The organism is Corynebacterium provencense, assembly GCA_900049755.1.
Lineage (GTDB): Bacteria > Actinomycetota > Actinomycetes > Mycobacteriales > Mycobacteriaceae > Corynebacterium > Corynebacterium neomassiliense.
This window is the reverse complement of the sequence record LT160592.1, coordinates 13682-70786: the sequence shown is the minus strand read 5'-3', so window position 1 is coordinate 70786 and position 57105 is coordinate 13682. Positions and strand designations below refer to the sequence as shown.

Annotated in this window: 52 protein-coding genes and 3 pseudogenes (1 of these 55 running past the window's edge); 27 read left to right on the top strand and 28 right to left on the bottom strand. The window is 66.8% G+C overall.

Features of this window, described 5'->3' with window-relative positions:
• The 6 genes and pseudogenes from BN3906_RS00365 to BN3906_RS00340 all read left to right on the top strand — a co-directional run.
• Positions 1–440: pseudogene (locus BN3906_RS00365) on the top strand (DNA translocase FtsK); its annotated part reaches 1162 nt to the left of the window's first position; the annotation flags it as partial.
• A 302-nt stretch (positions 441–742) separates the two neighbouring features.
• Positions 743–1780, top strand: a complete 1038-nt coding sequence (locus BN3906_RS00360) for a TerC family protein (protein WP_066582883.1) — start codon at positions 743–745, stop codon at positions 1778–1780.
• A gap of 77 nt (positions 1781–1857) precedes the next feature.
• Positions 1858–2505, top strand: coding sequence for a CDP-diacylglycerol--glycerol-3-phosphate 3-phosphatidyltransferase (gene pgsA / locus BN3906_RS00355; protein WP_078057186.1), 648 nt, complete (start codon positions 1858–1860; stop codon positions 2503–2505).
• Position 2506: 1 nt separating this feature from the next.
• Entirely contained in the window at positions 2507–3055 is a 549-nt protein-coding gene (locus tag BN3906_RS00350) for a CinA family protein (protein WP_066582882.1), read from the top strand.
• Between the two features lie 185 nt (positions 3056–3240).
• Entirely contained in the window at positions 3241–3681 is a 441-nt protein-coding gene (locus BN3906_RS00345; RefSeq protein WP_066582881.1) for a helix-turn-helix domain-containing protein, read from the top strand.
• A 55-nt stretch (positions 3682–3736) separates the two neighbouring features.
• A complete protein-coding gene (locus tag BN3906_RS00340; protein ID WP_066582880.1) occupies positions 3737–4594 on the top strand; it encodes a PspA/IM30 family protein in 858 nt (285 codons plus the stop codon).
• Between the two features lie 77 nt (positions 4595–4671).
• Here the strand turns inward: BN3906_RS00340 and BN3906_RS00335 are convergent, their stop codons facing one another.
• The 3 genes from BN3906_RS00335 to BN3906_RS13910 are packed head-to-tail and all read right to left on the bottom strand — an operon-like array spanning position 4672 to position 6798.
• Positions 4672–5304 carry an energy-coupling factor transporter transmembrane component T family protein gene (locus BN3906_RS00335; RefSeq protein WP_066582879.1) on the bottom strand — a complete coding sequence of 211 codons (633 nt, stop codon included), beginning with the start codon at positions 5302–5304 and terminating at the stop codon, positions 4672–4674.
• Entirely contained in the window at positions 5301–6047 is a 747-nt protein-coding gene (locus BN3906_RS00330) for an energy-coupling factor ABC transporter ATP-binding protein (RefSeq protein WP_066582878.1), read from the bottom strand. Before BN3906_RS00330 ends, BN3906_RS00335 begins: the two co-directional genes overlap by 4 nt.
• 1 nt (position 6048) lies before the next feature.
• Positions 6049–6798 carry a biotin transporter BioY gene (locus tag BN3906_RS13910; protein ID WP_147592675.1) on the bottom strand — a complete coding sequence of 250 codons (750 nt, stop codon included), beginning with the start codon at positions 6796–6798 and terminating at the stop codon, positions 6049–6051.
• Between the two features lie 105 nt (positions 6799–6903).
• Between BN3906_RS13910 and BN3906_RS00320 the strand changes: the two genes are divergently transcribed.
• The 3 genes from BN3906_RS00320 to BN3906_RS00310 all read left to right on the top strand — a co-directional run bounded on the left by BN3906_RS00320 (position 6904) and on the right by BN3906_RS00310 (position 9123).
• On the top strand, positions 6904–7110 hold the full coding sequence (locus BN3906_RS00320) for a DUF3046 domain-containing protein (protein WP_066582877.1): 207 nt from the start codon (positions 6904–6906) through the stop codon (positions 7108–7110).
• A 177-nt stretch (positions 7111–7287) separates the two neighbouring features.
• Positions 7288–8421, top strand: a complete 1134-nt coding sequence (gene recA / locus BN3906_RS00315; RefSeq protein WP_066582875.1) for a recombinase RecA — start codon at positions 7288–7290, stop codon at positions 8419–8421.
• A 108-nt stretch (positions 8422–8529) separates the two neighbouring features.
• Entirely contained in the window at positions 8530–9123 is a 594-nt protein-coding gene (locus BN3906_RS00310) for a regulatory protein RecX (protein WP_261796786.1), read from the top strand.
• An 89-nt stretch (positions 9124–9212) separates the two neighbouring features.
• Here the strand turns inward: BN3906_RS00310 and BN3906_RS00305 are convergent, their stop codons facing one another.
• Genes BN3906_RS00305 through BN3906_RS00290 form a run of 4 tightly spaced genes read right to left on the bottom strand, consistent with a single transcriptional unit; the run spans position 9213 to position 12500 of the window.
• Complete coding sequence (locus tag BN3906_RS00305) at positions 9213–10157, bottom strand: amino acid ABC transporter permease (protein ID WP_066585633.1); 945 nt, start codon at positions 10155–10157, stop codon at positions 9213–9215.
• On the bottom strand, positions 10157–10846 hold the full coding sequence (locus BN3906_RS00300) for an amino acid ABC transporter permease (protein WP_066582873.1): 690 nt from the start codon (positions 10844–10846) through the stop codon (positions 10157–10159). Before BN3906_RS00300 ends, BN3906_RS00305 begins: the two co-directional genes overlap by 1 nt.
• A 20-nt stretch (positions 10847–10866) precedes the next feature.
• Positions 10867–11760: a glutamate ABC transporter substrate-binding protein gene (locus BN3906_RS00295; protein ID WP_066582871.1), complete on the bottom strand. Its 894-nt coding sequence runs from the start codon at positions 11758–11760 to the stop codon at positions 10867–10869.
• A gap of 11 nt (positions 11761–11771) precedes the next feature.
• Positions 11772–12500, bottom strand: coding sequence for an amino acid ABC transporter ATP-binding protein (locus tag BN3906_RS00290; protein WP_066585630.1), 729 nt, complete (start codon positions 12498–12500; stop codon positions 11772–11774).
• A gap of 253 nt (positions 12501–12753) precedes the next feature.
• Between BN3906_RS00290 and miaB the strand changes: the two are divergent.
• Positions 12754–14333, top strand: a pseudogene (gene miaB / locus BN3906_RS00285) (tRNA (N6-isopentenyl adenosine(37)-C2)-methylthiotransferase MiaB).
• Positions 14326–15183 carry an Rv2732c family membrane protein gene (locus BN3906_RS00280; protein WP_261796785.1) on the top strand — a complete coding sequence of 286 codons (858 nt, stop codon included), beginning with the start codon at positions 14326–14328 and terminating at the stop codon, positions 15181–15183. The pseudogene miaB and the gene BN3906_RS00280 overlap by 8 nt, the downstream one beginning before the upstream one ends.
• A gap of 19 nt (positions 15184–15202) precedes the next feature.
• Here BN3906_RS00280 and BN3906_RS00275 read toward each other — a convergent pair whose 3' ends face one another.
• A complete protein-coding gene (locus BN3906_RS00275; RefSeq protein ID WP_066585627.1) occupies positions 15203–16516 on the bottom strand; it encodes a DUF349 domain-containing protein in 1314 nt (437 codons plus the stop codon).
• A gap of 181 nt (positions 16517–16697) precedes the next feature.
• On the opposite strand from BN3906_RS00275, the gene miaA reads away from it, so the two are divergent.
• Positions 16698–17729, top strand: a complete 1032-nt coding sequence (miaA, locus tag BN3906_RS00270; protein WP_078056987.1) for a tRNA (adenosine(37)-N6)-dimethylallyltransferase MiaA — start codon at positions 16698–16700, stop codon at positions 17727–17729.
• Between the two features lie 33 nt (positions 17730–17762).
• Complete coding sequence (gene dapF / locus BN3906_RS00265; protein ID WP_066582867.1) at positions 17763–18638, top strand: diaminopimelate epimerase; 876 nt, start codon at positions 17763–17765, stop codon at positions 18636–18638.
• A 6-nt stretch (positions 18639–18644) separates the two neighbouring features.
• Here dapF and BN3906_RS00260 read toward each other — a convergent pair whose 3' ends face one another.
• Together BN3906_RS00260 and BN3906_RS00255 are read right to left on the bottom strand one after the other, a co-directional pair.
• Positions 18645–19151, bottom strand: coding sequence for a hypothetical protein (locus tag BN3906_RS00260; protein ID WP_227871229.1), 507 nt, complete (start codon positions 19149–19151; stop codon positions 18645–18647).
• Positions 19144–19932, bottom strand: coding sequence for a hypothetical protein (locus BN3906_RS00255; protein WP_066582864.1), 789 nt, complete (start codon positions 19930–19932; stop codon positions 19144–19146). The genes BN3906_RS00260 and BN3906_RS00255 overlap by 8 nt, the downstream gene beginning before the upstream one ends.
• 138 nt (positions 19933–20070) lie before the next feature.
• On the opposite strand from BN3906_RS00255, the gene hflX reads away from it, so the two are divergent.
• Positions 20071–21501, top strand: a complete 1431-nt coding sequence (gene hflX / locus BN3906_RS00250; RefSeq protein ID WP_227871230.1) for a GTPase HflX — start codon at positions 20071–20073, stop codon at positions 21499–21501.
• Between the two features lie 205 nt (positions 21502–21706).
• Positions 21707–22951: a uracil-xanthine permease family protein gene (locus BN3906_RS00245; RefSeq protein ID WP_390620324.1), complete on the top strand. Its 1245-nt coding sequence runs from the start codon at positions 21707–21709 to the stop codon at positions 22949–22951.
• A gap of 30 nt (positions 22952–22981) precedes the next feature.
• On the opposite strand, the gene BN3906_RS00240 is transcribed toward BN3906_RS00245, so the two are convergent.
• Positions 22982–23254 (bottom strand): HPr family phosphocarrier protein, encoded by a 273-nt coding sequence (locus BN3906_RS00240; RefSeq protein WP_066582861.1) that lies wholly within the window; start codon positions 23252–23254, stop codon positions 22982–22984.
• Between the two features lie 156 nt (positions 23255–23410).
• The gene (locus tag BN3906_RS00235) at positions 23411–24187 is read right to left on the bottom strand and encodes a DeoR/GlpR family DNA-binding transcription regulator (RefSeq protein WP_066582859.1); all 777 of its coding nucleotides are present in this window, start codon (positions 24185–24187) and stop codon (positions 23411–23413) included.
• Positions 24188–24673: 486 nt separating this feature from the next.
• Here BN3906_RS00235 and ptsP point away from each other — a divergent pair, with 486 nt between their 5' ends.
• A complete protein-coding gene (gene ptsP / locus BN3906_RS00230) occupies positions 24674–26428 on the top strand; it encodes a phosphoenolpyruvate--protein phosphotransferase (RefSeq protein WP_078056986.1) in 1755 nt (584 codons plus the stop codon).
• Between the two features lie 54 nt (positions 26429–26482).
• Here the strand turns inward: ptsP and lexA are convergent, their stop codons facing one another.
• On the bottom strand, positions 26483–27256 hold the full coding sequence (lexA, locus tag BN3906_RS00225) for a transcriptional repressor LexA (protein WP_066582858.1): 774 nt from the start codon (positions 27254–27256) through the stop codon (positions 26483–26485).
• A gap of 1051 nt (positions 27257–28307) precedes the next feature.
• Here lexA and nrdR point away from each other — a divergent pair.
• Positions 28308–28847 (top strand): transcriptional regulator NrdR, encoded by a 540-nt coding sequence (gene nrdR / locus BN3906_RS00215; RefSeq protein ID WP_078056985.1) that lies wholly within the window; start codon positions 28308–28310, stop codon positions 28845–28847.
• Between the two features lie 72 nt (positions 28848–28919).
• On the opposite strand, the gene hrpA is transcribed toward nrdR, so the two are convergent.
• From hrpA to BN3906_RS00195, 4 genes and pseudogenes are all read right to left on the bottom strand, one after another.
• Positions 28920–32960, bottom strand: a complete 4041-nt coding sequence (gene hrpA, locus BN3906_RS00210) for an ATP-dependent RNA helicase HrpA (RefSeq protein WP_078056984.1) — start codon at positions 32958–32960, stop codon at positions 28920–28922.
• Between the two features lie 21 nt (positions 32961–32981).
• Positions 32982–33503, bottom strand: a pseudogene (locus BN3906_RS00205) (PhoX family protein); the annotation flags it as partial.
• Positions 33504–33587: 84 nt separating this feature from the next.
• Positions 33588–34112 (bottom strand): alkylhydroperoxidase, AhpD family, encoded by a 525-nt coding sequence (gene ahpD / locus BN3906_RS00200; RefSeq protein WP_066582852.1) that lies wholly within the window; start codon positions 34110–34112, stop codon positions 33588–33590.
• Positions 34112–34708: a peroxiredoxin gene (locus BN3906_RS00195; RefSeq protein ID WP_066582850.1), complete on the bottom strand. Its 597-nt coding sequence runs from the start codon at positions 34706–34708 to the stop codon at positions 34112–34114. Before BN3906_RS00195 ends, ahpD begins: the two co-directional genes overlap by 1 nt.
• A 172-nt stretch (positions 34709–34880) precedes the next feature.
• On the opposite strand from BN3906_RS00195, the gene BN3906_RS00190 reads away from it, so the two are divergent.
• Positions 34881–35852: a hydrogen peroxide-inducible genes activator gene (locus tag BN3906_RS00190; protein WP_066582848.1), complete on the top strand. Its 972-nt coding sequence runs from the start codon at positions 34881–34883 to the stop codon at positions 35850–35852.
• Here the strand turns inward: BN3906_RS00190 and BN3906_RS00185 are convergent.
• Positions 35839–38427, bottom strand: a complete 2589-nt coding sequence (locus BN3906_RS00185) for a DEAD/DEAH box helicase (RefSeq protein WP_147592673.1) — start codon at positions 38425–38427, stop codon at positions 35839–35841. The two genes, BN3906_RS00190 and BN3906_RS00185, sit on opposite strands and share 14 nt — an antisense overlap.
• A 121-nt stretch (positions 38428–38548) precedes the next feature.
• Positions 38549–39598 carry a PAC2 family protein gene (locus BN3906_RS00180; RefSeq protein ID WP_066582846.1) on the bottom strand — a complete coding sequence of 350 codons (1050 nt, stop codon included), beginning with the start codon at positions 39596–39598 and terminating at the stop codon, positions 38549–38551.
• Between the two features lie 179 nt (positions 39599–39777).
• Here BN3906_RS00180 and BN3906_RS00175 point away from each other — a divergent pair, with 179 nt between their 5' ends.
• On the top strand, positions 39778–41256 hold the full coding sequence (locus tag BN3906_RS00175) for a DUF4192 family protein (protein WP_078056983.1): 1479 nt from the start codon (positions 39778–39780) through the stop codon (positions 41254–41256).
• Here BN3906_RS00175 and galE read toward each other — a convergent pair.
• The 6 genes from galE to BN3906_RS00145 all read right to left on the bottom strand — a co-directional run bounded on the left by galE (position 41213) and on the right by BN3906_RS00145 (position 47520).
• Complete coding sequence (gene galE, locus BN3906_RS00170; RefSeq protein ID WP_066582842.1) at positions 41213–42211, bottom strand: UDP-glucose 4-epimerase GalE; 999 nt, start codon at positions 42209–42211, stop codon at positions 41213–41215. The genes BN3906_RS00175 and galE overlap by 44 nt on opposite strands.
• Position 42212: 1 nt before the next feature.
• Positions 42213–42905, bottom strand: a complete 693-nt coding sequence (locus BN3906_RS00165; RefSeq protein ID WP_066582840.1) for an iron-dependent transcriptional repressor DtxR — start codon at positions 42903–42905, stop codon at positions 42213–42215.
• Between the two features lie 272 nt (positions 42906–43177).
• Positions 43178–44227, bottom strand: coding sequence for a sigma-70 family RNA polymerase sigma factor (locus tag BN3906_RS00160; RefSeq protein WP_390620323.1), 1050 nt, complete (start codon positions 44225–44227; stop codon positions 43178–43180).
• A gap of 469 nt (positions 44228–44696) precedes the next feature.
• Positions 44697–45194: a D-aminoacyl-tRNA deacylase gene (locus BN3906_RS00155; RefSeq protein WP_066582838.1), complete on the bottom strand. Its 498-nt coding sequence runs from the start codon at positions 45192–45194 to the stop codon at positions 44697–44699.
• A complete protein-coding gene (locus tag BN3906_RS00150; RefSeq protein ID WP_066582837.1) occupies positions 45191–46927 on the bottom strand; it encodes a DUF7782 domain-containing protein in 1737 nt (578 codons plus the stop codon). Before BN3906_RS00150 ends, BN3906_RS00155 begins: the two co-directional genes overlap by 4 nt.
• Positions 46924–47520: a DUF3099 domain-containing protein gene (locus BN3906_RS00145; RefSeq protein WP_078056982.1), complete on the bottom strand. Its 597-nt coding sequence runs from the start codon at positions 47518–47520 to the stop codon at positions 46924–46926. The genes BN3906_RS00150 and BN3906_RS00145 overlap by 4 nt, the downstream gene beginning before the upstream one ends.
• A gap of 70 nt (positions 47521–47590) precedes the next feature.
• Between BN3906_RS00145 and BN3906_RS00140 the strand changes: the two genes are divergently transcribed.
• Genes BN3906_RS00140 through BN3906_RS00130 form a run of 3 tightly spaced genes read left to right on the top strand, consistent with a single transcriptional unit; the run spans position 47591 to position 50007 of the window.
• On the top strand, positions 47591–47833 hold the full coding sequence (locus tag BN3906_RS00140) for a DUF3039 domain-containing protein (protein WP_066585605.1): 243 nt from the start codon (positions 47591–47593) through the stop codon (positions 47831–47833).
• Positions 47830–49587 (top strand): DEAD/DEAH box helicase, encoded by a 1758-nt coding sequence (locus BN3906_RS00135; RefSeq protein ID WP_130839274.1) that lies wholly within the window; start codon positions 47830–47832, stop codon positions 49585–49587. Before BN3906_RS00140 ends, BN3906_RS00135 begins: the two co-directional genes overlap by 4 nt.
• Positions 49588–49614: 27 nt before the next feature.
• Complete coding sequence (locus BN3906_RS00130; protein ID WP_066582835.1) at positions 49615–50007, top strand: hypothetical protein; 393 nt, start codon at positions 49615–49617, stop codon at positions 50005–50007.
• A 37-nt stretch (positions 50008–50044) separates the two neighbouring features.
• On the opposite strand, the gene BN3906_RS00125 is transcribed toward BN3906_RS00130, so the two are convergent.
• Positions 50045–51697, bottom strand: coding sequence for an RNA polymerase sigma factor (locus tag BN3906_RS00125; RefSeq protein ID WP_066582832.1), 1653 nt, complete (start codon positions 51695–51697; stop codon positions 50045–50047).
• 152 nt (positions 51698–51849) lie between these two features.
• Positions 51850–52635 (bottom strand): polyphosphate--glucose phosphotransferase, encoded by a 786-nt coding sequence (ppgK, locus tag BN3906_RS00120; RefSeq protein WP_066582830.1) that lies wholly within the window; start codon positions 52633–52635, stop codon positions 51850–51852.
• Between the two features lie 81 nt (positions 52636–52716).
• Here ppgK and BN3906_RS00115 point away from each other — a divergent pair, with 81 nt between their 5' ends.
• A complete protein-coding gene (locus BN3906_RS00115; protein ID WP_261796784.1) occupies positions 52717–53670 on the top strand; it encodes an inositol monophosphatase family protein in 954 nt (317 codons plus the stop codon).
• Positions 53671–53842: 172 nt separating this feature from the next.
• Positions 53843–54142 (top strand): DUF4193 domain-containing protein, encoded by a 300-nt coding sequence (locus BN3906_RS00110; protein ID WP_066582828.1) that lies wholly within the window; start codon positions 53843–53845, stop codon positions 54140–54142.
• A gap of 157 nt (positions 54143–54299) precedes the next feature.
• Here the strand turns inward: BN3906_RS00110 and BN3906_RS00105 are convergent, their stop codons facing one another.
• The gene (locus tag BN3906_RS00105) at positions 54300–54842 is read right to left on the bottom strand and encodes a DUF3093 domain-containing protein (protein WP_078056981.1); all 543 of its coding nucleotides are present in this window, start codon (positions 54840–54842) and stop codon (positions 54300–54302) included.
• Between the two features lie 83 nt (positions 54843–54925).
• Here BN3906_RS00105 and dut point away from each other — a divergent pair, with 83 nt between their 5' ends.
• From dut to BN3906_RS00090, 3 genes are all read left to right on the top strand, one after another.
• Positions 54926–55384, top strand: a complete 459-nt coding sequence (gene dut / locus BN3906_RS00100; RefSeq protein ID WP_066582827.1) for a dUTP diphosphatase — start codon at positions 54926–54928, stop codon at positions 55382–55384.
• A 161-nt stretch (positions 55385–55545) separates the two neighbouring features.
• Positions 55546–56448 carry a DUF3710 domain-containing protein gene (locus BN3906_RS00095; RefSeq protein ID WP_066582826.1) on the top strand — a complete coding sequence of 301 codons (903 nt, stop codon included), beginning with the start codon at positions 55546–55548 and terminating at the stop codon, positions 56446–56448.
• The gene (locus BN3906_RS00090) at positions 56445–57077 is read left to right on the top strand and encodes a DUF3159 domain-containing protein (RefSeq protein ID WP_078056980.1); all 633 of its coding nucleotides are present in this window, start codon (positions 56445–56447) and stop codon (positions 57075–57077) included. Before BN3906_RS00095 ends, BN3906_RS00090 begins: the two co-directional genes overlap by 4 nt.
• Positions 57078–57105 lie beyond the last annotated feature (28 nt).

The window sequence follows — 57105 nt, the reverse complement described above, 5'->3', positions numbered from 1 at the left end:
AGCCGGAGTACACCGACGGAGTCACCGAGGACCGGAGCGTGGAGGCGAAGAAGGAGATCGACGCCGACATCGGAGACGACCTCGACGACCTCCTGCAGGCTGTGGAACTCGTGGTGAGCAGTCAGTTCGGTTCAACGTCCATGCTGCAGCGCAAACTGCGCATCGGGTTCGCGCGCGCAGGCCGGCTCATGGACCTCATGGAGAGCCGTGGGGTGGTCGGCCCGTCCGAGGGTTCCAAGGCCCGCGAGGTGCTGGTGAAGCCGGAGGAACTGGAGACCATCCTGTGGATGATCAGGGGAGCCGACCCCGCCGACGCGCCCAAGGAGCTGCTCGACGACGCAGGTTCGGGAGATGAAGGGGCGGAGGACGCCGCGGCGTCCGGGGATCCCGCGACGAAGATCGTCAGCGCCGACCCCAGGACCAGCGGCGGAGCGTTCTGACGTCACCTCAGGCCCGCCAGGGTGCCGCTCCGCGTCCCATGAAGGCCGCCCGGTCCGGGTCCCGTGAGTGCACCGTTGTGCCGTCGTCGGGTTGATCCTCTGCTACACTCGGCCCCTGTCATGGAGGGGAGTACCCCACTCACGGCACCGATCGTCAACACGGTGGAAAGCGTCCCCCGCTCCGTAGCGGGGAGACACAGCCGCCCGGTCGTGCCGGCCACAGCATCCACCGTCAGGGTCGGGCTCTGTGGTGGGGGAGACCTCCGGTCACCGTCTCATCGCGACCGGAGGATAGTTCCGTCATGGAAGTAAATGCCCTCACCTGGGCCATCACCATTGCAGTGATCGCCGGGTTCTTTGTCTTCGACTTCTACTCCCACGTGCGTAAACCGCACGCCCCCTCGATGAAGGAGTCCGGGTTCTGGACCCTCTTCTACGTCGTCCTCTCCATTGCCTTCGGTATCTTCCTCTGGCTGACGTGGGGTGAGCCGGGTGATCCGCACGCCCACGGCATGGAGTTCTTCTCCGGCTATGTCACGGAGAAGGCGCTGAGCGTCGACAATCTCTTCGTCTTTGCCCTGCTCATGGGTGCGTTCAAGATTCCGCCGCAGTACCAGCAGAAGGTGCTGCTCATCGGTATCGCACTGTCGCTGGTCTTCCGTGGTGTCTTCATCGCCCTCGGTGCGGCGGTCATTGAAGCCTGGTCCGACGTGTTCTACCTCTTCGGTATCTTCCTGCTCTGGATCGCGCTGAAGACCGTCCTCGACGAGGTCCGGGACAAGCCCGAGACGGACCCGAACGACATGAGGATCATCCGGTTCATCCGCAAGGTGATTCCGGTCACCGAAGGGTACAACTCGGACAAGCTGGTGGTCCGTCACGCCGGCAAGATCGCACTGACCCCCCTGTTCGTGTGTCTCATCGCCATCGGTGCGACCGACCTGATGTTCGCCCTGGACTCGATCCCCGCCATCTACGGCATCACCCAGGAGCCTTATATCGTGTTCACCGCCAACGCCCTGTCCCTGCTGGGTCTGCGGCAGATGTACTTCCTCCTCGGCGGCCTCCTCGAACGCCTCGTCTACCTTCCCTACGGTCTGGGCGTCATCCTCGCGTTCATCGGCGTCAAGATGGTCCTCCACGCCCTCCACGAGAACAATCTGCCCTTCGTCAACGGCGGCGAGGGTGTGCACGGAGCCCCGGAGATCACCACCGTCACCTCACTGATCGTGATCGTGGGTGTGCTGGTGGTCACGGTGGTGGCCAGCCTCATCAAGTCCCGTGGTACGCAGCCGGCCCGGCCGGAGCGGCACGTCCTCGAAGGTGCAGACAACAACTGACCGACAACTGACCCGGCCCCGACCCGGCGTGACCCTCGGGGAACGCCCCCGGGGGGAGTGCGGGTAAAGTGGGTTTCGTGCAGGAGACAGAGCGACAGGCCCATCACGGCGGGAGACCCACCCGGACGAGGCACCGGTCCACCGTCGGGAAAGCCGTGTACCGCTACAACGTGCCCAATGTGCTCACCACGTTCCGGATTCTGCTCATCCCGGTGTTCGTCTGGCTCCTGGTCGCCGCCGGCCCCGTCAGCGGAGACGGGGACCGTCACCTCGACACGGCACTGAGGTGGTGGTCGCTGGTGGCTTTCTGTCTCCTGATGGGCACCGACCAGCTGGACGGGTTCCTCGCCCGCCGTTACGAGGTGATCACCGACTACGGCAAGCTCGCCGACCCGGTCGCGGACAAGGCCCTGATGATCTCCGCGATGGTCACCCTCAACATCCTCGGCGACCTGTGGTGGTGGGTCACCGTCGTCATCGTGGTCCGGGAACTCGGCATCACGGTCTGGCGGATGGTGCTGGCGCGTCGGGGGAAAGTGGTCCCGGCATCGAAGGGCGGCAAGCTCAAGACCGTCCTGCAGACCCTGGCTGTCGCTCTCGTCATCGCCCCGTTGCCGGTCTGGACCGACTGGATCACTGTCCCCCTGATTCTGCTGGCCGTCGTCGTCACCGTCGTGACCGGCGTGCAGTACCTCCTGGATTCGCGGAACCGTCCGGCGGCCTGAGATGGCGGTACAGGAGCAGTCGGCCGTCGTCGCAGAGGACCTGGTGCTGCGGTGCACCCGCCTCGGGCTCACCGTGGCCACTGCGGAGTCGCTCACCGCAGGTCTGTTGGCAGCCACGGTCGCCAGCGTCCCGGGTGCGTCCCTGGTGCTCCGTGGAGGCCTGATTGTCTACGCCACGGATCTCAAGCAGTCTCTGGCCGGGGTGGACCCCGGTCTCCTGGCTCAGCGGGGTCCGGTTGACCCGGATGTCGCCGGTCAGCTGGCTGAAGGCGCGGCGACGCAGTGCGGGGCCGATGTCGGGGTGGGGGTGACCGGTGTCGCCGGCCCGGATCCGCAGGACGGCCATCCGGTCGGCGAGGTCTGGATCGCGGTGTGGTCCCGGGTTCTCGACGACGGTGTCCCCCGGGTGACCGCGCTTGACGGACAGTGGCGGAAGTACGCCGGCCGGGCGTCCTCCCGTGAGCTCAGGTCCGCGGTCCGGTGGTACACGGTGCTGCGCGCCCTTGAGGCTCTTGTGCAGGCGGTCGGTGACATCGACGGTCGTTCCTGACAGTGACTGCCGGCGGACGGTCACCGGGGAGAGGGTCGACCGGCCGGACGGGCCGGACCGGGTGGAGAGCATGGACATTGCGGCAGGGGCGGACGCCACACACCTGTGTGCTCCGTGCTGCGGTCTCCCGGCGGACTGGTAGTATCGCGGGAACATAATCGCTCCATCGTCCGTTGGGGGTTGTGATGGCAAACCACACGACACTACTCGAGCCCAGGCGTCCGGAACTGAGGTCCGGAGCCACCACCCACCACGTCACCACCGTCGCGGCACCGCGCCGGCCTGTCACCGGCGCTGCTCCGGAAGTGAACCCCGCTGTGGCCCCTGCAGTGACCGAGCCGCTGCTGCGGGAGGCCCTGGGGACCACACTCCGGGCCTTCCGTGAAGACTCCCGCCGGACCCTCCGTGACCTTGCGGTCGCCGCCAGCGTCAGCCCCGGGTATCTCTCGGAACTGGAGCGCGGCAGAAAAGAGGTCTCCTCCGAGCTGCTGGCGAGCATCTGCCACGCTCTCGGTGTGCAGGTCTCCACGGTGATCCTCGAGGCCGCGGAGATGATGGCCTTCGATGTCGCGGCCGCCGAGCTGGCCGCGGGTATGGACAGCAACCGCACCGACCGGGTGCACTGATATACTCTGCCCGTTGTGACCTGTGAGTATTCCCCCGAAGGAGACGTAGTAACCGATGGCTAACCCGTTCACCAAGGCCTGGAAGTACCTCATGGCCCTGTTCGACTCGAAGATCGAGGAGAACGCCGATCCCAAGGTGCAGATCGAACAGGCCATCCAGGAGGCCCAGAACCAGCACCGGGCCCTGTCCCAGCAGGCCGCGGCGGTGATCGGGAATCAGCGTCAGATCGAGATGAAGCTGAACCGTCAGCTTGCGGACGTGGAGAAGCTTCAGGCCAACACGAAGCAGGCACTGACACTCGCGGACAAGGCGAGGGCCGCAGGTGACGCGCAGAAGGCGACCGAGTACGAGAACGCCGCTGAAGCTTTCGCCGCCCAGCTGGTCACCGCCGAGCAGTCCGTCGAGGATCTCAAGACCCTCCACGACCAGGCTCTGCAGCAGGCCGCCCAGGCCAAGAAGGCCGTCGAACGCAACGCCATGCAGCTCCAGCAGAAGGCGGCGGAGCGTACGAAGCTGCTCAGCCAGCTGGAGCAGGCCAAGATGCAGGAGAAGGTCGCTGAGTCGCTTCAGACGATGGACCGGGTCGCCGGGGGAGACACCCCCAACCTCGACCAGGTCCGGGAGAAGATCGAACGTCGTTACGCCAACGCCCTCGGTCAGGCGGAGCTCGCGCAGAACTCCGTGCAGGGACGTATGGCGGAGGTCGAGCAGGCCGGAGTCCAGATGGCCGGACATTCCAGGCTGGAACAGCTGCGCGCCGAGATGAACTCCTCGTCCGGAACCCCCGGTGCTGTAGGCGGCGCAGACCGTCAGGCGATCGGCCAGGCCCAGTCCGATCCCGCCCAGCCCACGGCGCAGAACGTCAGCGCGGACGCCGTGGCCGAGCGGATGCGCCAGCTGCGGGGCGAGTGAGACTACCCGGGCCGAACCGGCCCGGTCGTTGAACAGACCTGCCGGTGCAGTTCAGGAGGGATGGACGCCGGGGAAGATCAGTCGGCGGCACCTCGGGCCCTCAGGGCGTCCGCCACACCCCTGGCCCTCAGGATGGTCCGGACGATGACCGGCACACCGAAGGCGACGGGGGAGAACGCCGCCGACCGGGATCCCCGCGCCTTCCTGGCGTCCAGGACTTCACCGACCATCTGGACCTGCAGGGGTATCAGCCGGAGAGTCAGTGTGAGTGCCAGACTGATCTGGTCCACGGGCACGCCGACGCGGGCGAGCGGGGCGAGGACACGGTCGAAGGTCCCGAGCATGGCGGTGACCCGCGTGGTGAGGGTGACGAGGACGGCAGCGGACACCGATGCCGCGAGGACGAGTACGGTGGTCGCAGCCTCCGCGCCGGAACTGCGCCACCACAGCAGCAGACCTACCGCGGCCAGTACCGGCAGTACCCCGGACATCTGACGCACCAGGATGCGCGCCGGAATTCCCGCGACAACTGTCGCCGCCACCGCCACGGCGGCCAGACATCCTGCGGCGACAGGCCAGGAGTCCACCAGCACTGCCGTGGCGATGAGGTAGACCGTGAGCACCGCGATCTTCACCCCGGGTGGTGTCCTGTGGACCGGGCTGTCCCCGGGGACGTAGAGCCCGAGCGGCACGCGTGAGGGGCTGATCACCGGTTCCCGACCTCCCGCGCCCGGATGTCCATCCGGGCGGTGTAGGCGGCGATGACATCGGAGGGGGCGCCGTCGTCGATGACACGACCGTCGTCGATGCACAGGGTGCGGTCAGCGTCGGCGGCGAGTTCCAGATCGTGCGTGACCACGATGAGCTGCTGGGGAAGCGCCCGGAACTTCTCGCGGAGCCGGTTCCGGTTCACCAGGTCGAGCAGCCCGGTAGGTTCGTCGGCGACGATTACGGCGGGCCGCAACGCGGTGACGGACGCCAGTGCGAGCATCTGCTTCTCTCCTCCGGACAACAGGTGTGGTGACTGTTCCTCTTTTCCGGAGAGGCCGACGTCGGCCAGAGCATCGGAGACCGCCTGTCTGGTTGCGTTCCGGTCAAGTCCGGTACCCCGCAGTGAGAAGGCAATGTCTTCGGCGACTGTGGGCATGATGATCTGGTTGTCGGGGTCGGAGAAGAGGAATCCCACTTTCCGACGGACCTGCCTGCCCCTGCGTGCCACGTCGAGACCGTCGACGGTGACACGTCCTGTGGTTGCCGTCGTGAGACCGTTGATGAGCCTGATGAAGGTGGATTTCCCGGACCCGTTCGCCCCGATGATGCTGATGCGGCGTTCGGCCAGGGTGCAGGTCACCGGGTGGAGCAGGACGGTGTCGTCGACGGTGACTCCGGCGGCGGAGAACGTCACTGGCTCTCTGAGAGCGGGAGGGGACGGCACAGCGGGGGAGTTGTCCATCTCAGACGGCCGGGGCGGTGTCGGCGGTGGCGTCCTCCCGGCTCTCCGTCCGGGCGGACCGGGGTCGACGGCCACGGTCGAGGTCCGGGACGGCACGCAGAACAGCGGTGGACACCAGGGCGGCGACGACGGTCTTGGCGATGTCCCCTGGGAGGAAGGCACCGTTGGAGACGAAAGCTGACCAGAAGTCGACGTCTGTACGCAGGGTGAGGCCGACGGCACCGCAGAAGTAGGAGATCGCCACACCGACGGCGCCGGCGGCGGTGAACCACGCGAGATTTGTGGACGGGGGTCGAGGGGTGTGCTCTTCCGCTCTCCGGGTCATCGAGGAGGCTGTGGGGCCTGTCTCTAACACCCATCTAGAAGTGTAAAAGAGACAGAGCCGGACACCCGCGGGGCGCCGGGGCGCGAGGTCGCACAGGGCACCGACGACGAAGCCGATGACGGCGTAGCCGACGATGTAGCCCACAGTGGGTCCTGCCACGGCGGTGAGGGCGGGGGTCCACCCCGCCATGTTCGGGACGCCGAGGAATCCGACGGCGAGGAAGAGGAGAACGGCCAGCCCGCCGCGCCGCCGGCCGAGGATCATTCCGGCCATGGCCACGCCCATGTTCTGCAGGACGATGGGTACACCTGCACTGCCGACCGGGACGGTGACGCCGCCGAGCACGATGATCAGGGCCGCGAAGGCTGCGATGACCGCGATATCCGCGGCTCCGATACGCCGGGAGGGAGCTTGTGTTCTTGACATGCAGAGCAGTGTAACCCGGGTCTTGTACACCGTTCAAGTATCCGCGACCGCGCCGGTCCGGGACATGCGGTCCGCCTGCCGGTCCCTCTCTGTTAGCGTGGGGGTATGCGTCGTACGGAATTCGACCGGTTGGTCACCGGGGAGTTCGGGGACTCCTTCGGTTCCTGGATCGCCCGGTCACACGTCCTCCCCGGCCTCGGGGACACTCCGGCCCGGCTCATGGAACACGGGCATGACCTCCGCGAGGTGTGGTGGGCGCTGTGCGAGGACTTCGATGTCCCGGAGGAGAGGCGTCTCGGCGACGACGACTGACGAAGGTGTGACATTCGAACAGGAGTTCGTGTAATGTCGGTACCGGTCCGGGGACGTCGGTAGAACCGGAGTGAACCACGACGGGCTCCACGGAGTCTGGAGAAGGTGGGCCAGGCCCGACCGGGCAGACCCGGGGTCGTCCTCACGGTCCGTGCCCCCACACACTGAAGGAGAAACATGGCTGCAAAGAAGAAGAGTCCGGGTGGCACGGGCGCCGACAGGCAGAAGGCTCTCGATCTGGCGATGGCGCAGATAGAGAAGGACTTCGGCAAGGGTGCCGTGATGCGCCTCGGTGATGATGAGCGACCGCCGATCCAGGTCATCTCCTCCGGTAACATCGCGATCAACGTGGCCCTGGGGATCGGGGGATTCCCGCGGGGAAGGATCGTCGAGATCTACGGTCCGGAATCGTCCGGCAAGACCACGGTCGCGCTTCACGCCATCGCTGAAGCACAGCGTGCCGGTGGCATCGCTGCGTTCATCGACGCCGAACACGCGCTCGACCCGGAGTATGCCCGCAAGCTCGGAGTCGACACGGACAATCTGCTGGTCTCCCAGCCGGACACGGGTGAACAGGCCCTCGAGATCGCTGACATGCTGGTGCGTTCCGGGGCCATCGCGATCATCGTGGTGGACTCTGTCGCCGCACTGACACCGAAGGCTGAGATCGAGGGCGACATGGGAGACAGCCACGTCGGTCTCCAGGCGCGGTTGATGAGCCAGGCGCTGCGGAAGATGACGGGTGCCCTCAACCAGACCGGCACCACCGCCATCTTCATCAACCAGCTGCGTGAGAAGATCGGTGTGATGTTCGGTTCCCCGGAGACGACGACCGGTGGCAAGGCACTCAAGTTCTACGCCTCGGTCCGGTGTGATGTCCGGCGGATCCAGACCCTGAAGGACGGTCAGGACGCCGTGGGTAACCGTACGAAGATGAAGATCGTGAAGAACAAGGTCTCGCCGCCGTTCAAGATCGCCGAGTTCGACATCCTCTACGGCGAAGGGATCTCCCGCGAGGGCTCCATCATCGATCTCGGCGTGGAGAACGGCCTGGTGAAGAAATCAGGTTCCTGGTACACGTACAAAGGTGACCAGCTGGGGCAGGGCAAGGAGAAGGCGCGCGAGTTCCTCAAGGAGAATCCGGATCTTTCCGCTGAACTCGAGGACGGGATCATGAGGGCGCTGAAGGTCGGCCCCTATGCGGGAACCACGGATGATCCGGACGTGCCCCAGGATGTACCGGGTCTCGATCCTTCCGAGGACGAGCCGATCAACGTCGTTCCGACTTTCGACGACGAGGACGACGACTAGAAGGGGGACGACCTCACCGTGGAGAAGGGGAACGACGGGAGAGGAAGCGCAGTCGGGGGGAGTACCGGCCCCGCTGCAGGCTCCGGGACCGGTCCCGACCCGGAACTGGTGAGTCGCCTACGAGAAGCGGTGGCGGCCGTGGGCCGTGGTGCCCCGTTGGTGGACACCGGTCTGGAGAAGAGGCTGGCACCGTTGGTGTCCAAAGCCAACCGACTGATCAGTCACCGTGACAGGTCGGAGGCGGAACTGAGGGACCGGCTCACGGACGCACTGGAACCGGGGGAGGATCCGCGACTTGTCGACACCGTGATCCGCCGCTGTCTCGACAATGGGATGCTCGATGACCGTCGTTTCGCAACCGAGTGGGTTCGCCAACGCGCGCACACCCGCCAGCGGTCGATCGCGGTGTTACGTCGGGAGCTGAGGGACAAAGGGGTGTCCTCCACGGTCATCGAGGAGGCACTGGGGCAGATCACTGTCGACGACCAACGGGAAATCCTCCACGCGCTCGTAGGAAAGAAGGCGGCGACGATCAGGACAGTACCCGCAGACAGAGCGGACTACGACAGGATGCTGCGACGCATTGTAGGAGTCGCGGCACGGCGGGGTTTCCCGCAGGGGGAGAGCCTCACTGCGGCCCGGTCCGCGCTCGACTCGCGGATCCGTGAGCTGCGCGGCCAGGACAGGAACAACGGACAGTGAGCTCACGGGGTGCGGACCAGACAGAGGCGTGGAGCTGACGGGACACGGACCCCACGCGCGAACGCGGGGTCCTTACCGGTGACCTGCCCCTACTCGGAGGTGTTTCGCAGGTCCTTGTGGGCAGGGTCGTGCCAGTCGACGAAAGCTTCGTCCTTGGTCTCGATGCCCTGGTGCGCGTGCTGGTGGGGAACTTTCGCGATCGGGTTACGCCGCGCCCGTCCCGCACGAAGCTGCTGCTCGATACGTTCGGCGAGTTTCGTGAGACCGAAGTTGATCAGGATCATGATCGCCGCGATGACGAGCAGCGAGGGAAGCATCGCCCCGTAGTACTCTCCGAGTTGGCGGCCGGACCGGACGACCTCGACGAACCCGATCATGTAGCCGAGTGCGGAGTCCTTCAGTGCGATGACCATCTGGGAGATGATCGCGGGCATCATCGCAGCCACCGCCTGCGGCAGCAGGATCTTCGTCATCGTCTGACCCCAGGTCAGTCCGAGCGAGTAGGCGGCCTCCGACTGACCCTTCGGCAGCGAACCGATTCCGGAGCGCAGAGTCTCGGCGATGACGGACCCGTTGTACATGGTCAGCCCGAACACCACGGCGGCGAAACCGAGCTGTGAGGACGGGAACAGCCCCCACTCGCCGAAGACGGTGTAGGCGAAGAGCATGAGAACCAGGACCGGAATGGCCCTGAACACCTCGACGATCACCGAACAGACCGCACGGACAGACCGGTGAGTGGACAACCGTCCGATTCCGAGCACGGCACCGACGATGAGAGCGAAGATGATGGAGAGAACGGCGGCCTTCACAGTCGCCCACAGCCCCGGGATGATGTACGTCGTCCAGGAGCTGCCCTTGAGGAAGATGTCCCACTTGTCGCCGTCCAGCTGCCCCTTGTTGCCGAGGGCCCACAGTACGGCGGCGAGCAGTGCGACCAGGACCACCGACACGACCGCGGTGAGAATCCGGTTGACCCGGACTGCGCGGGGCCCCGGAGCGTCATAGAGAACTGTTGCGCGGGTGGTTGACATCAGCGCTTCACCGCCCATCGTTTGCCCGCCCAGCCGAAGATGAGTCCGGTGGGCAGGGTGAGAATCATGAACCCGGCAGCGATGATCGCGAAGATCCAGAGGATGTCGCTGGCGTAGTTCTCGGTCATGGTCTTCATCAGCAGTGACGCCTCCGACACGCCGATCACCGAAGCGATGGTGGTGTTCTTCGTCAGCGCGATAAGTGTGTTGCCCAGCGGGACAATAGATCCCCGCACCGCCTGGGGGAGGATCACGTAGCGGAAGTTCTGCATGAAAGTCAGCCCCAGCGAACGGGCCGCCTCGGCCTGCCCGAAAGGAATTGTGTTGATGCCGGAGCGCAGAGATTCCGCCACGAAGGTCGAGGTGTAGGCCACGAACGCCAGCACAGCCAGACGGAAGTTCTGCTGTTCGATGAACTTCGGGCTCGAATTGTTGGCGAGCAGGAGGTTCAGGTTGTAGTAGAGGCCCAGCGAGACGATCAGGATGATCAGCGTCAGCGGGGTGTTACGGACGACGTTGATGTACACGGTCGCGACCGTGCGCAGGATGCCGACGGGGCATACCCGCATCGCAGTGAGGACTGTGCCGAGAATCAGCGCCCCGACCGCGGAAACCACCGTGAGTTTGATGGTCATCCAGAACACCGGCCACAGCTGAGGGGCCATCTCCGCCCATAGTTCGGAATTCATTGTTTACGTCACCTCCCTTTCTATTTCGAGTCCACGAAGGAGAGATCGCCGATATCCGGCCGGGTACCCGGATCGAAGTCCCCGCCGAGGTTCCTGTCGACGATCCGGCGGAACTCACCGGAGTTCCACATCTCGGAGAGCGCCTCGTTCACGGCGTCCTTGTCCGCACCGTCCCCCTTGGGGATGCCGATGCCGTAGTTCTCGTCGGTCCAGTAGGATCCGTCGGGGTTCTTCAGTTCCACGACCTTGAAGTCGTCTCCGTACCGTTCCCGGTAGCGGTGGGCGAATCCGGCCAGGATCGTGGCGTCGGTGGTCAGGGCGTCAACCACTCCCTGCTTCACACCCTCGGCGCAGGCGGCGTAGGTGTCGAACTCCTGCAGCTGGACTTTCGGCAGTGCCTCCTTGACTTTCTGGGCGGGGGTCGAGCCCGAGACCGAGCACAGCCGGGTACCGTCGGCGAGGTCTTCCAGGCCGTTGATCCCGGTGTCCCCTCTGACCAGCAGTGCCTGGTGGGTGACCAGGTACGGGCCGCCGAAGTCGACCGCCTTGAGCCTGCCGGCGTTGATCGAGTAGGTGGCGGCGATCATGTTGACTTCGCCGTTGTTGATCAGGGTCTCACGCTGGGACGAGGGTGTCTCGCGCCAGGTGATCTCGGGTTCGTCCCAGCCGTTCTTCTCGGCGATGTAGTTCACGACGTACCTGGAGACGTCGGTGTCGACGCCCACGTACTGCTTGTCCGGGGTCCGTTCCCCCAGGCCGGGCTGGTCGAACTTCGTGCCGAGGGTGACATGTCCGTCACGGATGTCGTCGAGGAGGGAACGGGGTTCCGAGGATCCGCAGGACGCCAGTCCCACCGCCGAAGCGGCGACGATGACAGCGGCCGCGATCCTGCGCAGAGCCGGATGGGTAGCCATGTGCACTCCTCCTAGTGGCCGAGGATCTTCGCGAGGAAGTCCCGGGCACGGTCGCTCTCCGGATCGGAGAAGAACTTCGCGGGCGTGGTGTCCTCGACGATGGCACCGTCAGCGAGGAAGAGCACCCGGTCGGCGACCTTCCGCGCGAATCCCATCTCGTGGGTGACGCACACCATCGTCATGCCGTCCCGGGCCAGTGACGCCATGACGTCGAGGACCTCGTTGATCATTTCGGGGTCCAGGGCAGAGGTCGGCTCGTCGAAGAGCATGACCTTCGGCTTCATCGCCAGGGACCGGGCGATGGCCACGCGCTGCTGCTGGCCACCTGAGAGCTGGGCGGGGTACTTGTCCGCCTGGGCCTCGATGCCCACCCGGGTGAGCAGCTCCCTGGCGTGCTTCTCGGCGTCCCGGCGGGACTCACCCCGGACCTTCATCGGTGCGAGGGTGACATTGTCCAGGATCGTCATGTGGCTGAAGAGGTTGAACTGCTGGAAGCACATGCCGACCTCGGAGCGCAGCTGGGCGAGCTGCCGACCTTCCTCGGGCAGCAGTACTCCGTCGATGTAGATCTCGCCTTCGTCGATGGTCTCGAGGCGGTTGATGGTCCGGCAGAGTGTCGATTTCCCGGATCCCGAGGGTCCGAGGAGAACGACGACCTGTCCCGCAGGGATGTCGAGGTTGATGTCCTTGAGGGCATGGTAGTCACCGAAGTACTTGTTCACCCCGGCCAGCCGGATCATGCTGTGGGCATTCTCTGTTGCTGTCATAGGTGTAGTTTACCGACGGCCTTCTGACATGTGATGCAACCCATCAGTTTTAACGAGTGTGAAACACCATGCAGGGTCCGTCGTTGCCGTTCGGACCGCGGCTCGACCTGCACTAGGATGGCTGGTCGTGGTTGACTACCAGAACACTTCGACGCCGGTGACGCCGGCGGAACCGGCGGCAGGTTCGCGCCCGAGAACCTACGAGGTCCGGACCTTCGGCTGCCAGATGAACGTGCACGATTCCGAGCGGCTGTCCGGACTGCTGGAGGACAGCGGCTATGTCCCGCTGACCGCCGCCCGCAACGTGGACCGCCCGGACCGGACGGAGGCGGGGCAGCCGGGGAGGGCGCCGCGCACCCGGTCGGTGACGGTACCCCGGACGTCATCGTCTTCAACACCTGTGCGGTCAGGGAGAACGCCGACAACCGGCTCTACGGGACCCTCGGTCAGCTCAGGAAAGTCAAGGACGCCCATCCGGGAATGCAGATCGCCGTGGGCGGCTGCATGGCACAGAAGGACAAGGAGGCGGTGGTCTCCCGCGCTCCGTGGGTCGACGTCGTCTTCGGCACCCACAACATGGGCTCACTTCCGGCCCTGCTGGCCCGCAGCGCCCACAACCGGCGTGCCGAGGTCGAGATCGCCGACTCACTCGAGCAGTTCCCCTCCGTGCTGCCCGCCAAACGGGAGTCCGCCTACGCGGGATGGGTGAGTGTGTCGGTGGGGTGCAACAACACCTGCACCTTCTGCATTGTTCCCTCGTTGCGGGGCAGGGAACAGGACCGCCGCCCCGGCGACATCCTCGCCGAGGTCCGGGCCCTCGTCGACCAGGGCGTGACAGAGGTGACCCTGCTGGGGCAGAACGTCAACGCCTACGGTGTGCACTTCTCCGACCCGTCGATGGAGCGTGACCGAAGTGCCTTCTCCCGGCTGCTGCGCGCCTGCGGAGAAATCGACGGCCTGGAACGGCTGCGCTTCACCAGCCCCCACCCCGCGGAGTTCACCGACGACGTCATCGACGCGATGGCGGAGACTCCTGTGGTCTGCCCCCAGCTCCACATGCCACTGCAGTCAGGTTCGGACCGGGTGCTGAAGGCGATGAGGCGTTCCTACCGGACCCGCAGGTTCCTCGGGATCCTGGAAAAGGTCCGGCAGAGACTCCCGGACGCCTCGATCACCACCGACATCATTGTCGGGTTCCCCGGAGAAACCGAGGAGGACTTCCAGGACACTCTCCGGGTGGTCGAGGAAGCGCGTTTCACCAGTGCCTACACTTTCCAGTACTCCCCGCGGCCCGGGACACCTGCAGCAGAGCTTGACGCGCAGGTGCCCAAGGCGGTGGTGCAGGACCGGTACGAGAGGCTGATCTCCCTCCAGGAACGTATCAGTGCCGAGGAGAACGCCGCCCAGATCGGACGGACCGTCGAACTGCTGGTGCAGGAGGGCGGCGGACGCAAGAACGACCGCACGAAGCGGATGAGCGGAAGGGCCAGGGACGGACGCCTGGTGCACTTCACCCCGACGGGCGGTGACGGTCGGATACGCCCCGGAGATGTGGTGGAGGTGACGGTCACCGGCTCGGCACCCCACTTCCTCACCGCTGACGGTGGCGTCCTGACCCACCGCCGCACCCGGGCCGGTGACATGTCCGAGGCCGGCCGTACACCGACCACCGCCCCGGTGGGGGTGGGACTGGGGTTGCCGCGCATCGGCGCGCCGGCCGCCGTGCCGGTCGGGCAGTCGGCCGGACAGGGTAGCGTCGGGGACATGTGCTGTTCAGGGTCTGAAGGAGGGTGCGGTTGTGAGTGACGTGGAGAAACTGTCCGTCGAGGAGCGGCAGCGACGCCGTGATGAGGCGGTCGCTGCCAGGGTCGACAGTCTCACCGAGGCCGCCGGCGGAGACCTCGCCAAGGCGGAACGGCAGGCTGCGGGCACCATCGTGCTGGGGTCGGCTACCGCTCCACTGTTCTTCGGCGTGGTGCTCGTTCTCGTCGCCCTGTTTCTTCCCCACTCGGGGCAGGTACGCGGATTCGACGTGCTGCTGTTCTCCGACCGTTCCGACGAGTTCCTCACGACAATGCCGGAGCGGGTCTTCGTGTGGCTCTACTTCGTCGGAGGGCTTCTGCTGGCACCGGCGACCGCGATATCGAGATCCTCTCTGGTGGCCTGGGTCAACTGGGTGATCTGCGGGGTGGGCACCTTCTACTGCTTCCTCGCGGTGGGCATGCGTAACTCCCGCGGGCCGGAGGAACCGGGCTCGGGCCCGTCGGTGGGCATGTTCCTGGCAGGTCTGGGAATGTTCGTCATCGTCGTGGCACTGTCGACCCGCCTGTTCCGCCGGACTGCCGTCCAGGCGGCGTTCAACGCCCGGCGTCGGCGGGAGGCGGACCGGGACGAGAAGTCGAAGGCGGCACAGCAGGTGCTGAGGGTCGGACAGCCTCCGGTCCCGGCCGACCGTCTGGTCGACGACCGGCGGAAGAGGGCGGCGGTCAGGCGGCAACGCCGCGCGGCTGCCGCCGGGGACAGCGGGGAAAGGCTCAGGCGGCAACGCCGCGCGGCTGCCGCCGGGGACAGCGGGGAAAGGCGCGACAGCGGGGAGGACAGGAAGGGGGACGCCGCGGCGCCTGCCGGAGGTGAGCCGGGAGTTGACCCGGCCTGACGCCGTCCGCGCCCGTGTGTCAGTCTGAGACTGCCGCGGCGGCGGCGTCCGCCCACTCTGACCACTGGTCGGCCTGAGTCCGCAGTTCTGCTGCCCTGGCGGTCTTCCCCGCCTTCTCCGCGGCGTCGGCGTCCGCGGCGAACTCCTCGGCCTTCCTGCGGAACTGACCGACCCGGGCGAGGGCCTCGGGATCCGTGGCCCGCCACTGCCGGTCGACGTAGTCGGAGACGCGGGCCTCAATCTCTGCGATCTTGCCGTCGAACTCCGCGATCCTGTCACGGGGCACGAAACCGGTCGCGTCCCACCTGTCCTGCAGTTCACGGAGCAGGGCCCGTGCCCGGTCGAGACCGGTGGCCGGGTCGATCCGCGGGGAATACTCGTCCAGCAGTGCCTGTCTGATGCGGGCGTTCTCCTCGAACTCGGCGTCCTTCTCTGCCCTGTCAGCGTCCCTGGCGCCGAAGAACCTGTCCTGGGCAGTCCGGAAGCGCTCCCACAGCCGGTCGTCGTCGGCCCGGCGCGCACGGCCGGCGGCTTTCCACTCGGCCATGAGATCCCGGTAGGCGCGCGAGGTTTCCGCCCAGTCGGTCGAATCCTGGAGTGCTTCGGCGCGGGCGACGAGGTCTTCCTTGACCCTGCGGACCCGGTCCCGGTTCCTGTCCAGTTCCGCGAAGTGTGCGCTGCGTCGTTCGTGGAAACCGTCACGGGCGTCGCGGAACCGGTCCCACAGTGCGTCATCGGTGGCACTGTCCGTGCGCGGCAGCGACTTCCACTCGTCGAGCACGGTGTGGATCCGGTCGCCCGCAGCCTTCCAGTCGGGATTGTCGCCGGTGCCGAGCGCGGTGACTTCAGCGACCAGCTCTTCCTTACGCTGTGCCGCGGATTCCCGGCGGACCTGCTCGTCGACCGTGTTCCGCTCGGCGGTGGCGTCCGCACGTGAGATGAACTCGTCCAGGCCGGCCGCCAGACTGTCGAGGTCGCCGACCACGGCCGCGGTGGACAGGCTCTCCCTGACGGCACGGGCGTCCGCGGCGAGACGGTCGGCCTCTTCCGGGTGGGACGCCAGGCGCGCCTCCAGGAGCTGCACGTCGGCGAGGAGGTCGTCAAAGCGACGGGCGAAGTGCGCGAGGCCCTCCGAGGGCGTGCCCGCCTGCCATTCCCCGACCTTTCGTTCGCCGTCGGAGGTGCGGACCCAGACTGCGCCGGTGTCGTCGATCCTGCCGAACCTGCCGGGGTCGGTGGAACCGGGACGTCCGGAGGGACGTGCGGTGACCCGGCGACCGGCGCCCGGCATGGCCCCGGGAGTCGGTCGTGCTCCGGGTTTGGGTGCGTTCATGGTGAGAGCCTCCACAGTTCTGGGAAGTGGACCGACGGACGGGGCCTGCGGCAACGGGGGAGGCCCGGGGCCGCAGGCCCCGTCCGGGAATCCACGGGACAACCGTCATTATGTCAGAGGGGGATACGACCCCGGTGCCCCGGTTCCGGTCCACGGCGGGACTGTTTGTACAGTCGGGGGCATGTCCGGGCCTCTCCACGAACCAGCGTCCCCAGCAGTCGAGGCGACCGACGGCGTCCAGGTACCACCGGCCGGGGCAGTGCCCGCAGGGTCCGCCGCAGAGTCACACGGGGGCCCCCGGCCCGTGGTGGTCACCGGTCCCACCGGCAGCGGAAAGACCGCTGCCGCGCTGGACCTGGCCGGGTACTACGACGGTGAGATCGTGAACATCGACTCCATGCAGCTCTACCGGGGCATGGACATCGGGACAGCGAAGCTGCCCGTCGACCGGCGCCGGGGCATCCCCCACCACCTCTTCGACGTTCTCGAGGTGACGCAGACGGCGTCGGTCGCAGCCTACCGGGACGCCGCCGTCGAGGTGGTGGAGGATATTCGGCGGCGGGGCCGTACCCCTGTCATTGTCGGCGGGTCGATGATGTACGTGCAGGCACTGCTCGACGACTGGAACCTGCCTCCCACTGATCCGGTGGTGCGCGCGAAGTGGGAGAGGGAACTGGAACGTGTCGGCGTGGAGGCGTTGCACGACGAGCTTGCCCGGAGGGACCCTGCCGCTGCGGAGGTCATCGAGAGGAAGGACCCGCGGCGCACCGTGCGGGCGTTGGAGGTCATCGAACTGACGGGTAGGCCGTTCGCGGCGTCCCAGCCTGCCAGGAGCAGGCCACCGAGGTGGAATGCCCTGCTGCTCGGGATGAGGGCGGACGCGGACTGGCTCAACCCGCGTCTGGAGGCGCGTGTCCGGACGATGGTGGAGGACGGCCTGCTCGACGAGGTCCGGCATCTGGTCGACCGGGGACTGCACCGCGAATCCACGGCGGGGAAGGCGATCGGATACTCCCAGATGCTCAGCCACCTCGCAGGGGAGCTCACCTTCGACGAGGCGGTGGACGCCACGGTCACCGGGACGCGACGCTACGCCCGCCGCCAGCGGGCATGGTTCCGACGTGACCCGCGCATCCTGTGGATTGACGCGTCCGGACCTGACCCGGTCGGACAGGCCAGGCTGAGGGTGGAACAGGCGGGGATCCCCGGATGAGCTGCCGGTGCCGGGCGACGTAGGATCGACGCCATGGGTGCACTCGACTTCATCAAAGGCCACGGCACGGGCAACGACTTCGTCATCGTCCCCGACCCCGGGGTGGCCGTCGATCTCACGGCCGATCTGGTCCGCGGTCTGGCGGACCGGCACCGTGGGATCGGGGGCGACGGGGTGATCCGGGTGGCGACCACCGGTGCACTGTTGGACGCCGGTGTCATCGACGCCGTGCCCGACGGGGTCAGCCGCGAGGACTGGTTCATGGACTACCGCAACGCCGACGGTTCGGTCGCCGAGATGTGCGGGAACGGCGTCCGTGTGTTCGGCCATGTGCTCGCCGACCTGGGACTGACCCAGGCGGACCGGACAGTGATAGGAACTCGCGCGGGGCGACGGGAACTGCAGCTGCATGATGTCCGGGGGTCAGCGGCCGACGTGAGCGTGGACATGGGGGCACCGGTCGTCCTCGGGGAGTCTACGGCGACCCTGGCGGGGGTGGAGTACCGGGGCACGGGCGTGGACATGGGTAATCCACATCTGGCCTGCGTCGTCGCGGGGCTCACCCCCGGCCGGCTGGCCTCGCTCCCGGTCGGGGACATGCCGGAGTGGGACGCCGGGTTCTTCCCGGACGGGGTCAACCTGGAGCTGGTGACCCCGCTGTCCGGTGACGAGGTGCACATGCGGGTCCACGAACGGGGGGTGGGGGAGACCCTGTCCTGCGGTACAGGGACGGTTGCGGCGGCGGTTGCGGCGCTGCACGATGCCGGACGTCGAGAGGGACAGGTCACCGTCCACGTCCCCGGCGGGGAGGTCAGGGTGACCGTCTCTCCGGAGGGATCGGAGCTTCGGGGGCCGTCACGACTGCTGTTCCGCGGCACTGTGGAGACGACGGACCTGCCGTTCCACTGATACGGGTCAGCCGACGTCGGCGATGCCGGTGTCCCTCCGGGCCCGGGACCACAGGGCGGCGAGGCGGTCCGCCTGGTGGTCAGCCTCCCTGAGTACGGCGGTCAGGGAGGAGACCGAGGTCGCCTGCTGCACCCGTGCGGGCAGCCCGTGGAGGAACTCCTCGGCCGACTTCACGGCATCGTGGAACCGCTGCACGCTCTCCACCCCGCAGTCCCTGTCCAGCAGACAGGGACGGTGCAGCACCCTGTCGCGGACATGCTCAGGGGCCCTGGAGAGGTGGAAGTCATGCCACTGTCCGAGGATCCGTGAGATGTCGGTGGCGGAATGCCCGATGGAGTTCCGCAGCGACTCGAGTTCCCGCTCCGAGTCCCTGCGGAACAGCAGGAAAGCCAGGAAGGCTCCGAGAGTCACCGACAGCAGGATCCCCTGGTAACCGTAGTTGTTGATGAGCAGCAGCATTCCGGCCGCCGCGCCCACGACCACCGGAACAACGGGGACACGCCTTCTAGCCACACGACCCTCCGCAGCCTCCACCGCAACCGTCTCCGCATCCTCCCCCGCAGGTGACAGGGTCGACGGTGGTGAGGGTGAACTGCACGTCACCGGACAGGACAGTGCCTGCGGGCGGAGCATCCTGTGCGGTGGACCCCCGGTCCGCAGGTACCACCACGGTGAAGTCGAACGGTGCGGAGACCGTGCACACCCAGAACGGCTGTCCGGTCAGGGCGGTGGTCCGCAGCTCGGAGCCGGTGATCTCGACGGTCACCCTGGCCCCGGCGTGGGGGGCGACGGCACCCGAACTGAGGTCGGAGGCCCCGGTCGAGTCCACCTGTCCGACAGTGAGGATACCGGCACGGACCGCCTCGTCACGTGTCCGGTACACACCGACCCGGGCAGCCAGAGCGGTGAGCTGGACCTGCCGGTAGCGCAGCTCACCCTCCTCGGCGAGCATCGGCCCCTGGGCGACAGTGGCGGTCACGGTCGACAGCACGGGAGCTTCCCGGGCACTGATCTGCAGGACGGGACTGTCCGCCACGACATCGACCAGCCCTATGATGTCGTTGACCATCGACAGATGCGAGGTGGCTGTGACGCCACCGCTGAAGCTGGCGAATGAACCGTAGGGGGGCGTAGCCAGGATCACCAGGCGGGCTCCGCTCGGGTCGTCGTACTGGAGGACCTGACCGTCACGGACTTCGCCGGTGACCCGCAGCGCACCGGTGCCGTAAGCGGCCTCCAGGGCATCCTGCCAGCGGGCGAAGTCCATCCCCACACTTCTGAGTTCCGGAATCATGCAGCATATAGTAACCCCCCCTACGCCCGCCCGGGGAGTCCGCATCCGGTGCCGGGGCGTCGGAGCTGCGCAGGCGGGCACAGGCACCTCCGACCGCCCCCGGGGTGATCCGTGCAAAGATGGTGGGTAATGAACGATATGAGCAGCAGTGAACACACGGCGACCTCCGGTGCCCCGACGGTGGGCGAACTTGACCTGGAGCAGAGGACGAGCCTGCGTCGGCTTACCCGCGGTAACCAGGATCACACCACCGAGCAGTCGGACGGTTACGACGTCGAGTACCGGAGACTCCGTCTGGAGCGGGTCGTCCTCGTCGGAGTGTGGACCCAGGGAAGTGTCGAACAGGTCGAGGCCCGGCTCTCCGAACTGCGTGCCCTGGCGGAGACCGCCGGGTCCGAGGTGGTTGACATGCTCTACCAGCGCCGGGACAAGCCGGACTCCGGAACCTACATCGGTTCGGGGAAGGTCGAGGAGCTCAGACAGGTGGTCGTGGAGACCGGTGCGGACACGGTCGTCGCCGACGGCGAGCTCAGCCCCGGCCAGATGATCGCGTTGGAGAAGCTCCTCGACGTCAAGGTCATCGACCGGACCATGCTGATCCTCGACATCTTCGCCCAGCACGCCAAGTCCAGGGAAGGCCGGGCCCAGGTCCAGCTCGCACAGCTGGAGTACCTGATCACCAGGGTGCGCGGCTGGGGTGGTGCACTGTCACGCCAGGCCGGAGGTCGTGCGGGATCCAACGGTGGTGTAGGACTGCGCGGTCCCGGCGAGACGAAGATCGAGGCAGACCGTCAGCGAATCCGCAATGACATGGCGAAACTGCGGCGGGACATCGCCGGAATGAAGAAGGCCCGTGACATCAAGCGTCGCCGGCGTGACTCCTCCGCGGTGGCGCAGGTGGCCATCGCCGGTTACACGAACGCGGGAAAGTCCTCCCTCCTCAACGCACTCACCGGTGCCGGAGTTCTGGTGGAGGACGCCCTGTTCGCCACCCTCGACCCGACGACCCGGAGGGCCACTCTCGCCGACGGCAGGACGGTGATCTTCTCTGACACGGTCGGTTTCATCCGCTACCTGCCGACGCAGCTGGTCGAGTCGTTCCGCTCCACGTTGGAGGAGGTCATGGCCGCCGACATCGTCCTGCACGTCGTCGACGGGTCAGACCCGTTCCCGATGGAGCAGATCGCCGCCGTGAACAAGGTCATCGGCGAGATCGCCGTGGAGACAGGTGAGGACGCACCCCCTGAGATTCTCGTGGTGAACAAGGTGGACGCCGCAGACCCGCTGGTACTGGCGGACCTGCGCAACCGGCTCGACGACGTCGTCTTCGTCTCGGCCGCCACCGGTGAGGGTGTCGCGGAACTGGAGAGCAGTCTCGAACTCCACCTCAATGCAATGGACCGTCGGGTCACACTGTCGGTGCCGTTCTCCCGGGGCGACGTGGTCGCCAGGGTCCATGAACTGGGGACGGTACTGGGCGAGGAGTACACGGGGGAGGGGACCGTGCTGGATGTGCGACTGCCGCAGGTTCTCGCGGCTGAACTCGCCCCCTTCGTGGTCGGGTCATAGACTGTCGTGCGTGAATGAACCACGCGAGACACCGTCGGGGGATTCCTCCGGCCCCGTGAACCCGGTATCCGGACAACCCGCCGACGGTCGAAGTGGGTCCGGTAACGCCCCACACACCCGTGGATCCGTGGGACAGGCACCGGTGCGCCGGAGTCCCTTCGGCTGGACACTCCACGGTGACGGACGCCATGTGCGTCCCGGAGCGGTGGTGGCCCCGGATGAGCGGCTGAACTGGCCGCGCACGATCGGCATCGGGATGCAGCACGTGATCGCGATGTTCGGTTCCACCCTTCTGGTGCCGACCATCACAGGTTTTCCGGTGACGACCACGCTCCTGTTCTCAGGGGTGGGCACCATGGTGTTCCTGCTGATGACCCGCAACCGCGTTCCCTCCTACCTGGGCAGCTCCTTCGCCTTCATCGCCCCGCTGACCGCCACCCAGGCCGACGGCTTCGCAGTGCAGCTCGGCGGGATCATCGTGGTGGGTCTGGTCCTGTTCGGAATCGGACTGCTCGTGACAGTGGTGGGACGCGGCATCATCGATGCAGTGATGCCCCCGGCGGTGACCGGCGCCGTTGTCGCGATGATCGGACTCAACCTGGCACCGAGTGCCACCGGGAACTTCCAGGAGCAGCCGCTGGTGGCCGCAGTGACGATGGTGGCGATACTGGTGGTCAGCATCGGGGGCCGGGGAATGTTCGGCCGTCTCGGGATCCTGGTGGGGGTCCTGGTCGGCTGGGTGTTCGCCGCGCTGACCGGTGCGGTGGACTCCGACGCGCTCGACCGGGTGTCCCGGGCCTCCTGGGTGGGTCTGCCCGAGTTCCACCACCCGACATTCCAGTTGGATGCCCTGCTGCTGACCCTGCCCGTGATCATCGTGCTCATCGCGGAGAATGTGGGCCACGTCAAGGCGGTGGCGGGAATGACCGGCCGTAACCTCGACGACCAGGCTGGTCCGGCCCTGATGGCCGACGGTGTGGCCACGGCGCTGGCCGGAGGATTCGGCGGATCGGGAACGACGACGTACGCCGAGAACATCGGGGTGATGGCGTCCTCCCGTGTGTACTCGACGGCGGCCTACTGGGTCGCTGCCCTCACCGCGGCGGTACTGGCATTTGTCCCGAAGTTCGGGGCTGTGATCCAGACCATCCCCACCGGTGTCCTCGGGGGTGCGGCGATGGTGCTCTACGGCATGATCGGATTGCTCGGGGTGAAGATCTGGCAGGAGAACAGGGTGAACCTCTCCCATCCGCTGAACCTGACCACGGCGGCGGTGGCGATGATCGCAGGAATCGGCAATCTCACCCTCACCGTCGGTGGTCTGGAACTGGAGGGAATCGCCTGGGGGTCCGTCGGCATCCTCGTCGGCTACCCTCTGCTGAAGTGGCTCTACGAGCACCTCGGAGAAGGACGGGACACCGGGGTCCGGGGATACACGTTGGAGCGGTAGCCGGGGAAAGGACCCCGCAGGGAACGGAGGTCACTCCTCGTCGAGGTTCTTCTCCACGAGGGCGGCGATCGCTGCGACGGCGTCGGCGTCGTCGGAGGACACGGTGACGGAGTCCCCGTGCTCGGCTCCGAGCGCCATGATCATCAGTGACGAGGTGGCGTCGGCCGGCTCGTCGTCCTCGTCACCGTCGACGAGGGAGATGAGGATCTCGTCGTCGTAGGCTGCGGCCGCTTCAGCGATGACGGTGGCGGGGCGGGCATGGAGCCCGACGGTCGATCCGACGGTGACGGTGGTGGATGCCATGTGCTCAGGGTCCTTCTCTGTAGGTGTGGGAAGATGACGCAACCAGGGTATACGGATACCGGATCTGCCGCCGGGACTTCCACCGCGTGCCGGGAGCGGCCCTGACACGCCGGCGGACTCTGCTCCGTCGGGACAGACGGCACCGGGTCCCGGCTCTCAGGCCCTGATGACGTCGATCTCCTCACGTTCGAGGGCCCCGAGGTACTGGGAGGGTATGCCGGAGTCGGTGACGACAGCATCGATCTCGGACACCGGGGCGAAGCTGACGAGGTAGTCGCGGCCGAACTTCGTCGAGTCACACATCGTCACCACCCGGTCGGCGTTGGCGATCATCGCCCGCTTCACCGCCGCCTCACGGGCGTCCGCAGTGGACAGACCGTGTGCCAGGGACAGGGCGTTGGTGCCGATGAACGCTATGTCGGCGTGGTTGATCCCGATCGCCCTCAGGGTGATGTCACCGACCACGGCCTGGGTGATCGCCCTGATATGACCGCCGAGAAGCTGGACGTCGCGTATCCCCGCGCCGCCCAGCCGTACCGCGATGGGAAGACAGTTGGTGATGAAGGTGATCCGCCGGCCCAGCCGCGGGTCCTCCGCGATGGCGTTGGCTAGCATGGCGGTGGTCGTGCCGGCGTCAAGGAATACCGTGCCCTCCTCCGGAAGCAGGGTGGTTGCGGCCTGACCGATGCGGATCTTCGCCTCGGTGGCGGCACCCCTGCGTTCCTCGATGGCCGTCTCGCGGGTCTGGAAGGTGTTGGTCGGGACAGCCCCGCCGTGGACCCGGTGCAGTGCCCCGTCCTCGTCGAGGACGGTGAGGTCACGACGGATCGTCTCCGGGGTCACGTCGAAGCGTTCGGCGAGTTCGACGACGGTGACCCGGCCGTGGACGGCGGTCAGGGACGCGATCTGGCGGCGGCGTTCTTCGGAGTTCACTGTGCTCGATTCAGATGTTCTGTGAGATGGGCGCTGGGAGACGGGAGATGGGCGGAGTGGGGCGGGTGGTGTACGCCGGGCGGACTCGGATGACCGGCAGACCCTGGGACGCCCCCGATCATAGGTGCGACGACCTCCACAGGATTCCCCCGGGGGCCCACGACAGGGGTGGCAGGGGGTGACGACGTTACGGCAGGTCCCGGCGCACCGGGCAGGTAGGGGACCACCTGCCGGGGGTACGGGTACCCTGGGCGGCAGACAGCACTGCGCTGTGCCGCACCGTACCGGATCTCCGGCAAAGTGTGCGGAGTGGTCGCCTCCGGTCGAAGCAGGTGCCGGTGGCGTCCGCGGCGGCGTGCGTAGCGGCTGCGGGCCGCGGAGAAGAAGACCCGCCGGACGGTACATGAGCAGCGCCCGTCAGAATCTGTCAGCAACCGATCAGCACCTCATGAGCACCTGTCATTACAGAGAAAAGGGGATAGGCCAGTGACCCAGACAGAAGCTTCCTCAGCATCCTCCGCGGCACAGCCACCGGTCCCGTCCACCGGGCCGGACGGGTCCGGGCAGGGAACTGTCCGCGGCCGGTCTGTTGTCCCGGGGGTGGTCTACGCCCCCGTGACATGGGTGACGGAACGTCCTGAACTTCCGGAGCCGACCGAGACTGTCCCGGAGGACCGGAGGGACTCCGAGTTCGAGGCCTTCACAGCCGCGGTCGACACCGTCGCGGACCGTCTCGCGGCCCGTTCTCACAATGTCGACGGTCACGCCAGACAGGTTCTCGAGGCCACCGTCGCCATCGCCCGTGACCGTGCCTGGGCGAGGAAAGTGAAGAAGTCGGTTGCCGCGGGACAGACCGCGGTCTACGCGGTCCGCCAGGCGACCGAGGACTTCATCGTCATGTTCCGCAAGGCGGGAGGTGTCATGGCGGAGCGGGTGACCGACCTCGCCGACGTCAGGGACCGGGTCATCGCCGAACTCAGGGGCGAGCCGGAGCCGGGGATCCCCCAGGTCGACAGTCCGCACGTGCTGCTGGCGGACGATCTCGCCCCCGCCGACACGGCCACACTCGATCCCGATCTGATTGTCGCGGTCGTCACCGAGAAGGGTGGCGCCACCAGTCACACGGCCATCATCGCCCGGCAACTGGACATTCCCTGCGTGGTCGCCACCGGACCTGCCCTTCAGACGGTCACGGAAGGTACCGCCGTCGTGGTTGACGGAGGGGAGGGGACGGTCGAGACAGGTGTGGACCCGGAGGAGGCACGGTCCAGGGTTGACGCGGCCGCGCGCTTCGCCGAGAAGGTGCGGTCCTGGACCGGACCCGCACAGACGTCCGACGGACAGCGGGTGCAGTTGCTGGCCAACGTGCAGGACGGTGTGACCGCCGAGCAGGCCGCTGCGTCGGTGGCAGAGGGGATAGGGCTGTTCCGCACCGAACTGTGCTTCCTCAGCGAGACCTCGGAACCGAGTGTCGACCAGCAGGCAGAAAGGTACGCGGAAGTGTTCCGTGCCTTCCCCGAGGGGAAGGTGGTAGTCCGCACCCTCGATGCCGGATCAGACAAACCGGTACCGTTCGTCAACGCTGAGGACGAGGACAATCCTGCTCTCGGGGTTCGCGGCCTGAGAATCGCCCGGGGTAACACGCAGCTGCTGGAAAGACAGCTGGACGGCATCTCCAGGGGTCTGGAGCTGTCCGGGAGAACCTCCTCCACGGCGCAGACCTGGGTGATGGCGCCGATGGTGGCGACAGTCTATGAGGCGAAGTGGTTCGCCCAGCTGTGCCATGAACGGGGACTGACCGCCGGCGCGATGATCGAGGTTCCGGCGGCTGCGTTGATGGCGGAGAAGATCATGTCCTACCTCGACTTCGTGTCGATCGGTACGAATGACCTGACCCAGTACACGATGGCTGCGGACCGGTTGTCATCGTCGCTGGCCTATCTCACCGACCCATGGCAGCCGGCGGTGCTCCACCTGGTGCACACAACGTGCAGGGCGGGTTCTGTGACCCGGACGGCGGTGGGGGTCTGCGGCGAAGCGGCGGCGGACCCTCTGTTGGCGTGCGTTCTCACCGGCCTGGGGGTGAACTCGCTGTCAGCGGCCACGCCTGCCCTGGCGGCGGTGGGCGCGCAGCTGGGCGAGGTTGACTTCGTGACCTGCCGCAACATGGCTGCTGCCGCACTCAATGCAGAGGGCGCGGAGGAGGCGCGGACAGCAGCGGCCGCCGTCATCGGACGCTGAACCCGGGACTGCCCCGGGGACACTGCCGGGGCACTTTCCGGCCTGCCACCGGAATCAGATCTTTCGGAGTACCGCCACAACGCGTCCGAGGATCTGCGCCTCATCGCCCCGGATCGGCTCGAAGTACGGGTTGTGCGGCAGCAGCCACACGGTCCCGTCACTCGGATGGAACTCCTTGACGGTTGCTTCGCCGTCGATCATCGCGGCGACGAAGTCACCGAGTTCCGCGGTGGCCTGGGAGCGGACGACGACCCAGTCACCGTTGAGGATCCCGGCGTCCTGCATGGATTCTCCGATGACCTGCAGCAGGAAGAGCTCTCCGCTGCCGACAAGCTCCCTGGGCAGGGGAAAATGGCCTTCCACGTGCTGTTCGGCGAGAATCGGACTGCCTGCAGCGATCTGGCCCACCACGGGTACGAACCTCGGCTCAGGCATGTCCTCGGACAAGCTCCCGGGCACAGGAGCAGCCGGCTTGGGCCCGGGCTTCGCCGATGAATCGACCGGACCGAGGCCGCGGATGTCGACCGCGCGTGGCTTGTTTCCCTCCCTGCGCAGATAGCCTTTCCTCTCAAGCTCCTTGAGATGGTAGGACACGGATGAGGTGGAGTTCAGACCGACAGCGTCGCAGATCTCCCGGATGCTGGGCGGATAGCCGCGGAACTGGATGCCGTCCTTGATGACGTCGAGGATCCGGCGCTGACGCTCCGAGAGCTTCTCCCGGCCTCTGCCGTCAGAGGTGTCTGTCCCCCTGGCAGTCACGGAGCCCCGGGGTCGTCCCCGACGGACTCCGGTCTCCACGGTCCCGTCCGACTGATTGGTCTGTGCCATCGTTGTTCCGCTCCTGGCTCGCATCGTGTGTACCGGCCGGCGCACCCGCCGACCGAGCACCGTAGTGTCCCGTCGATCCCGTCCGGCCCGGTGAGTTCACCGCCACCGCCACGCCGTCCGCCGCGACCCCGCGGTCGTGACACCGTCGGGGCTTCGCGCGCGGGCTCCGTACCTGCGGCCGTGTCTCCGTACCTTCGGAACCCTCCGTACCTTCCGTGCTCTTCGTGCTCTTCGTGCTCTTCGTGAAGGTCGTGAAGCTCGTGGTCTTTCGGGTACTGACCATACCGACCCTACAGCAACAACTGCTGTTTCCCTACCAACATGTTCGAAAAGGTGCCCCCGAACCTGGACGATGTCGAACATCTGTGCTAGATTTCCGATTGTCCGGACGGAGTCGAACACATGTACGATGTTCGAGAAGAAAATGGCGTCTGCCGTCCGGTAGAGATGATCGACTGTCACCACAGTCCGGGCGGTACAGACCCGGACAGCAGTCGTTGAGAGGAGAGCCAGTCATGACATCACCACTGATCACCACCAGGCCCGCCGTTGCAGAGCCCGGCCGCAGAGTCGTCACGCGTCCGGAATGGTCCACGGTAGCCGGGATCGAGGGTTCGAACACGGCGGGCCACGGAGTGGCCGCCGGTCCGCGTCGTCGGTCGGGGGAATCATGCGGGACGGTCACGTGCCGTAGGGAACATCCGTTCGATGACATGGGGTTGGCGGGGCGTATCCGGCGCCGTGCGTCGGTTGTTCTCACCTCACCCGGGATGGTTCTCCTCGGTGGGCTGACATCGGTGCTCCTCATCGGTCTGAGCCCGCTGCTCACGGCAACGGACGGCACTGCCACGGACACGGTGCCGGCAGATTCGGCCGGTCATGTCAGAACGGTACCCGCCCAGGAATCCTCCCGACTGAACGCCGTGTTCACTGAAACAGGGTCCGGCTCCACAAATCCGCAGGGGCGCTGACGGACTGGGGCGTCGGGGACGGACCACGCTACGATCGGACAGGTCCGCCAGTTTCCTCCAGTGTCCAGGAGAACAACCCAGTGCTCTGCCCGTCCTGCCGTTCCCAGCGTTCCCGAGTCCTGGATTCGAGGACCGTGGAATCCGGGTCAGCCATCCGCCGACGACGAGAATGCACCCGGTGCGGAACCCGGTTCACCACCATAGAACGATCAGTCCTTCTCGTCACCAAGCGCAACGGCGTCACCGAGGAGTTCAGCCGTGACAAAGTCATCAGAGGTGTCGGGCGGGCGTGCCAGGGACTGTCCGTGTCCGAGGACGACCTCAAGGTGCTGGCACATGAGGTGGAGCAGTCCATTCGGGCAACCCACGGATCCCAGGTCGCGGCGAACGACATCGGCCTGGCAATTCTGGACCCCCTGCGCAAGCTTGACGAGGTCGCCTACCTGAGATTCGCCTCGGTCTACAAGTCCTTTCGCAGCGCCGAGGACTTCGAGAACGAGATCCGTATGCTCCGCGACCAGCACAGCGACTCCGGCAGGCACCCGGACAGCAGATCCGGCAGCGGCAGTGCAGATGATGACAGGGCGCCGGAGACCGCCACCGACGTCAGACCCCGGTGACAGGCGGAAAGCTCCGCTGAGGCGAACACCCTGACCCCGACACGGCCGTCACAGGGGGAGAAGGTCACCACGTCACCGGATCTTCTGCAGGGCCTTGTGGACCCGCTGGACACTTGCCGTGCGGGTGGTCCCGAGATTCTGGGCGAACAACGCCACCCGGAGCTCCTCGATCAGCCACTCCACATCCTTGATCTGCGGTGACGCGGCCCTGGCGTCCGGCAGGCGGTCCCGGGTCGCCTTCAGGGCGTCCTGGCACTCCCTGATCTGGTCGGCGAGGTCAGCCTCCCTGTCCGGATCATGCTCCAGCATCGACAGGCGTGCCTTCATCGCCTCGACATAACGTGGCACGTGGCGGAGACGGGCGACGCCGTTTCGCGCGATCCGGTGCGGCCCCAGGAAAAACTCGAGCTGGGAACGCATGTCCCCGATCGAATCCCCCTCCCAACCGTCCAGCTCCGAAGTCATGTCCGCCACAGCCAGCGCAGCCGGTGCCACGGCCACGACAGTCTGCCGCACCAGACCCGGACCGCGGTCCCGTGCCGCCGCCACCGCCTCGGCACACCGGTCAGGATCACGGATCACCGGACCGAACTCCGTGAGAAGGTCCCGGCACACCAGAACCCTGCAGTCCTCGACGAAAGCCTCCGGACCACCGTACGGGTAGTTCTCCACCGCGACGCGCTGACGCAGAGGCAGCCCCTTCACCATCTGCTTCGGCTGAACCCTGCACTCCCGCAACATGAGCTCCAGGACCGCCGAGAACTGCGCCCCCGCAGCGGCTTTCGCGGTGGGGAACGCCCGGAGGTCCACCCCGTCGTCGGTGAGGACGAGTGCGGGATAGGCGGTCACCGGCTGCCCGTCAACCACCGAGTCCACGGTTTCGGGCACCGTACCGATCCCGTCCGCACTCCACCGGTTCTCATGGGCGAGCACACCGGCACCGCCACCTGCAGACCCTCTGCCGTTGTGTTTCCCGCCGTCCCCGACCCGGGCGGCACCTTTCCCGCGCCGGTGCGTCGCGGCGTCCGACGGTGCGGGAGCCGAACCGTGGGCACCCGACCGCCTCGAGGTGACTGCAGCGATCGAGCGGGTGATGTCCCCGGCAAGCTGCTGCTGAAGGTCTGACAGATCCCGCGACCGGGCGATGATCTTGCCCCTGCGGTCCACGGCAGCGAAGCACATGCGCAGATGGTCCGGAACCCGGGACCAGTCGAAGTCGGAGGCACTGATTCCCGTACCTCCCAGGCTCCGCAGCGCATCGGCGAGAGCCCGGTCCACCGGACCGTCGTAGGGGGTCATCCGGGCCAGAGCCGCCCGTGCGAACTCCCCGGCCGGCACCACACTCCTGCGCAGAGGTTTCGGGAGTGTACGGATGAGCGCGACGCACAGTTCCTCTCTCATGCCCGCCACCAGCCACCTGGTGTCCGTGTCGTCCAGGCCCGCCAGCAGCGGCAGAGGCACCTTCATGGTGATCCCGTCCGCCGGGTCACCGGGACGGAACACGTAGTCGAGTTCGTACTCGACATCGCCCTGACGCCAGGTGTCGGGGAACTCGCGTGCCTCCGCCGCCTCACGGTCCGAACTGATCAGGGCGTCCTCGTTGAAGTCCAGCAGGTCCGGTGTGCTGTGACGCGCCTTCTTCCACCAGGAGTCGAAGTGCCTCGCGGAGACCACGGACGCCGGGATCCGGGCATCGTAGAAGGCGAAGAGGGCGTCGTCGTCGACGACGATGTCGCGCCGCCTGGCCTTCTCCTCCAGTCGTGTGGCATTCTCCAGGAGCTCCCGGTTGTGGTGGAAGAACCCGTGCCTTGTGTGCCAGTCACCTTCGACAAGCGCCGAGCGGATGAACGTCTCCCGGGCGGCCTCAGGATCGACCCGCGACAGTGGGACCAGCCGGTCAGTCACCACGGGCAGGCCCAGCAGAAGTGCCTTTTCGTGCACCATCGCAGCCCCCCGCTTCGACGACCAGTGGGGTTCCGAATAGGTGTACTTCACCATGTGCGGGGCGACATCCTCGACCCACTCGGGCACCAGGGGCGCAACAGTCCGGGCGAAGACCTGCGACGTCTCCACCAGCTCGGCCGCCATCACCCACTGCGGAGGCTTCTTCGCGAGATACGACGACGGGTGGATGACGAACCGGGTGCTGCGGGTACCCGTGTACTGCCTGCTCGCACCCTCCCTCATACCGGTGTTGGTCAGCAGACCCGACAACAGGGACCTGTGGATGTCATCCTCCGCCAGTGCGGTGGTCCCGCCCCGGTCCAGGTCGAAGGTGAGGTCACGGACATGCCGGATGTTCGGGACCTTCCAGCGCAGGTCCTGGATGACCGTGAGGAATTGGCGGACAAGGTCGATCCACTCCCGGACCCGGACATAGTGGATGAACTCCCGCCTGCACAGCTGCCTGAACTGGTTTCCCGACAGTGTGCGACGGTTCTGCTGGAGATGGTTCCACAGGATCAGCAGGGACATGAAGTCCGAGTCCGCCCTGTAGCGGGCGTGCGCCTGGTCCGCCTGCGCCTGTTTCTCCATGGGACGCTCGCGGACATCCTGGATACTCAGGGCGGCCACGATCACCGCGATCTGCTCGAGCACATTGTTCTCGTGGGCGGCGACGAGGATCCGTGCCAGCCGTGGGTCAGTCGGGATCCTCGCCATGTACCGGCCGATGTCGGTGAGAGGACGGTCAGAGGAACGGTCCGAGCCTCCGGGTGCGAAAGCGCCGAGCTCCTGGAGCAGTTGAACCCCGTCGCGGACCGAGCGCTTGTCCGGGGGCTGAAGGAACGGGAAGTCGGCGATGTCCCCGAGTCCCAGTGACGCCATGGAAAGAATGACACTGGACAGGTGGGTTCGCAGAATCTCAGGGTCAGTGAACTCCGGGCGTGCCTCGAAATCCTCCTCGGAATACAGTCTGATCGCGATGCCGTCCGCGGTACGCCCGCACCGACCGGACCGTTGCCGCGCCGAGGCCTGACTGATCTTCTCGACCGGGAGCCGCTGCACCTTCGTCCGGTGGGAGTAGCGGGAGATGCGCGCATATCCGGTGTCGATGACATACCTGATCCCCGGGACGGTCAGTGAGGTCTCGGCGATATTGGTCGCCAGGATGATCCGGCGACGTGGCCCGGTGGAGAACACACGGTGCTGTTCGGCCGAGGACATCCGGCCGAACAGGGGGAGAATATCGGTGCTGCGGAAACCGGCGTCCCCCAGGGCGTCGGCGGCGTCCCTGATCTCCCTCTCCCCGGAGAAGAAGCAGAGAATGTCACCGGGGCCCTCAGCCGTGAGTTCGCGGACGGCGTCGAGCAGTCCGTCGAGCGGATCAGTCTCGACCTCCCTGCCCCCTTCACCGTCACCGTCGGTACCGACGGTGCGGACCAGCGGACGGTACCGGATCTCCACGGGATACGTTCGCCCGGACACTTCGATGACCGGTGCCGGCCTGCCCCGGTCGTCGGCGAAATGTGTCGCGAAGGACTCCGGGTCGATGGTCGCGGAGGTGACGATCACCTTCAGGTCCGGTCGGCGGGGGAGGATCTCGCGGAGATAGCCCAGCAGGAAGTCGATGTTGAGGCTGCGCTCGTGTGCCTCGTCGATGATGATCGTGTCGTACTCACGGAGGAGTCGGTCGTGCTGGATCTCGGCCAGAAGGATGCCGTCGGTCATGAGTTTGACGGCGGTGGAGTCGGAGACGGTGTCGTCGAACCGGATCTTGTAGCCCACCCGGCCCCCCGGTTCGCCGACCTTCTCACCGAGTTCGTCGGCGATACGGTCGGCGACCGACCGGGCTGCGATGCGGCGCGGCTGGGTGTGACCGATTCTGCCACGGGCGCCACGGCCGAGGGCCAGGCACATCTTGGGCAGCTGGGTGGTCTTGCCCGAACCGGTCTCGCCGGCGACGATGACCACCTGGTGGTCTTTTATGGCCTCCATGATCTCGTCACGGCGGGCGGACACGGGAAGCTGCTCGGGAAAGTGCAGGTTCCGGGCAAGGTTGTGGCGGACCGGCCCCGCAGTACCGGCCCTGCCGCCACCGGAAGGACGCCGTCTCCTCCGCCGCCCGGAACCCTTGCGTGCTGGGGAATCTGACTTTCTGTCCTCGGATACCACCCGGTGATTCTACCACCGGGGTCAGTGGCCGATCGCGCCGTAGTCGTCTTTCCACACCACCACAGTGGACGGCCGTGCCAGTGAGTTTCCGCCGTCGGGCCAGTGTGACGTGGTGGATTCGACCGTCGCCTCCTCATCCTCCCCCGGGTGCTGGACATTGACCAGCACCCGCCGCTCCGTGACGACCGGCCCACAGGTCTCCGCACCTGCCGGTACGGTGAGGAACTGCTTGGTCAGGCCCCGCGCCGGTCCCTCGAGTGCGACCGCGAAGAGGCCGTCATTGGACTCCAGTGCGTTGCCGTCGGTGGACACCCACAGGTTTCCTCCGGGGTCGAAGGCCAGATTGTCCGGGCAGGATATGGGGGAGACGCTGGACTTGTCGAAACCTCCGAAGTAGGTCTCTGCGGCACCGGGGTCACCGCAGACCAGGAGAAGGTTCCAGGAGAATGACTCCCCGGCGTGGTCGTCGTCCATCTCGAGCACGTAGCCGTTCTTGTTCTCCTTGACCGGGGCGTACTCCATGGCAGGTTCGTCGTCCTTACCTGCTGTCAAGCAGGAGGTCCGGGCATGACAGAGGCCGGACACCATGGTGGTGTCCGGCCCGGTGGACCTGTGCAGGTCAGGAGGTCAGCTGGCGTCGGCGATCTGCAGTGCCTGTGCGACACCTGCGACGGTCGCGGCGATCTTGACTGCCTCGAAGACCTGCTCCTTGGTCAGTCCTTCTTCGCGGACGGTGTGCTCGTGTGCCACCGTGCAGTGCTCACATCCGTTAATGGTGGACACTGCCAGAGAGAAGAGCTCGAAGTCGGCCTTCTCGATACCCGGCTTGGAGATGACGTTCATCCGCAGGCCCATCCGGACCTGGGAGTAATCGTCGCCGAGCCAGCCGCGGGCACGGTAGGCGACATTGTTCATCGCCATGATGGACGCGGCGGCCAGTGCGGCGTTGTAGGCCTCGTCGGAGAGGTGGGTCTTCGCCTCCTCCGTGACCTCCGAGATGACCTGGTCGTTGCGGGTGGCTGCAGCGGTGGCGACGAAAGTGCCCCAGAGCTGCTGCTCGCTGAGCTCGGTGGAGCGCACCAGGGTGCCGAGGTTCAGCTTGAGGTCCTTGGCGTACTCCGGGAGGCCGGACTTCAGGTTGTCGACGGACATTACTTCAGAGCCTCCTGGACGACCTCGAGCTTGTCGATGTTCTTGGTGGGGTCGTTGGCCTGCCAGTTGCAGGCGCAGACCTCTTCGGACTGCAGGGCGTCGAGCACGCGGAGGACCTCGTCGACGTTACGGCCCACAGCGTCCGGGGTGACGGAGACGAACTGGATCACGTTGTCCGGGTCGACGATGAAGGTCGCGCGGTCGGCCACACCGGCGGCGTTCTCGACACCGAGTGCGCGGATGAGGTCGTGGCGGACGTCGGCGAACATCGGGAACGGGACCGTCTTCAGGTCCGGGTGGGTGGCGCGCCAGTTGAAGTGGGCGAACTCGTTGTCCGTGGAGCCGCCGAGGATCTGCGTGTCGCGGTCCTGGAAGTCCTCGTCAAGCTTGCCGAAGGCGGCGATCTCGGTGGGGCAGACGAAGGTGAAGTCCTTGGGGTAGAAGAAGATCACCTTCCACTTGCCCTGGTACTTGCCGAGGCTGACGGTCTCGAAGTAGTCGTCGGGGGACTGGGCGTTGGCTTCGTGGAGGTCGCCGCCCTTGAGGGCGGTGAGCTCGAACTCCGGGAACTTTTCACCGACGGTGAGGATGGACACGGTATTTGCCTCCTAAGGCGTAAGACGCTTGATCTTGAACCGCCTCCGATTATGCCACGGGACACCGCCTCATGCAAAGGCAAACCCGATATTTCACATGTTCGTAAATAAGAGGTGGCTATATGTTGGTGCGGATAGGTTGTCAGTTGCGGGGGAGGGTAACTTCATAGGTATGGCCAATAGAGAGTATCGCCCCACGGTCTCCCAGCTGCGCACTTTCGTCACCATCGCGGAGAACGGACACTTCGGGACCGCGGCACAGAAGCTCGGCATCTCCCAACCGTCGCTGTCACAGGCTCTCGCAGCACTCGAACAGGGGCTCGGGGTGCAACTCATTGAACGGTCCACCAGACGGGTGATCGTCACCCCCGTGGGCGTGACTCTCCTGCCCTACGCCCAGGCGACGCTCGACAGCCTGGAGGCGTTCGTCAGTCACGCCAGAGGAGCCCAGGGTGGTCTGGTCGGCCCGATGAACCTCGGCATGATCCCCACAGTCGCTCCCTTCCTGCTTCCCGCCCTGCTGAGACGAATGCCGGAGGTCGCCCCCGAACTCCAGCTCCGCATCGTCGAGGAGAAGACCGACAACCTCGTCGACTCTCTCCGCCACGGTGGCCTGGACGCTGCGGTCGTCGCCAGCCAGATCACCTCGTCGGGCACCGAGAGCATCCACGTCTACGACGAAGAATTTGTCCTCGTGGTGCCTGCGGGACACCCGTTGGCAGGACGCCGCGACCTGACCGTCGACGACCTTGACGGGCTCGACCTGCTCCTGCTCGATGACGGCCACTGTCTCCGGGACCAGATCCTCGACCTGTGCCGGACCGCTGCACTGCGCCGTGACCCCGCCCAGGCGGTGACCAGGGCAGCCAGCCTGTCGACGATCGTCCAGTGTGTCATCGGGGGGCTGGGCAGCACCCTCGTCCCGCTCAGTGCGGTGGCCGCCGAGTGCGACAGACCGGGACTGGAGCTGGCGACCTTCGCCGGTGGCGCGGCTGCTGCCGGCCGGTCAGTCTCACTGTGCTACCGGGCCAGTTCCAGCAGAACCGAAGACTTCAAGGTCATCGCGGACTGCCTCGGGAAGGCGTTCACCGACTCGGTGACGGAGAGTCGACGGATCCTCGAACGCCGACTCAGCCGCGTATGACCTCGAGGCTGCGCAGCCGTACCTCCCCGGCCTCGTCGGTGGCGTCCAGGTCGACTGTCCCCAGGAAGGCCCAGCCGTGGTCGCCGGCGGGATCATCGAGGATCTGCCGGACCGTGAGCGTGCGCGGCTCCGCACCTTCAGTGATGATGACCAGGTCACCGGAGCGTGCGGACTGTCCGGTGCCGAGGTCGTCGTACTCGTCGAACCAGGCGTCCAGCTCGGCGGGCCAGTCCGGCGCGAACTCCAGGTAACTGTCCAGTTCCGCAAGTTCCTCCTCCCGCTCGAGGGCGAACAGTTCCACATGCCGGAACATGTGGTTGCGCACCATCCGTCGCAGCGCCCGCGGATTCGACGACAGCCGGGGAGTCTCGCCCACACCGAAAGCGTGTTCGGCGACCTGTTCGGCGGACACGGGCGCGTCCGGGTCGGACATCGCCGCCCATTCGTCGACCAGTGACGAATCCACCTGGCGGAGCAGTTCACCGAGCCAGACGAGAATGTCCTCCAGCTCCTCCGACCTGTGTTCCGGGGGCACACTGTGGGTCAGGGTTCTCCACGCGTCCGTGAGGTAGCGCAGGACGACGCCTTCGGACCTGGCCAGTGAATAGGTCGCGACGAGGTCGGAGAACGTCATCGCCTTCTCGACCATCTCACGGAGCACGGACTTCGGTGAGATGCGGAAATCCCGGGCCCAGGGGTTTGTCCCGCAGAAGATCTCGTAGGCCTGCTCCAGCTCCTCCCTCAACGGCATGTCCCAGGTGATCTCCTCCACGATCGCGGTGCGCTCGGTGTAGTCCACCCCTTCGGCCTTGAGTGCAGCGATCTCCTCACCACGGCGGGCCCGTTGCTGGGCCTGGAGGATCTGGCCCGGGTCGTCGAGGATAGCCTCGAAGGTGCTGATCACGTCCAGGGTGTAGGTGGGGGACTCCGGGTCGAGCAGCTGGAGAGCTGCGAGGGCGAACGGAGACAACGGCTGGTTGAGGGCGAAGTCTCTCTGCAGGTCACGGGTCAGTCTGGCGTCCTTGCCTGACGGGGTGTCCGCCGGATACTCCTCGACGATGCCGGCCCTCAGCAGACCCCGGTAGAGGTCGACGGTCGTGAGTATCTCACGGTTCTGTTTCGCCCGTGTGTCGTGGTTGCCCCGCAGCAGGTCTCTGAGAGCCGCGTACGTCCACTGCTCGCGCGCGATGACGTTGATCAGCATCGCATTGGTCATGCGGAACTGACTGACCAGCTCTTCGGGCTCGGCGGTGGTCAGGCGGGTGAAAGTCGACTCCGACCAGGTCGCTCTCCCCTCGGGGGCGTGCTTCTTGCGCAGCTTCTTCAGCTTCTTCGGGTCGGTACCGGCCTTCTGGCGGAGACGGTAGTTCTCGATCTCGTGGTCGGGAGCCTCGACGATGACGGTGCCCTCGGTGTCGTAACCTGCACGTCCGGCACGCCCCGCGATCTGGTGGAACTCCCGTGACTTCAGGACCCGGTGGCGCACGCCGTCGTACTTCGCGAGTCCGGTGAGCAGCACCGTACGGATGGGGACGTTGATACCGACGCCGAGGGTGTCGGTGCCGCAGATCACAGTGAGCAGTCCCTGCTGGGCGAGGCGCTCGACCAGTCTCCGGTATTTCGGCAGCATGCCTGCATGGTGGACGCCGATTCCCTTGCGGATCAGGCCGGAGAGCGTCTTACCGAAAGCTGATGAGAACCGGAAGTCGCCGATCGCCGCCGCGATCGCGGCCTTTCGCTCTTTCGAACGGGTCCGGTCGCCCAGAAGGCTGAGACTGGTCAGCGACTGTGCCCGTTCGGCGGCCTCCCGCTGTGAGAAATGGACCAGGTACACGGGGGCTCTACCGTCGGCGAGAAGTTCCTCCACGGTCTCATGGACGGGAGTGTAGACATAGTGGAAGTCCAGGGGGACCGGCCGGGTGGAACTCGAGACAGTGGTACTGGTGCGGCCCGTCCGCTTCTCCAGGTCCTTCTCGAGCCAGGTCGTGTCCCCGAGGGTCGCGCTCATGAGGAGGAACTGTGCTCGGTGCAGCTCCAGCAGCGGCACCTGCCAGGCCCAGCCGCGGTCCGGCTCCGAGTAGTAGTGGAACTCGTCCATGACCACCTGGTCGATGTCGGCGTCCGCACCGTCACGCAGTGCGATGTTCGCCACGATTTCCGCGGTGGCGCAGATGATCGGAGCTCTGCCGTTGACTGTGGCGTCACCGGTCATCATCCCGACCTTGTCGGGCCCGAAGATCTCGCACAGGGAGAAGAATTTCTCGCTGACCAGAGCCTTGATCGGGGCCGTGTAGAAGGTTCTCTTCCCGTGCGCCAGGGCGATGAAGTGGGCCGCCGTGGCGACCAGGGACTTCCCCGACCCGGTGGGGGTGGCGAGAATCACGTTGTCCCCGGCGGCGAGCGCCGTGGCGGCCTCTTCCTGTGCGGGGTAGAGGGTGATGCTCCTGTCCCGGGCCCATCCCAGGAAGGACTCCAACGTCACATCGTCGAGCAGGGACTCCGGAACCTCCGCCAGATCCGGCAGCAGATCGGCGAGAGTGGCGGGAACGGTGGAGTCGGAGTTCACGGGGTTCACGGTCACCACCGTACAGTCAGGACAGGACAGCTTCCTCGGCCGTCCTTCGTGGGAGCGCTCCGGGGGGGGGAGGGAAGGGGAGGACGCCACACTCCGGCCCTTCCCCGATCGCCGACGTCTCTCAGGACCCGGAGCTGTCCCGCGGGCCGTCGCCTGCGTCGTCACCGTCGTCGCCGGAAGGCCTGTCGCCGTTGACGCCGTTGATGTCGGAGCCGTCGGCGTCCCCGTCCCCGGCTCCGTCCTCGTTTCCGTCACCGGCAATACCGGCGAGGAAACGTTCGAACTCCGCGCCAATCTCGTCACCGGATGGGACGTCCTGGCCGGGGGCAAGGAGACTGTTCTCCCGGCGCCGGCGCAGCCGTGCCATCTCGTTGTCGTACTGACGTTCCAGTGCGGCGACCACCGTGGCGATCTCACCGGACTCCTCGACCTGCTCCGCGAGCTGGCCCCGGACCTTCTCCATGTCGGCCTGCAGTGAACGCAACGGCAGCTGGAGACCCGCGACCTGTTCGACGGTGTGCAGCAGTGCCCAGGCGGACTCCGGGTAGTCGGAGGCGGCGATGTAGTGGGGGACATGGGCGGTCAGGCCCACGGCGTCCACACCGGCACGGCCCAGGGACAGTTCGATCCTGAGCGCCGCGGACCCCGGTATGATCATCCGTGCCTCCCACTGCTGGAGTTCGGCGACCAGCGCAGGATCGGAGGCGTGGGCGGAGATGACCAGCGGGCGGGTGTGCGGGACCGTCATGGGTGCCGAGTAGAGGGCGACTGCACGGTTCACACCGAGGTGCGAGCTCAGTTCGGTGACCGCCCTGCTGAACGCGTTCCACCTCAGGTCCGGTTCAGGGCCTTCGAGGAGGAGGAAGGGTTCACCGGCGGAATCTTCGAGCCGGTGCAGGGTCAGCGACAGGTCCTCCGAGGAGGTCAGCCTGCTTCTGTCGATGGTGACACCGGGACGCCGCGAGCGGTAGTCGATCAGCTCGTCGACGTCGAAGGTCGCCACCGGCCTGTGCTCCAGCGCCTGCAGGAGGTGCTGGGAGGCCTGGTAGACGCCCTGCCCTGCGTCGGCGTAGCCCTGGAGGGCGATGATGAGCGGTACTCCGCCGGCAGCCTCGTCCCGGGCGCCGGGTGCGGGGTACTCAAGCTCGTACATGCGGTTGTTCTCGGACATTGTCCGCTGCTCCTTTCGCTCGGTTACCGTCGGCGGTCACCCGGCGGTTGTGCCGGTGATGGCCCGCCAAGCGTACCAACCTCAGTCCTCAGTCCACAGGAACCCGATTGTCCACAGGGCCCTGCGGGAATGCAGCGGCGCCGGAGAAAAGGGGCCTGTCGGTCGGGGATGATCGCCCCATGACCTACACATCTGACAACAGAAACGACGCGGATGCTATTCCACCTCGTCCGCCCGGCGCCGGTGGACGCCCCGCCAGGAACATCGACCTCGGGGGCGACAGCGGGGCACTGCTTGCCGCGGTACCCGGCATGCTCGGATTTCGGCCGGAGAACTCGATGATATTCCTGGGGCTGAGCCGACCACAGGGGGACGCCGGGGACACCCCGGAGCGTTGCGGGAGTTCATCGGAGGTGGGGCCGGTGATCCGGGCGGACCTCACTGAAGAATCGGTCCTGTCGGCGACCGTGGCCCTGGAACGTGCAAACCGGGGGCGGTCGGAGTGCGGGGTCGTCATCGCGGTCGTCGGTGGGGACGCCGGACCGCTCGTCGACGCTGCGGCGGAGAGGTTCAGGGAGGCGGGGATCCGGGTCGTCGCGGGGTTCGTCGCCACCGACCTGTGCGCGGGGGCACTGTGGTGGGAGATACCTCTCGACGGGGCCGGGAACGGGGCAGCCTGCTCGCCTGGACGGGGGACAGGGGGAAGGCTCCCGGATCCGGCTGACAGCCCGACTGTCGGTGACGGCCGGTCCCGGGTTCCGGGACAGCAGGAGTTCAACGAGCAGCTGGATACACGGGAGATTCCGGTGACACTGGTGGACAGACTCCCGGCCAGCTGGGTCGACGAACCCCGCTGGGAGGAGTTCCCGGCGGACACCTCCGGCTACCGTGACATCGCCGGTCTGTGTTCTCTTGTCGATGATCTCGGTGAGCTTCTCGAGCAACACTGCAGCGACCGGACGCCGAAAAGAGGTACGCACCGCGGGGCACAGCGGGGTCAGGGGCGGAAGCAGGCAGCCCCGGGGGCGGAAGCAGGCGGGACCGGGGCCGGGGTGACTGACCGGGAAAACCCGGGGGAGGCCGTGGCGGAACAGATCGGATGTGTCGTGAGCCTGCTGGAGACTGAGGGTGTCGCGACGTTCGTTGCCGCGGCATGTGACCGCGACGACATGTATCCGGTGTTCGCGGTTCTGGCGGCAGGGCCGCGCGGAGCGGCGGTGAGAACTCTCCTCACCGTCACCGCGGGGCTTTCCCGGGGGCTGCTGCGACAGCGTGCGCTGGCTCTGCTCGCCGTCGCAGCGTGGTGCAGTTCGGGTGGAGTGCTGGCACACCGTGCGTCACACAGGGCGGTCGCCGAGATCACGGGCCGTTACCGGTACCGGTGGATGACCGGACGGGGCAAAGATCTGCGGCACGGTCTGAGGCGGGCTGAGCGGACCCTGGCGCTGGCGGGGCCGGTCATGGAGGCGGCGGAGAGGGGCGGTCCGTCCCCTGTGGTGTCCCAGATGCTGGACAGGGGTATCGAACTCGTTGACCGGGCAGCGTCCAGGTGCCCGGGACGCGCGCTGGAGGAGCTGGCGGGTGTGCTCGATCGTGTCCTCGACCGTCAGGAGGTCAACGACGTGCGAAATGAGCTCGATCGCCGAGTGCGGAGGTGAACGCCCATGCGTCTGAGACGATCGTGGTGATATCGGATCTGGTGGGATTCCAGCCCAGTTCCGAGACTGCCCGGGCGGAGGAGGCGATCAGGGTCGCGGGGTCTCCGCCACGTCGCGGGGCAACCTCAGCAGGAATGGGACGGCCTGTCACTTCGCGGCACGTGTCGACGACCTGGCGGACGCTGAAGCCGTCACCGGACCCGAGATTGAAGATCCGGTGCACCCCGGGGATGTTCGAGGAAGCAGCAAGAAGATGTGCATCTGCCAGGTCGCGGATGTGGATGTAGTCACGCACACAGGTGCCGTCAGCGGTGGGCCAGTCGTCGCCGAAAATCAGGATCTTGTCACGGGCACCGAGGGCCACCTGGAGCACCAGGGGAATCAGGTGGGTCTCCACGGCACGGTTCTCACCGACACTGCCGTAGGCCCCGGCAACATTGAAATAGCGCAGACTGGTGGCGCCCAGTCCGTAGGCGTTCGCGTACGAGGTGATGATGTTGTCGATCGTCAGCTTCGAGGCACCGTAGGGGTTCGTCGGAGCGGTGGGGGCATCCTCTGTGATGGGAACAGTCTCCGGCTCTCCGTAGCACGCCGCAGTCGAGGAGAAGACCAGGTTGTCCACCCCCGCCGCCCTCATCAGGTCAAGCAGACGCAACGTAGTGACGACATTGCCCGACCAGTACTTCGCGGGGGAGACCACCGATTCGCCGACGAGGGACTTCGCCGCGAAGTGGAAGACGGCGGCACAGTCGTCAGCAAGCACACCCGGCGCGGCGTCCAGGACGTCGCCCTCGATGAACTCCGCGGCAGGCGGTACAGCCTCACGGTTACCGGTCGACAGATCATCGACCACGGTCACCCGGTACCCTTTCTCCACCAGGACCGTGGCACAGACACTGCCGACATAGCCGGCGCCACCTGTGACAAGAACATGAGCTCCGCTGCTCAACGGCATGTCAGTTCAGGCCTTCCTCGACGATGACCCGGATAGCGTGACCGAGTTCGTCAGGGACCGTCACCGTACCCGCCTCCGAGGTGATGGACAGCCCGTCAGGGGTGTCCTGCACGGTCACGACAGATCCGGGACGGATACCGTACTGGCCGAGACGGGTGATGATCTTGCGCTCGACCTGGACGATCTCGTTGAAGCTCACGATCCGCACCGTGGTCGGGGTGCTCAGATCCAGATCAGAGGCGCGGTGAGAGTTCGGGGGATTCTGGACGGAAGCCGCACCGATCTTCTCGAGCCCGGGAACAGGATTTCCGAACGGCGAGGTCTCGTGGTCGGAGAGGACGTTGAGCAGCTTCTTCTCCACCTCGTCGCCCATGACGTGCTCCCACCGGCACGCCTCCTCGTGCACGGACTCCCAGGGAAGTCCGATCACGTCGAGCAGCAGACGTTCTGCCAGGCGGTGCTTACGCATGACCGAAGTCGCATGGGCCCGGCCTTCCTCGGTCAACTTGAGGGAACGGTCGTCGGCGATCCAGAGCAGACCGTCACGCTCCATCCGGGCAACAGTCTGACTGACCGTCGGTCCGGACTGCTCCAGCCGCTCGGCGATGCGCGCACGCAGCGGCGGGATGCCCTCCTCCTCCAGTTCGAAGATGGTCCGGAGGTACATCTCAGTGGTATCGACGAGATCCTTCACTCGACAACGGCCTTTCTCTGATAGTCGTACTGACTAGAACTGGCGATCACCCATAAGGTACACGGTTCAGGGGCGTCACCGGCGTCACCGGTGCCGGGGAGGGACACCGCGGCGCAGAATTCCCCTGGTTTCCGTTGGCGTCCTTCCGTCAACGGAGACGCCACCGACGGGTGCACCGGTCCGGCACCGGCACCGGACAGGACGGAAATGTGGTCGGGACCGGGCTTGCCGGAAGGTCCCTGCGTCAAAACTACACCGTGTCTCCGCAGTCGCTACACCGCGTACTCACGGAGCTTGTCCGCACGCTCGCCCTCCCGCAGTTTCGCCATGACCTCCCGCTCGATCTGGCGCACCCGCTCACGGGAAAGCCCGAAACTCCTGCCGATCTGGTCGAGGGTCCGCGGCATGCCGTCGTCGAGACCGTAGCGCAGCTTGATGACGTCCTGCTCCCTCTCCTCGAGAGTGTCGAGCACCGCGCGGACATCGGAGTGACGCAGGGACGCCACCACCGCAGCCTCAGCGTCGGTAGAGTCCGAGTCCTCGATGAAGTCGCCCAGGGGAGCCTCCTCATCGGAGCCGACGGGCATGTCGAGACTCACCGGGTCACGGGACTGGCGCAGAAGAGTCTCGATCTTCGACTCGTCGATGCCGGACTCCTCGGCCAGTTCCTCGTTCGTGGCCTCTCTGCCGAGATGCTGGTACATCTCACGCTTGATTCGGGAGAGCTTGTTGACCTGCTCGACAAGGTGGACGGGCAGGCGGATGGTGCGCGACTGGTCCGCCATGCCCCGGGTGATCGCCTGACGGATCCACCACGTCGCGTAGGTCGAGAACTTGTACCCCTTGGCGTAGTCGAACTTCTCCATGGCGCGGATCAGGCCCAGGTTGCCCTCCTGGATCAGGTCCAGCAGCGGCATACCGCGGCCCGTGTAACGCTTGGCGAGCGAGACGACGAGGCGGAGGTTCGCCTCCAGCAGGTGCGTACGGGCGGCACGTCCCTCCCGGGCGAGGATCTTCAGGTCGCGCTTGCGTGCACGGGTGAGCTTCTCTCCGCTGTCGAGGAGGTGCTCGGCGTAGAGGCCCGCCTCGATGCGCTTGGACAGTTCGACCTCGTCCTCGGCGGTGAGCAGTGCAGTCTTGCCGATGCCGTTGAGGTAGACGCGGACGAGGTCGGCGGAGGGGTTGTCGTTGTTGCCACGTCGGCGACCCTTGTCCTGGGGTCGGGCGTCCTTCTCCTCCTCATCGGCTTCCTCGCTGTCGGCGTCCCCGTCATCGGTGTCTGCGGCGTCGACGGCGTCCACGACGGTGACGACCTCCACCACCCCGGGGTCCTCGGTGTCCTCGGCGCCCCCGGTGTCCGGGGTGCTCGTGGAAGTCGCACCGTCACCGGCGGGAATGTCGTCGACGCTGCTGTCATCGAGTTCGTCGATCTCGTTGACGGAACCGGGTACCGGGTCATCGGTCCGGTCGGTCTCCAGGATGTCGTTGTCGGCCGTGGTGGCGGCGTTCGGGGTACTGCTGTTACTCATGCGGGTGACCTCCTGGGTTCGTTGTCCGAAGCACTCATTCCTCCAACGGCCTGTCGTCCCGAATTGTTCCCGGGCCCACATTACCGGTGCCGGGTGAGGCGGTCCGACCCGCCGGGACACGTCCCTGCTGCTGCGTGTCCGCCACCCGGTGTGGTCAGGCCTTATCCTGTGACCTGTGGTGCGGGCGGGACTCTCCGGGGCCGCGCCGGCCCGCAGACTGACCCATCCCCTGAACGGGGGTGGGGGTGGGGGAGAGTTCTGCTCAAGCCTCGACAACGACGGTAAAGGGGCCCTCGTTGACGGACTCGACGGACATCTCCGCGCCGAACCGGCCGGTGGCGACCCGGACACCGCGGGCCCGCAGCTCCCGGACACCGCGGGCCCGCAGCTCAGCCACGACGGTGTCGACGGCGACCTCCGCCTCGGCGGCCGGTGCGGCACCGGACCATGAAGGACGCCGTCCCTTCACCGTGGAACCGGCGAGGGTGAACTGGCTGACCACAAGGACCGCGGCGTCATTGTCCGTCACCGACACATTCCTCGGGTCGGACCAGGATCCTCCCCGGGGAGGCAGCAGGCGCAGCTCGGCGATCTTGCGGGCCACGGTCGACCACTTCTCCGGACCGTCACCACGCCCCACCCCGACAAGCGCCAGCAGGGCCCCGCGGAACTCGCCGTCGACCTCGGCGTCGACCTGCCCGACCGTTTCGCCGTCCACGGTCACCCGGGCGCTGGAGACCGTGCTCACCACAGCCCTCACCGTGTGCTCCCTCCGTCTGTGGCGTCACGGTCGTCACGGTCGTCAAGGTCGTCGCTGTCGACCGGCTCGTCGAGCAGGTCAGCGGGCAGGAGGATGCCGTGTCTGACCAGGTCGACCGCGAGCGGGCACAGAGCGGAGGTGAACTCGTCCTCGTCCAACCCGTTGACCGCACAGTACAGTCCCGCCGTGTCGCCGAGACTCAGGCCGCGGGGATTGAGGCCGGCCACCACCGCGGACAGGGGCGCGTCGATCTCGTGGCTGAACCGTGGCCCGTCCGTACGGGTCAGGCGCAGTGCGACAGTGCGGAATCCCATGCCGGACGGGTCCGGGAGTTCCACTGTCTCCCTGGCGACGGTCGGACGTACCGCGTACCTGGCGGCGAGAACATCCCCGGCGTCCCTGTCGGACAGCCACGCCGACCGCCGGAACCATTCGGTGACCTCCCCGCCGAAGTAGCCGGGATCGGGGGTGGTGATCTCTTCGAATGTCACCTCGGTCGGTCCGTCGATTCTCTGCAGGTGCAGGTAGCCCATCCCGATTCGGGTGATCCCCCGGAGGTCGAACATATCCAGCCAGTCCAGGGTCCTCTGCCGGCCGGCCGGGGTACGAAGGTCCACGGACTCGTCGGTCAACCAGGTCCGGACGTAGGTCTCCGGATCGACCTCGTCGCGCTGGATGACCCAGGCGCGTATACCCTCGTCCGGAAGCCAGGACGCCACCCGTGACGCCGGCGACCGGTCGAACCCGGTGGCCCAGGCCCCGAGGAGGTGTGCGGTACCACCGGGGCAGAGGTGCTCGGCGGCTCCCGAGGTGACCAGTCGGCTGGCGCCGTCGAGTTCCATCCCGGAGTCCCGGTAGATGTGTCCGACTGTCCCGTCACCGATGACGAACGGAGGGTTGGAGACGATACGGTCGAACTTCTCGTCCCTGACGGGGTCGAACCAGCTTCCGGCACGCCAGTCGACAGGACTCCTTGCCCCGGTATGTGACCCGGAACGACTTTCAGGCCGTCCCGCGTCACGTCTCAGGACACTGCGTTCGGAGGCGCGCGCGAAGTCCAGTGCCCGTTCGTGGATGTCGGTGGCCACGACGGTGTCGGCCGGCAGGGTCAGTGCCAGCACCCCCGACCCGGTACCGAGGTCGAGAAGTTTCCCGGCACGGTCCGGCGGTACCTGGTTGAGCAGCGTCAGAGGGGCCCTGCCCACTCCTGGTACATGCTCGGGGCCGGGAATTCTGACGTCCAGGGAGGCGTCCGGGTCGGAGGCGATGAGGACGCCCTGATCCGGGGCGAACTCACTGTCGACCGGTCGGATGTCCACGGTGGGGACCAGGAGGGGGTCCGGGTGGCCTGCAGGGTCCGGGTCGGGCGCGGTGACCGGCTCCGCGGCGGACAGGACGAGAACCCGGGCGGTGCAGAGCCGGTCGACGAGTTCTGCCCCCAGCACGGAGACGAGCCGGCTGCGGGTCACCGGCCGGCGGAGGAAGAACGCCTCGGTCAGCAGCGTCGCGCGTGACGGAACCTGGTCAGGGGTGGCCTGCGGGCCGCTGCCCGTCATCTGTCGGAGGCGGCGAAGCGCCGCGGCCGGGTTGCCCCGCAGGGTCTCACGCCACCCCACGGCGCCGAGGACCGAAAGGATGCTGTCTTTCCTGTAACCCAGAGCGGTCAGAGCTGTGACGAGGTCACCGAGAGCGGGATCACCCGGGTCGGCGCACCAGGTTCGGGGATCGGTCATGCGTGGCGGTCCTCCAGGTGGTCGGTCGTTGTCCCCTCCGGGGCGGCGGATGCCGGTCCGGGGCCGGGGACTGTTTCGGGTGCTGTCTCGGGCACCGGTTCGGGTCCGTCTTTCCGGGGCGGGTCGTCGACGATGTCGATCACCGCGTGACCCCCGGTGTCACCGGAACCGGTGTGACCGTCGGTGAGGCTCCGTCGGCCGGCCGTCCCGTTGTCGGTGAGTGCCTGCATCTGACGCGCCCGCTGCTCCCTGACGAGACCGGGCTTGTAGATCTTCGGCGTGCCTCTGGGCTCGGTGTCCCCCGGGTCATTGGCCAGCAGTACCGCGATCCACGGCAGTGGAAGCGAGATCACCGCCACGAACGCGGCCAGCACGGGGTTGTGGAGCCATCCGTAGATCGCCACGGCGGCGATGAACAGGGGGATACGCGCCAGCTGCAGGCCGGCGTACAGGTGCCGCCTGTGCCGCCAGTCTGCGAGTCTGGAACGTCTGGCGGAGGTGATCACCACCGTGTCTCCGGAGGTGTGACGCCGTCGCCGTCGCGCCCCTCCGCGCCCGGGACGGTGTCGGGCTTCCTGGTCCTCCTGTGGCATGGCGTCCACCGTAGTCCCCGGTGGGGCGGCCGGGTGGAAATGGGGCGGGGTGAGGGGCATTATTGACTCCGTGACTACTCCCGGAACATCAACGATTGAACGCCCCGACGTCCGGACGGACGAGAAGACCTCCGACGACACACCGAAGTTCTTCCACTACGTCAAGAAGGACCAGATCGTGGATTCCGCGGTGAACGGCCGGATGGTCGTCGCACTGTGCGGGGAGACTTTTCCGGTGACCAAGCAGGCCAAGCCAGGGTCTCCGGTGTGCCCGGACTGTGAGCGTATCTACCAGGGGCTCCGTAAGAAGTGACCTCAGTCTCGTCAGGGGCCCCGACGGTCCTTCCCGGGGGTCTGCGCGCCTGGCAGCGGGAGGCCCTGCAGAAGTACCTGGACACCGCGCCCCGGGACTTCCTCGCTGTGGCAACCCCCGGTGCGGGCAAGACGACCTTCGCCCTGACGTTGGCGCGGATCCTTCTGGACCGTCACGACGTCGAACGGGTCGTGATCGTCGTGCCCACCGAACACCTGAAGTCGCAGTGGGCCGCCTCGGCGGCCAGGCTCGGCATCGCGGTAGACCCCGACTTCACGAACTCGTCGCCGGTCAACCCGGCCTACGACGGTGTCGCGGTCACCTATGCCCAGGTGGGCATGAAGCCGACGAAGCACTACCAGGTCGCCACTGCACGAAAGACCCTGGTCATCCTCGACGAGATCCACCACGCCGGGGACGCGAAAAGCTGGGGTGAGGGAGTCCGTTTCGCCTATGACCAGGCAGCACGTCGTCTCGCCCTGACCGGTACCCCTTTCCGGTCCGACGACTCGCCCATCCCGTTCATCCTCTACCGGGAGATCGACGGCGCCCTCGTCTCCCAGGCCGACTACACCTACGGCTACTCCGAGGCACTTCGTGACGGTGTGGTCCGTCCGGTGGTCTTCCTCGCCTACTCGGGGAACACCAGGTGGCGTGACTCCGCAGGTGAGGAGTACGAGGCGCGGCTGGGGGAGCCGCTGAACGCCGAGCAGACGGCGAGGGCGTGGAAGACAGCGCTGGACCCGAGGGGGGAGTGGATCCCTGCTGTCCTTGCGGGGGCGCACACCCGGCTGCTCCAGCTGCGCCGGTCCATCCCGGACGCCGGTGGTCTGGTCATCGCCTCGGACACGACCACCGCGAGGGCGTACGCCTCGATCCTGGAGCGTGTCAGCGGTTCCCCGGTGACCGTCGTACTCTCGGACGAGGCCGGGGCAGGGGACCGCATCCGGCAGTTCTCGGACAGTACGGACCTGTGGATGGTGGCCGTGCGCATGGTGTCCGAGGGGGTGGACGTTCCCCGGCTGGCGGTCGGTGTGTACGCGACCTCGGCGTCCACGCCCCTGTTCTTCGCCCAGGCGGTGGGCCGCTTCGTGCGTTCGCGGCGCAGGGGTGAGTCCGCCAGCGTGTTCCTCCCCAGTGTCCCGGTCCTGCTGGATCTGGCGTCGAACATGGAGCGGCAGCGCAACCATGTGCTCGGTCAGCCCGACCGGCCGAATGAGGGCTGGGACGATGAACTGCTCGTCCAGGCCAACCGCGAGGAGAATGAACCTGACGAACAGAAGAGCTACGAGTCCATCGGGGCGGAGGCGGAGCTCGACAGCCTCATCTTCGAAGGGTCGAGCTACGGTACCGCCACGCTGGCAGGATCGGCGGAGGAGCAGGACTACCTGGGGCTTCCGGGGTTGCTCGACGCCGACCAGATGAAGACTCTCCTGCGGGCGCGCCAGTCCGAACAGCTCGACGCCAGGGCCCGGGAGGACGCCGCGCGCAGGGAACGCGAGGCCCGGCAGGGCGGGGGAGAGGCTTCGGGGGCGGACGCCCACCGGGGCAGAGTCGAAGGCAGAGTCGCCAGCGAGGAGCTGCCTGCACTACGCAAGAAACTCAACTCCCTTGTCGCCGCGAAGTCGGCGCGGACAGGTCGTCCCCACGGTGCGATCCACAATGACGTCCGCCGGAACTGCGGCGGCCCCCCGACGGCTCTGTGCACGGCCCAGCAGCTGCGCGACCGCATCGCCTACCTGCGCGACTGGTGACCTTCACCGGTCCGCTAGTCTGGGGGCATGCCCGCGTCTGACAGTGCCGGCCGCCGCCGGAGGAACAGTCCCGTCGAACCGGTCCGCCCCCCGCAGCGGCCCCTCCGGCAGCCCCCGCAGCGGCAGAGCCGTCTGGGGCTGGTGGCGCTGGTTCTCGCGGTGATGTCACTGCCTGCGGCATTGATGCCGGTACTGGGTGTGGTGATCGCCGTTGTGGTGCTGCTCGTCGGCCTGGTGGCCCTGGTCAGGGCGGTGCGCGTGGAGGACATCAGCTGGACCTATCCGGCGATTGCGGTGGTCGTCGCGGTGCTCGCGCTCGGAGCCTCCACCATGGTGACGAATGCCGCCCAGGACCGTATCCGCGACTGCGGGGCGACGACGGCGGAGCAGGCGGAGAACTGCCTTCGCGACAACAGCTGAAGGTCAGGCTGACCGCCGGGGGCGGGCACGGTGACCGTCAGTCGAGGTAGTCGCGCAGTACCTGGGACCGGGAGGGGTGACGCAGCTTGGACATGGTCTTCGACTCGATCTGGCGGATACGCTCCCGTGTCACGCCGTAGACCTGACCGATCTCGTCGAGGGTCCGCGGCATGCCGTCGGTCAGCCCGAAGCGGAGTTTCACGACCCCGGCCTCCCTGTCGGACAGGGTGTGAAGGACATCCTGCAGCTGGTCCTGGAGCAGGGTGAAACTCACGGCGTCGACCGCCACGACGGCCTCCGAGTCTTCGATGAAGTCGCCGAGCTGGCTGTCGCCCTCGTCACCGATGGTCTGGTCGAGTGAGATCGGCTCGCGGGCGTACTGCTGGATCTCCAGCACCTTGTCCTCGGTGATGTCCATCTCCTTGGCAAGTTCCTCGGGAGTGGGCTCGCGTCCGAGGTCCTGGAGAAGCTCACGCTGGATCCTGCCGAGCTTGTTGATGACCTCCACCATGTGGACCGGAATCCTGATCGTGCGGGCCTGGTCCGCCATTGCGCGGGTGATGGCCTGACGGATCCACCAGGTCGCGTAGGTGGAGAACTTGTAGCCCTTGGTGTAGTCGAACTTCTCCACCGCGCGGATCAGCCCGAGGTTGCCTTCCTGAATCAGGTCCAGGAACGCCATGCCGCGTCCGGTGTAGCGCTTGGCGAGCGAGACGACGAGGCGGAGGTTCGCCTCGAGCAGGTGGTTCTTCGCCTTCCTGCCGTCACGGTCGATCTCCCGCAGGTCCCGTCGCTGCATCGGGGAGATCTTCTCACCGCTCTCCTTGAGCTGCTCCATCTTGTAGGAGGCGTAGAGACCCGCTTCGATACGTTTGGCCAGTGACACCTCCTGCTCGGCGTTGAGCAGTGCGACCTTGCCGATCTGCTTCAGGTAGGCGCGGACCGAGTCCGCCGATGCGGTGAGCTCGGCGTCCTTGCGGGCCTGTCGCAGGGCGGCGGACTCGTCCTCGTCCCAGACGAAGCTGCCGTCGGCGGCGGCCTTGGCGTCCGGATCGTCGTCGGTGTCGTCGTCCCCGGCGACAGTGGTGTCCCCGTCAACGTCCCCGTCGACGTCCTCGTCAACGTCGATGTCGTCGACCGTGAGATCGTCATCCTCGATGTCGTCGGCGAGATCCTCGTCGTCGATGTCGGTGATGTCCTCGATGTCGTCGAAGTCGCTGTCAGGGGAGTCGGTGGCGTTGATCTTCTCCTCGGTGATGTCCCCGGGTGCCCCGGCATTCTCCGCCGCCGCCGCAGACTTCCCTGCGGTGGATTTTGCGGCCGCTGTCTTCTTCGCGGCGGTCTTCCTGGCCGTGGTCTTCTTCGCCGCTGTCTTCTTGGCGGCGGTCTTCCTGGCCGTGGTCTTCTTCGCGGCAGTTTTCTTGGCCGCTGTCTTCCTGGTGGTGGTCTTCTTCGGGGTGGTTCCCGCGGCTGCGGAAGTTCCGGCAGCTTCCCCGGTGGAGTCCGTGGACTCCGTGGCTGAATGAGCGGCCGCAGGTGCCGGGTGTACGGCTGCCGGCGCGGCTGCCCTGCGAGTCCCGGTCCGGGCGGCCTTTCTCGCCGCCGTCTTCTTCGCGACCTTGCGTACCGGGGCACGGTCCGGTGAGGAACCGCTGTCGGAGCCGGGGGTGGGGGAGGTGTTGACCGCCACGGAAGACCTTTCTTACGGGGACGGGGACAGGAAACTGACGAGGTTACAGGGGGTTGCGTGCACGGCCGGGACCACAGGGGGAACCCGCGGCCCTGCTGAAACCGCGATCGACCCCCTATTATAACCCAGTGTCGCTGAGGTAACGGCAGGTGTCAGGGGCGGATGCCGTCACGCACCGCCCCGGCCGCGCCGACGATGCCGGCCCGGTTGCGGAGTGCGGCGGGAATCACCTCGACGTCGACCGTCAGGTGGGGACCCCATTTCTCGAACTTCCGGGAAACTCCGCCACCGACGAGGATACGCTGCGGGTTCAGGATGCGCCGGTACTCCTCCAGCACACGGTCGACCCGTCCGGCCCACCGGCGGTAACTCAGGTCCTCCCTGTCCTTGACCGCTGAGGACGCCCAGTGTTCGGCGTCCACCGGGTCTGAACCGGTACCGGCGAAGGTGAGGTGCCCGAGCTCGGTGTTCGGGTACAGGGTTCCGTTGACCAGCAGTGCAGAACCGATGCCCGTACCGAAGGTCAGCAGCAGGACAGCGCCCTCACCTGCGCGCGGGTCACCGTAGGTGGCCTCGGCGAGGCCCGCGGCGTCCGCGTCGTTGAGAACCGCCACCTCCCGGGGGACGCCGCCGACGGCGAGACGGCCGGAGAACAGCGCCGCACAGTCCGTACCGATCCAGGAGGGGTCGATGTTCGCCGCTGTCCGCGCAATCTGGTCCTGCACCACCGAGGGCACGGTGATACCGACCGGTCCGGTCCACCCGGCCCGGTCGAGCAGGTCGGCGACGATGTCCGCGACGGCGTCGGGGGTGGCGGGCTGCGGGGTGGGGATCTTGATCCGTTCGCCGATGAACTCTCCGGTGTCGAGGTCGACGCGGGCCCCTTTGATACCGCTTCCGCCGATGTCGACGCCGAAACCAGTGTTCCCAGATGTCATGGTCCGAGATGCTACCGGACAACACCCTGGCGCGTCCGGCCCCGTCGGTCCGTGCGGGCAGGTGTCGCACCGTGAGGGGCAGTGGGGCACGATGGTGGCGTGCAGATCACCGAGGAGTTCCCCGACCATGTCCTGCTGACCCCGGCGACCACGGCGACGCCTCAGCCCGGTTACCGGGACGCCGCGGGTGGACGGACCCCGGAGCAGCTCGCGCGGACGGCGGTGTCGGCGGCGGCTTCCGCCGCCCGGCACGTCAGATCGACGAGGGGAGCGGTGGCAGGGGAAGACGGTCGGGTTCCCGTGGCGTCCACCAAGAGTTCGCAGGTCGACCCGGTCACCGCGGTCGACCGTTCCAGTGAGGCGCTGATCCGCGGGCTGCTGGAGCAGTCAGCCCCGGGTGACGCCGTGCTCGGGGAAGAGGGCGGGGAACGTGCCGGTGGGGGCGGGGTCACCTGGGTCGTCGATCCGGTCGACGGGACGGTGAACTTCATCTACGGCCTCCCGGCGGTGGCGGTCAGTGTCGCGGCCGTGGTCGACGGTGAACCGGTTGCCGCTGCTGTCGCCGATGTCTTCCGGGCGAGGGTGTATTCGGCGTGGACGGGTGGACCTGCCGTGGTGGCCGGAGAGCGGTCGGCCACGGCGTCCTCACTCCCGGGTCCGGACCTCGGACTCGCCGACATGTCGCGGGCACTGGTGGCCACAGGTTTCTCCTACCGGGCGGAGCGACGGACCAGGCAGGCGGAACTGCTGGGCCGGCTTCTTCCCGGAATCCGGGACATCCGCCGGGCAGGGTCGGCGGCGCTGGACCTGTGCGCGGTGGCGTCGGGAGGAGTGGACGCCTACTACGAGCACGGGCTGGGCCCCTGGGACCACGCCGCCGGGGCCCTCATTGCGGCGAGATCCGGTGCATGGGTGTGTATGCCTCGCCTGACCGCCGGTTACGCCGAAGGTGTGGGGGTACTTGCGGCGTCCCCCGGGGTTTTCAGCGAACTTGCAGGTCATGTACTTGATACGGCGATGCCGTACACAGGATGAGGGGGCATTGTGCGGGGGTGAGGCAACGGTGAGGTGACAACCGGACCGAGCTGTTTTAGTATGCGCGGGACAACCCCGCCGGTCGCGTGCTGAACAGCCCGTATTCGCCGGTGGGTGCACACGACACCACTACAGGATCCATGCCCGTTTCCGGGACTCAGGAGGCAGTACCATGGCGACCGACTACGACACCCCGCGGATCCGTCCGGAGGATGAGATCGAGACCGATTCCCTCGAAGGTCTCAAGGCGGCGGAGAAGGCGGAACCGATAATCGACGACACCGACGACGGGGAGGTCGTGGAGCCGCTGGACATCCCTATGGCGGACCTCTCCGGTGAGGAACTCAGCGGTGAGGTGATCCCGCGGCAGAACGACGAGTTCACCTGTTCGGTGTGCTTCCTCGTCCAGCACCGTAACCGGATCGCCGAGGACGACGGCGAGGGCGGCTACGTCTGCGTCGACTGCGCCTGAGCGCCGGTGGCGGCAGGACCTGAACACTGTGACCTGACCTGAGGTCTCCGGTGGAGAAGATGAGGGGGCAGGGGGTGTTCCGCTGTCCCACCGGAACTCCGGACCAGCTTCCTACCGCCTGCCTAGCGGGTCCACTCCACGTGGACGCCCCGGCGGATCACTCGACCGGGGCGCCGAACGCCCCGAGGAGTTCCTCGGGCTCTGAGGTGGACACCAGCCAGTACGGGGTGGGGTCGTCAGGGTCGTCGAGAATCAGCATCGCCATCGCCGGAATCCATGTCCGGTGGACCACATAGGCTGCGGGGTCGAGCTGTCTGCCCATGGCCGCCTGTCTGGCCGTCGGGGGTACGGCGACAGTGCGTGAGACCGCCGACCGGGGCAGTGACGCCTCCCCGACATGAAGCCAGACTTCACCGGTGTCGTCGCGTTCGACGGTGATGCGGTTGCGGGAGAGGTGGATGAGACTCCACACCACCGCGGCCAGGGCGATGACGCCGATGATGACGCCCCAGTACCATTCCCGCTTCATCTGCCCCTGCCATCCCAGCAGTGCGGCTACGCCGATGCCGATCAGCCACCAGGACAGGGGAACAGGCTGCCGTTCGGAATAGAGGACCGCGGGAGCGGTGGCCCTGTTGCCGGAGGGCTCCTGTGCAGGTTCCGGGGCCACGTCATCTCCTGTCGGTTCGGCGTCGTTCACAACCACACAGTGTAGCCCGACGGTGACCTCCGACCACAGCCAGCCTGTCCGGCCCGGGAGGGGCTGGCGGTAGACTGCCGGATATGACAGAGACCCCCGACGCCCCGTTGCGCGTCCTCCGCCTCGACCGGGAGCTTCCTCTCCCGCGACGTGCCCACCCCACTGACGCCGGAATTGACCTCTACAGTGCACAGACCCTGGTGCTGGAACCGGGTCGTCGGGCACTGGTGGGCACCGGACTGGCGGTCGCGCTGCCGGTGGGCACCGTCGGACTGGTGCACCCGCGCAGCGGGCTGGCGTGGAAGCACGGACTGTCGATCGTCAACGCCCCCGGCACCGTGGACGCGGACTACCGTGGGGAGATAAAGGTCTGTCTGGTCAACACGGATCCGGAGACGCCCGTGACCGTCACCCGTGGTGACCGCATCGCCCAGCTCCTGGTCCAGCAGGTCAGCCTCTGTGAGGTGGAGGAGGTCTCCGACCCCGCCGACCTCGGTGAGACCGTCCGCGGTGCCGGTGGCTACGGCTCCACAGGCTCCTGACCGGCACGGGCGGGAGGGACAGGATGGACGGGAAGGATGCGGCCCCGGCGGGACACCGTCGGGCAGAGTTTTCTTCCGCACGGTCCCGCCGACGGCCCCGTACCGACCGCACACCACAGACAGCCACCACCATCCCGACGAACAGGAGTTGACCGACCACCATGTGGCCTTTCGGAAAGAAGAAGGACGCGGCGAAGAACGCCACGTCGGCAGACCGTCCCGGAGACATGACCGTATCCCCTGACAGTTCCGCGAACGCGGACGCCACCGCTGCGTCCGCCTCCCCGACGACGGGGGAGGACACCGGCGGGAACGGTGCAGTGTCCACGGTGACCGGTACGGACGGTGGCGTCTACGATCCCGTGGGTGGCAGCTTCGGGCCCTTCGACGGAGATTCCGTCGACTACCGGGAGTTCGACTTCTCCGACTTCGCGAAGGGTGGACTGGACCTCGGTTCCATGCTCGTCCCGGTACCGCACACCGCGGAGGTGCAGGTGGAGATGGGGGCGGACGGTCCGCGTCAGATCCACATCCTCACCCCCCACGGCCGCATCACCCCGGCCGCATTCGCGGCGCCCCGCAGCGGCGGTCAGTGGGAGGCGGACATCGACGAGTTCGCCGAGGGCATGACCCGGGACGGTCTGGTGGTCACCCGGCGTCGCAATGACTGGGGTGAGGAGCTTGTCGGTACTGTCGGGGAGGGTGTGGTCCGGGTCATCGGCGTGGACGGCCCCCGGTGGATGCTGAGGATGACTCTGGCGGGTCCCGCGGCGTCCTCGGATGAACTGGCGGAACTGTCCTACGAGGTGATTTCACGCACATTCGTCAACCGGGGCAGTGAACCGGTCCCGGCGGGTAGTGCACTGCCGGTCCGTATCCCGACGGCGATGGCCGAGGAACTCCGCCGGGCGGTGCAGAACCGTGCAGCCCAGCCGGGGCAGCCGACCCAGACTCCCCGGCAGACAGGTCCAGGGAACGGACAGGACGGTGCGGCACAGCCCGGCACACCTGCCCGCCGCCGCTCCGGCGGAACCGTCGGGCAGCAGATGGGGGAGTCCGAGTGACACAGCGGGAAACTCCGAGCATCCTCGACCAGCTCGGTGGGCTCTCCGGCATGATCTCGACCGTGATTCCGGTCCTGGTCCTCGTGCCGGTCAACTCACGCTGGGGGCTCGGACCCGCACTCATCGCCGCCGTCGCCACCGCCGCGGTCATCTTCGTGTGGCGTCTCGCACGGCGGGAGACACTGATGCCGGCGGTGTCCGGTCTGCTGGGAGTGGGCCTGTGCGCGGTGATCGCGTGGCTCACCGGCGACGCGAAAGGCTACTTCGCCTACGGAATCTGGTACTCACTGGTCGCCGGAGTGGTGTTCACACTCTCCACCCTGGTGCGCTGGCCCCTGGTGGGGGTCATCTGGCACGGGATCAACGGCCAACCCCAGCGGTGGCGGAGTAGCCGGACCGGCATCCGGGCCTACACGGTGGCCACCCTGGCCTGGGCGCTCGTCTTCTTCGCCAGATTCATCGTCCAGCAGTGGCTGTACAACCAGGACGACTCGGTCGGCGCGCTCGGCGTCACACGGATCGTCATGGGCCTTCCGCTGACAGCGGTGGTGGTGCTCGTCACCGTGTGGGCGGTACGTACCGCCGGGCGGGCCGAGCGTGCCGGAGACGTGTGTCCTATACCCTGCTAGATGTGGACAAGAGACAGGGAGGTGACCG

Excerpts from the sequence above, each read along its gene's own strand:
- BN3906_RS00360 (WP_066582883.1), top strand. The coding sequence starts at position 743 with ATGGAAGTAAATGCCCTCACCTGGGCCATCACCATTGCAGTGATCGCC.
- BN3906_RS00350 (WP_066582882.1), top strand. The coding sequence starts at position 2,507 with ATGGCGGTACAGGAGCAGTCGGCCGTCGTCGCAGAGGACCTGGTGCTG.
- BN3906_RS00345 (WP_066582881.1), top strand. The coding sequence starts at position 3,241 with ATGGCAAACCACACGACACTACTCGAGCCCAGGCGTCCGGAACTGAGG.
- BN3906_RS00340 (WP_066582880.1), top strand. The coding sequence starts at position 3,737 with ATGGCTAACCCGTTCACCAAGGCCTGGAAGTACCTCATGGCCCTGTTC.
- BN3906_RS00330 (WP_066582878.1), bottom strand. The coding sequence starts at position 6,047 with ATGGACAACTCCCCCGCTGTGCCGTCCCCTCCCGCTCTCAGAGAGCCA.
- BN3906_RS13910 (WP_147592675.1), bottom strand. The coding sequence starts at position 6,798 with ATGTCAAGAACACAAGCTCCCTCCCGGCGTATCGGAGCCGCGGATATC.
- BN3906_RS00320 (WP_066582877.1), top strand. The coding sequence starts at position 6,904 with ATGCGTCGTACGGAATTCGACCGGTTGGTCACCGGGGAGTTCGGGGAC.
- recA (WP_066582875.1), top strand. The coding sequence starts at position 7,288 with ATGGCTGCAAAGAAGAAGAGTCCGGGTGGCACGGGCGCCGACAGGCAG.
- BN3906_RS00305 (WP_066585633.1), bottom strand. The coding sequence starts at position 10,157 with ATGTCAACCACCCGCGCAACAGTTCTCTATGACGCTCCGGGGCCCCGC.
- BN3906_RS00300 (WP_066582873.1), bottom strand. The coding sequence starts at position 10,846 with ATGAATTCCGAACTATGGGCGGAGATGGCCCCTCAGCTGTGGCCGGTG.
- BN3906_RS00295 (WP_066582871.1), bottom strand. The coding sequence starts at position 11,760 with ATGGCTACCCATCCGGCTCTGCGCAGGATCGCGGCCGCTGTCATCGTC.
- BN3906_RS00290 (WP_066585630.1), bottom strand. The coding sequence starts at position 12,500 with ATGATCCGGCTGGCCGGGGTGAACAAGTACTTCGGTGACTACCATGCC.
- BN3906_RS00275 (WP_066585627.1), bottom strand. The coding sequence starts at position 16,516 with ATGAACGCACCCAAACCCGGAGCACGACCGACTCCCGGGGCCATGCCG.
- miaA (WP_078056987.1), top strand. The coding sequence starts at position 16,698 with ATGTCCGGGCCTCTCCACGAACCAGCGTCCCCAGCAGTCGAGGCGACC.
- dapF (WP_066582867.1), top strand. The coding sequence starts at position 17,763 with ATGGGTGCACTCGACTTCATCAAAGGCCACGGCACGGGCAACGACTTC.
- BN3906_RS00255 (WP_066582864.1), bottom strand. The coding sequence starts at position 19,932 with ATGATTCCGGAACTCAGAAGTGTGGGGATGGACTTCGCCCGCTGGCAG.
- hflX (WP_227871230.1), top strand. The coding sequence starts at position 20,071 with ATGAGCAGCAGTGAACACACGGCGACCTCCGGTGCCCCGACGGTGGGC.
- BN3906_RS00240 (WP_066582861.1), bottom strand. The coding sequence starts at position 23,254 with ATGGCATCCACCACCGTCACCGTCGGATCGACCGTCGGGCTCCATGCC.
- lexA (WP_066582858.1), bottom strand. The coding sequence starts at position 27,256 with ATGGCACAGACCAATCAGTCGGACGGGACCGTGGAGACCGGAGTCCGT.
- ahpD (WP_066582852.1), bottom strand. The coding sequence starts at position 34,112 with ATGTCCGTCGACAACCTGAAGTCCGGCCTCCCGGAGTACGCCAAGGAC.
- BN3906_RS00190 (WP_066582848.1), top strand. The coding sequence starts at position 34,881 with ATGGCCAATAGAGAGTATCGCCCCACGGTCTCCCAGCTGCGCACTTTC.
- BN3906_RS00180 (WP_066582846.1), bottom strand. The coding sequence starts at position 39,598 with ATGTCCGAGAACAACCGCATGTACGAGCTTGAGTACCCCGCACCCGGC.
- BN3906_RS00175 (WP_078056983.1), top strand. The coding sequence starts at position 39,778 with ATGACCTACACATCTGACAACAGAAACGACGCGGATGCTATTCCACCT.
- galE (WP_066582842.1), bottom strand. The coding sequence starts at position 42,211 with ATGCCGTTGAGCAGCGGAGCTCATGTTCTTGTCACAGGTGGCGCCGGC.
- BN3906_RS00150 (WP_066582837.1), bottom strand. The coding sequence starts at position 46,927 with ATGACCGATCCCCGAACCTGGTGCGCCGACCCGGGTGATCCCGCTCTC.
- BN3906_RS00145 (WP_078056982.1), bottom strand. The coding sequence starts at position 47,520 with ATGCCACAGGAGGACCAGGAAGCCCGACACCGTCCCGGGCGCGGAGGG.
- BN3906_RS00130 (WP_066582835.1), top strand. The coding sequence starts at position 49,615 with ATGCCCGCGTCTGACAGTGCCGGCCGCCGCCGGAGGAACAGTCCCGTC.
- ppgK (WP_066582830.1), bottom strand. The coding sequence starts at position 52,635 with ATGACATCTGGGAACACTGGTTTCGGCGTCGACATCGGCGGAAGCGGT.
- BN3906_RS00110 (WP_066582828.1), top strand. The coding sequence starts at position 53,843 with ATGGCGACCGACTACGACACCCCGCGGATCCGTCCGGAGGATGAGATC.
- dut (WP_066582827.1), top strand. The coding sequence starts at position 54,926 with ATGACAGAGACCCCCGACGCCCCGTTGCGCGTCCTCCGCCTCGACCGG.
- BN3906_RS00095 (WP_066582826.1), top strand. The coding sequence starts at position 55,546 with ATGTGGCCTTTCGGAAAGAAGAAGGACGCGGCGAAGAACGCCACGTCG.